Annotated in this window: 52 protein-coding genes (1 of these 52 running past the window's edge); 31 read left to right on the top strand and 21 right to left on the bottom strand. The window is 68.8% G+C overall.

The genetic code is table 11. The features are described from left to right. Positions 1 to 259 carry the 5' end (the start) of a 3D domain-containing protein gene (locus tag ACK4SE_RS02020; RefSeq protein ID WP_409688029.1) on the bottom strand. 263 nt of this gene lie to the left of the window's left edge, so only the first 259 of its 522 coding nucleotides appear in the window; the start codon lies at positions 257 to 259; its stop codon lies beyond the left edge, outside the window. Positions 260 to 400: 141 nt separating this feature from the next. On the opposite strand from ACK4SE_RS02020, the gene ACK4SE_RS02015 reads away from it, so the two are divergent. Continuing rightward, on the top strand, positions 401 to 1,423 hold the full coding sequence (locus tag ACK4SE_RS02015; protein ID WP_409688026.1) for a S1/P1 Nuclease: 1,023 nt from the start codon (positions 401 to 403) through the stop codon (positions 1,421 to 1,423). A gap of 2 nt (positions 1,424 to 1,425) precedes the next feature. Beyond that, entirely contained in the window at positions 1,426 to 2,199 is a 774-nt protein-coding gene (locus ACK4SE_RS02010) for an RNA methyltransferase (protein WP_409688024.1), read from the top strand. Positions 2,200 to 2,715: 516 nt separating this feature from the next. On the opposite strand, the gene ACK4SE_RS02005 is transcribed toward ACK4SE_RS02010, so the two are convergent. Beyond that, positions 2,716 to 3,426 (bottom strand): NAD-dependent deacylase, encoded by a 711-nt coding sequence (locus tag ACK4SE_RS02005; RefSeq protein ID WP_409688022.1) that lies wholly within the window; start codon positions 3,424 to 3,426, stop codon positions 2,716 to 2,718. 59 nt (positions 3,427 to 3,485) lie between these two features. On the opposite strand from ACK4SE_RS02005, the gene ACK4SE_RS02000 reads away from it, so the two are divergent. The 5 genes from ACK4SE_RS02000 to ACK4SE_RS01980 all read left to right on the top strand — a co-directional run bounded on the left by ACK4SE_RS02000 (position 3,486) and on the right by ACK4SE_RS01980 (position 9,227). Then, the gene (locus ACK4SE_RS02000; protein ID WP_409688019.1) at positions 3,486 to 4,592 is read left to right on the top strand and encodes an S-(hydroxymethyl)glutathione dehydrogenase/class III alcohol dehydrogenase; all 1,107 of its coding nucleotides are present in this window, start codon (positions 3,486 to 3,488) and stop codon (positions 4,590 to 4,592) included. Between the two features lie 60 nt (positions 4,593 to 4,652). Continuing rightward, on the top strand, positions 4,653 to 5,036 hold the full coding sequence (locus tag ACK4SE_RS01995; protein WP_409688016.1) for a VOC family protein: 384 nt from the start codon (positions 4,653 to 4,655) through the stop codon (positions 5,034 to 5,036). Next, positions 5,033 to 5,872, top strand: a complete 840-nt coding sequence (gene fghA / locus ACK4SE_RS01990; protein ID WP_409688014.1) for an S-formylglutathione hydrolase — start codon at positions 5,033 to 5,035, stop codon at positions 5,870 to 5,872. Before ACK4SE_RS01995 ends, fghA begins: the two co-directional genes overlap by 4 nt. A gap of 81 nt (positions 5,873 to 5,953) precedes the next feature. Further along, the gene (dxs, locus tag ACK4SE_RS01985; RefSeq protein WP_409688011.1) at positions 5,954 to 7,864 is read left to right on the top strand and encodes a 1-deoxy-D-xylulose-5-phosphate synthase; all 1,911 of its coding nucleotides are present in this window, start codon (positions 5,954 to 5,956) and stop codon (positions 7,862 to 7,864) included. Between the two features lie 112 nt (positions 7,865 to 7,976). After that, positions 7,977 to 9,227, top strand: coding sequence for a cation:proton antiporter (locus ACK4SE_RS01980; protein ID WP_409688008.1), 1,251 nt, complete (start codon positions 7,977 to 7,979; stop codon positions 9,225 to 9,227). Positions 9,228 to 9,299: 72 nt separating this feature from the next. Here ACK4SE_RS01980 and ACK4SE_RS01975 read toward each other — a convergent pair whose 3' ends face one another. Continuing rightward, positions 9,300 to 10,076 (bottom strand): PhoH family protein, encoded by a 777-nt coding sequence (locus ACK4SE_RS01975; protein ID WP_409688005.1) that lies wholly within the window; start codon positions 10,074 to 10,076, stop codon positions 9,300 to 9,302. A gap of 303 nt (positions 10,077 to 10,379) precedes the next feature. Here ACK4SE_RS01975 and ACK4SE_RS01970 point away from each other — a divergent pair, with 303 nt between their 5' ends. Then, positions 10,380 to 10,910, top strand: coding sequence for a gamma carbonic anhydrase family protein (locus ACK4SE_RS01970; protein ID WP_409688002.1), 531 nt, complete (start codon positions 10,380 to 10,382; stop codon positions 10,908 to 10,910). Here the strand turns inward: ACK4SE_RS01970 and ACK4SE_RS01965 are convergent. Further along, the gene (locus ACK4SE_RS01965; protein WP_409687998.1) at positions 10,907 to 11,449 is read right to left on the bottom strand and encodes a PAS domain-containing protein; all 543 of its coding nucleotides are present in this window, start codon (positions 11,447 to 11,449) and stop codon (positions 10,907 to 10,909) included. The two genes, ACK4SE_RS01970 and ACK4SE_RS01965, sit on opposite strands and share 4 nt — an antisense overlap. Positions 11,450 to 11,593: 144 nt before the next feature. Here ACK4SE_RS01965 and ACK4SE_RS01960 point away from each other — a divergent pair, with 144 nt between their 5' ends. Continuing rightward, entirely contained in the window at positions 11,594 to 12,454 is an 861-nt protein-coding gene (locus ACK4SE_RS01960; RefSeq protein ID WP_409687995.1) for a hypothetical protein, read from the top strand. Between the two features lie 136 nt (positions 12,455 to 12,590). Here ACK4SE_RS01960 and ACK4SE_RS01955 read toward each other — a convergent pair whose 3' ends face one another. From ACK4SE_RS01955 to ACK4SE_RS01945, 3 genes are all read right to left on the bottom strand, one after another. Then, complete coding sequence (locus ACK4SE_RS01955) at positions 12,591 to 15,470, bottom strand: M16 family metallopeptidase (protein ID WP_409687993.1); 2,880 nt, start codon at positions 15,468 to 15,470, stop codon at positions 12,591 to 12,593. Positions 15,471 to 15,618: 148 nt separating this feature from the next. Next, a complete protein-coding gene (locus ACK4SE_RS01950) occupies positions 15,619 to 18,162 on the bottom strand; it encodes a tipN (protein WP_409687990.1) in 2,544 nt (847 codons plus the stop codon). A 140-nt stretch (positions 18,163 to 18,302) separates the two neighbouring features. Continuing rightward, the gene (locus ACK4SE_RS01945) at positions 18,303 to 18,482 is read right to left on the bottom strand and encodes a hypothetical protein (RefSeq protein ID WP_409687987.1); all 180 of its coding nucleotides are present in this window, start codon (positions 18,480 to 18,482) and stop codon (positions 18,303 to 18,305) included. Between the two features lie 163 nt (positions 18,483 to 18,645). Between ACK4SE_RS01945 and ACK4SE_RS01940 the strand changes: the two genes are divergently transcribed. After that, positions 18,646 to 20,133: a phospholipase D-like domain-containing protein gene (locus ACK4SE_RS01940; RefSeq protein ID WP_409687985.1), complete on the top strand. Its 1,488-nt coding sequence runs from the start codon at positions 18,646 to 18,648 to the stop codon at positions 20,131 to 20,133. Here the strand turns inward: ACK4SE_RS01940 and ACK4SE_RS01935 are convergent. The 5 genes from ACK4SE_RS01935 to folD are packed head-to-tail and all read right to left on the bottom strand — an operon-like array spanning position 20,070 to position 23,974. After that, entirely contained in the window at positions 20,070 to 20,828 is a 759-nt protein-coding gene (locus tag ACK4SE_RS01935) for an endonuclease/exonuclease/phosphatase family protein (protein ID WP_409687982.1), read from the bottom strand. The genes ACK4SE_RS01940 and ACK4SE_RS01935 overlap by 64 nt on opposite strands. 60 nt (positions 20,829 to 20,888) lie before the next feature. Continuing rightward, complete coding sequence (locus ACK4SE_RS01930; protein ID WP_409687979.1) at positions 20,889 to 21,575, bottom strand: TPM domain-containing protein; 687 nt, start codon at positions 21,573 to 21,575, stop codon at positions 20,889 to 20,891. Between the two features lies 1 nt (position 21,576). Continuing rightward, positions 21,577 to 22,377, bottom strand: a complete 801-nt coding sequence (locus tag ACK4SE_RS01925; RefSeq protein ID WP_409687976.1) for a TPM domain-containing protein — start codon at positions 22,375 to 22,377, stop codon at positions 21,577 to 21,579. Then, a complete protein-coding gene (locus ACK4SE_RS01920; protein ID WP_409687974.1) occupies positions 22,374 to 23,012 on the bottom strand; it encodes a LemA family protein in 639 nt (212 codons plus the stop codon). Before ACK4SE_RS01920 ends, ACK4SE_RS01925 begins: the two co-directional genes overlap by 4 nt. 50 nt (positions 23,013 to 23,062) lie before the next feature. Beyond that, positions 23,063 to 23,974: a bifunctional methylenetetrahydrofolate dehydrogenase/methenyltetrahydrofolate cyclohydrolase FolD gene (gene folD, locus ACK4SE_RS01915; protein WP_409687971.1), complete on the bottom strand. Its 912-nt coding sequence runs from the start codon at positions 23,972 to 23,974 to the stop codon at positions 23,063 to 23,065. Between the two features lie 94 nt (positions 23,975 to 24,068). On the opposite strand from folD, the gene ACK4SE_RS01910 reads away from it, so the two are divergent. Then, positions 24,069 to 25,931, top strand: coding sequence for a PPC domain-containing protein (locus ACK4SE_RS01910; protein WP_409687969.1), 1,863 nt, complete (start codon positions 24,069 to 24,071; stop codon positions 25,929 to 25,931). 196 nt (positions 25,932 to 26,127) lie between these two features. Here ACK4SE_RS01910 and hutH read toward each other — a convergent pair whose 3' ends face one another. Both hutH and hutU read right to left on the bottom strand, forming a co-directional pair. Then, positions 26,128 to 27,660, bottom strand: a complete 1,533-nt coding sequence (gene hutH / locus ACK4SE_RS01905) for a histidine ammonia-lyase (protein ID WP_409687966.1) — start codon at positions 27,658 to 27,660, stop codon at positions 26,128 to 26,130. After that, positions 27,657 to 29,330: a urocanate hydratase gene (gene hutU / locus ACK4SE_RS01900; protein ID WP_409687963.1), complete on the bottom strand. Its 1,674-nt coding sequence runs from the start codon at positions 29,328 to 29,330 to the stop codon at positions 27,657 to 27,659. Before hutU ends, hutH begins: the two co-directional genes overlap by 4 nt. Positions 29,331 to 29,394: 64 nt before the next feature. Between hutU and ACK4SE_RS01895 the strand changes: the two genes are divergently transcribed. The 4 genes from ACK4SE_RS01895 to ACK4SE_RS01880 are packed head-to-tail and all read left to right on the top strand — an operon-like array spanning position 29,395 to position 33,624. Further along, entirely contained in the window at positions 29,395 to 30,249 is an 855-nt protein-coding gene (locus tag ACK4SE_RS01895) for an agmatinase family protein (protein WP_409687960.1), read from the top strand. Beyond that, on the top strand, positions 30,249 to 31,460 hold the full coding sequence (gene hutI / locus ACK4SE_RS01890; protein ID WP_409688667.1) for an imidazolonepropionase: 1,212 nt from the start codon (positions 30,249 to 30,251) through the stop codon (positions 31,458 to 31,460). The genes ACK4SE_RS01895 and hutI overlap by 1 nt, the downstream gene beginning before the upstream one ends. A gap of 45 nt (positions 31,461 to 31,505) precedes the next feature. After that, positions 31,506 to 31,970 (top strand): DUF6265 family protein, encoded by a 465-nt coding sequence (locus ACK4SE_RS01885; RefSeq protein WP_409687957.1) that lies wholly within the window; start codon positions 31,506 to 31,508, stop codon positions 31,968 to 31,970. Between the two features lie 4 nt (positions 31,971 to 31,974). After that, the gene (locus ACK4SE_RS01880) at positions 31,975 to 33,624 is read left to right on the top strand and encodes a phytoene desaturase family protein (RefSeq protein WP_409687955.1); all 1,650 of its coding nucleotides are present in this window, start codon (positions 31,975 to 31,977) and stop codon (positions 33,622 to 33,624) included. On the opposite strand, the gene ACK4SE_RS01875 is transcribed toward ACK4SE_RS01880, so the two are convergent. The 3 genes from ACK4SE_RS01875 to ACK4SE_RS01865 are packed head-to-tail and all read right to left on the bottom strand — an operon-like array spanning position 33,566 to position 36,540. Beyond that, positions 33,566 to 33,943, bottom strand: a complete 378-nt coding sequence (locus ACK4SE_RS01875) for a response regulator (protein ID WP_409687952.1) — start codon at positions 33,941 to 33,943, stop codon at positions 33,566 to 33,568. The two genes, ACK4SE_RS01880 and ACK4SE_RS01875, sit on opposite strands and share 59 nt — an antisense overlap. Then, positions 33,936 to 35,450 carry a sensor histidine kinase gene (locus ACK4SE_RS01870; protein ID WP_409687949.1) on the bottom strand — a complete coding sequence of 505 codons (1,515 nt, stop codon included), beginning with the start codon at positions 35,448 to 35,450 and terminating at the stop codon, positions 33,936 to 33,938. The genes ACK4SE_RS01875 and ACK4SE_RS01870 overlap by 8 nt, the downstream gene beginning before the upstream one ends. 58 nt (positions 35,451 to 35,508) lie before the next feature. Further along, positions 35,509 to 36,540, bottom strand: a complete 1,032-nt coding sequence (locus ACK4SE_RS01865) for a DNA topoisomerase IB (RefSeq protein WP_409687947.1) — start codon at positions 36,538 to 36,540, stop codon at positions 35,509 to 35,511. Positions 36,541 to 36,631: 91 nt separating this feature from the next. Here ACK4SE_RS01865 and rlmJ point away from each other — a divergent pair, with 91 nt between their 5' ends. Continuing rightward, positions 36,632 to 37,456 (top strand): 23S rRNA (adenine(2030)-N(6))-methyltransferase RlmJ, encoded by an 825-nt coding sequence (rlmJ, locus tag ACK4SE_RS01860; protein ID WP_409687944.1) that lies wholly within the window; start codon positions 36,632 to 36,634, stop codon positions 37,454 to 37,456. On the opposite strand, the gene ACK4SE_RS01855 is transcribed toward rlmJ, so the two are convergent. Next, a complete protein-coding gene (locus tag ACK4SE_RS01855) occupies positions 37,453 to 38,424 on the bottom strand; it encodes an endonuclease/exonuclease/phosphatase family protein (protein ID WP_409687941.1) in 972 nt (323 codons plus the stop codon). The two genes, rlmJ and ACK4SE_RS01855, sit on opposite strands and share 4 nt — an antisense overlap. A gap of 57 nt (positions 38,425 to 38,481) precedes the next feature. On the opposite strand from ACK4SE_RS01855, the gene ACK4SE_RS01850 reads away from it, so the two are divergent. The 4 genes from ACK4SE_RS01850 to ACK4SE_RS01835 all read left to right on the top strand — a co-directional run bounded on the left by ACK4SE_RS01850 (position 38,482) and on the right by ACK4SE_RS01835 (position 41,095). Next, entirely contained in the window at positions 38,482 to 38,940 is a 459-nt protein-coding gene (locus ACK4SE_RS01850; RefSeq protein WP_409687938.1) for a DUF4112 domain-containing protein, read from the top strand. A gap of 64 nt (positions 38,941 to 39,004) precedes the next feature. Then, positions 39,005 to 39,550, top strand: coding sequence for a sigma-70 family RNA polymerase sigma factor (locus ACK4SE_RS01845; protein WP_409687935.1), 546 nt, complete (start codon positions 39,005 to 39,007; stop codon positions 39,548 to 39,550). Then, a complete protein-coding gene (locus ACK4SE_RS01840) occupies positions 39,547 to 40,263 on the top strand; it encodes an anti-sigma factor domain-containing protein (RefSeq protein WP_409687932.1) in 717 nt (238 codons plus the stop codon). The genes ACK4SE_RS01845 and ACK4SE_RS01840 overlap by 4 nt, the downstream gene beginning before the upstream one ends. 274 nt (positions 40,264 to 40,537) lie before the next feature. Next, positions 40,538 to 41,095, top strand: coding sequence for a fasciclin domain-containing protein (locus ACK4SE_RS01835; RefSeq protein WP_409687929.1), 558 nt, complete (start codon positions 40,538 to 40,540; stop codon positions 41,093 to 41,095). A gap of 418 nt (positions 41,096 to 41,513) precedes the next feature. Here the strand turns inward: ACK4SE_RS01835 and scpA are convergent, their stop codons facing one another. Both scpA and ACK4SE_RS01825 read right to left on the bottom strand, forming a co-directional pair. Next, entirely contained in the window at positions 41,514 to 43,670 is a 2,157-nt protein-coding gene (scpA, locus tag ACK4SE_RS01830; RefSeq protein ID WP_409687927.1) for a methylmalonyl-CoA mutase, read from the bottom strand. Beyond that, a complete protein-coding gene (locus tag ACK4SE_RS01825) occupies positions 43,667 to 45,103 on the bottom strand; it encodes a methylmalonyl-CoA mutase family protein (protein WP_409687924.1) in 1,437 nt (478 codons plus the stop codon). The genes scpA and ACK4SE_RS01825 overlap by 4 nt, the downstream gene beginning before the upstream one ends. Positions 45,104 to 45,290: 187 nt before the next feature. On the opposite strand from ACK4SE_RS01825, the gene ACK4SE_RS01820 reads away from it, so the two are divergent. From ACK4SE_RS01820 to ACK4SE_RS01775, 10 genes are all read left to right on the top strand, one after another. Beyond that, entirely contained in the window at positions 45,291 to 46,724 is a 1,434-nt protein-coding gene (locus ACK4SE_RS01820; RefSeq protein ID WP_409687921.1) for a DUF2793 domain-containing protein, read from the top strand. Then, complete coding sequence (locus ACK4SE_RS01815) at positions 46,724 to 46,966, top strand: hypothetical protein (RefSeq protein WP_409687918.1); 243 nt, start codon at positions 46,724 to 46,726, stop codon at positions 46,964 to 46,966. Before ACK4SE_RS01820 ends, ACK4SE_RS01815 begins: the two co-directional genes overlap by 1 nt. A 235-nt stretch (positions 46,967 to 47,201) precedes the next feature. Beyond that, positions 47,202 to 48,035 carry a flagellin gene (locus ACK4SE_RS01810; RefSeq protein ID WP_409687915.1) on the top strand — a complete coding sequence of 278 codons (834 nt, stop codon included), beginning with the start codon at positions 47,202 to 47,204 and terminating at the stop codon, positions 48,033 to 48,035. 89 nt (positions 48,036 to 48,124) lie between these two features. Further along, positions 48,125 to 48,409 (top strand): flagellar protein FlaG, encoded by a 285-nt coding sequence (locus tag ACK4SE_RS01805; RefSeq protein ID WP_409687912.1) that lies wholly within the window; start codon positions 48,125 to 48,127, stop codon positions 48,407 to 48,409. 135 nt (positions 48,410 to 48,544) lie between these two features. Continuing rightward, entirely contained in the window at positions 48,545 to 49,381 is an 837-nt protein-coding gene (locus ACK4SE_RS01800) for a flagellin (protein ID WP_409687909.1), read from the top strand. 68 nt (positions 49,382 to 49,449) lie between these two features. Next, positions 49,450 to 52,143, top strand: coding sequence for a transcriptional regulator (locus ACK4SE_RS01795; RefSeq protein ID WP_409687906.1), 2,694 nt, complete (start codon positions 49,450 to 49,452; stop codon positions 52,141 to 52,143). Between the two features lie 86 nt (positions 52,144 to 52,229). Continuing rightward, positions 52,230 to 52,913 carry a hypothetical protein gene (locus tag ACK4SE_RS01790; protein WP_409687903.1) on the top strand — a complete coding sequence of 228 codons (684 nt, stop codon included), beginning with the start codon at positions 52,230 to 52,232 and terminating at the stop codon, positions 52,911 to 52,913. Further along, positions 52,913 to 53,311: a hypothetical protein gene (locus ACK4SE_RS01785; protein ID WP_409687901.1), complete on the top strand. Its 399-nt coding sequence runs from the start codon at positions 52,913 to 52,915 to the stop codon at positions 53,309 to 53,311. Before ACK4SE_RS01790 ends, ACK4SE_RS01785 begins: the two co-directional genes overlap by 1 nt. Before the next feature lie 94 nt (positions 53,312 to 53,405). Beyond that, positions 53,406 to 53,885, top strand: a complete 480-nt coding sequence (gene ssb / locus ACK4SE_RS01780) for a single-stranded DNA-binding protein (protein WP_409687899.1) — start codon at positions 53,406 to 53,408, stop codon at positions 53,883 to 53,885. Positions 53,886 to 54,006: 121 nt separating this feature from the next. Beyond that, on the top strand, positions 54,007 to 54,918 hold the full coding sequence (locus tag ACK4SE_RS01775) for a DMT family transporter (protein WP_409687896.1): 912 nt from the start codon (positions 54,007 to 54,009) through the stop codon (positions 54,916 to 54,918). Here the strand turns inward: ACK4SE_RS01775 and ACK4SE_RS01770 are convergent. Further along, entirely contained in the window at positions 54,915 to 55,535 is a 621-nt protein-coding gene (locus ACK4SE_RS01770; protein WP_409687893.1) for a superoxide dismutase family protein, read from the bottom strand. The genes ACK4SE_RS01775 and ACK4SE_RS01770 overlap by 4 nt on opposite strands. A gap of 149 nt (positions 55,536 to 55,684) precedes the next feature. Here ACK4SE_RS01770 and ACK4SE_RS01765 point away from each other — a divergent pair. Continuing rightward, positions 55,685 to 56,069 (top strand): DNA gyrase subunit A (locus ACK4SE_RS01765; RefSeq protein ID WP_409687890.1); only part of this gene is annotated, 385 nt, incomplete at its 3' end.

Here is a 56,069-nt window from a genome sequence, read left to right as displayed (position 1 = left end):
GCATGGCGATCGGCTGGCAGCCCAGCGAATCCATCCCCGTCGCCCCGCCGCCGCCCGCGTGATACAGCCGCGCCGACAGCCGCCAGTCGGGCTCGGCCTCGTGCAGCGACGCCTCCAGAAGCGCCTGCGCCTCCGCCCGGGCCTGTTCCTCGGCGATGATCGCGCTGTAGGCCACGGGACCTTCCGGCGCCGGCTCGGCCCGGGCCGGATCGGCGAACAGCATCATCAGGGCGGCCATGGCGGCGGCGATGGACAGCATCAACTCAAACTCGGGTAACACCGGCTCGCGTAATTACCGGCGCGGGCTCAATGACCCATCGAGCGGGCGAAAAAGTGGCAGGGCGGTGGAGCCTTTCCGCCCGATCCGTTAAGTCGCGTCCATCATTATCGGAGTCGCTCCATGAAACGCACCCTGGTCGCCCTCGCCGCCGTGGCCCTGATCGCCGCGCCCGCCGCCGATGTGGGGGCCTGGGGCGCCACCGGCCACCGGCTGATCGCCGTGGCGGCCATGCGGGCGCTGCCGGACGAGGTGCCCGCCTTCCTGCGCACCACCGAGGCTGCGACCGAAGTGGGCGAACTGACCCGCGAGCCCGACCGCTGGAAGGGCGGGCCCCGGACCCATGCCCGGGAGCGGGACACGGCCCACTTCATCGACTTCGACGACAACGGCTACGTGCTGACCCCCCAGGGCCCGCACATCGACGCCATGCCCGAGCTGCGCAGCGAGTACGAAGCGGCCCTGACCCGGGCGGGGCTCAATGTCGATACGGCCGGCTGGCTCTATTACGCCCTGATCGACGGCTGGCAGCAGCTGGTGCGCGACTTCGCCTACTGGCGCGTGCTGAACGCCGCCGAGGCCCGCGAGACCGATCCGGGCAAGCGGGCCTGGTACGCCGAGGACCGCCGCCGCCGCGAGGCGCTGCTGATCCGCGATCTGGGCGTCTGGTCGCACTATGTGGGCGACGCCAGCCAGCCGCTGCACACCTCGATCCACTACAACGGCTGGGACGGAGATACCCCCAACCCGGAGGGCTTCACCCGCTCGCGCCGCACCCATGGCCTGTTCGAAGGCGCCTATGTGCGTGGCGTGGCGCGGCTGGATCTGGTGGAGGCCGCCATGCCCGCCGCCGATCTGGGCGAAGCCGCCATCGAGCGCCGCACGGCCCGCTATCTCGATCAGGGCGTGGCCCAGGTGACGCCCTTCTACCGGCTCGAGCGCGACGGCGCTTTCGCCGAGGGGGACCCGCGCGGCGGGGCCTTCGCGGTGCAGCGGCTGGGCGCCGGAGCCGGCGAACTGCGCGATCTGATCGTGCTGGCGTGGCGCGAGAGCGCTGGCGCCCGCATTGGTTGGCCGGCGGTCGCCGTGGCCGAGGTGGAGGCGGGGACCGCCGATCCCTGGGACGCCCTGATCGGGACGGACTGACTTTGGCTGAGCTGACCCCGCCCGCCGTCATCCTCGACAAGCCGCAGATGGCCGACAACATCGGCTCGGTGGCGCGGGTGATGGCCAATTTCGGCCTCACGGACCTGCGTCTGGTGGCGCCCCGCGACGGCTGGCCCCAGGACCGGGCCTGGGCCACCGCCTCGGGCGCCGACTGGGTGCTGGAGGGCGTGCGCGTGTTCGACACGGTAGCCGAGGCCATCGCCGATCTGAACACCGTCTTCGCCACCACCGCCCGGCCGCGCGAGACGCGCCAGCCCGTGCGTACCCCGCGCGAGGCGTCCCGGGTGCTCTATGACGACACCGCTTCGGGACTGAAGGCGGGCCTGCTGTTCGGCGGCGAGCGGGCGGGGCTGGAGACCACCGACATCGCCCTGACCTCGGGCATCGTCACCATCCCCATCGATCCGCGCCACCACTCCCTGAACCTGGCGCAGGCGGTGGCCATCAACGCCTATGAGTGGCGCACCCTGGTGCTGGACGCCCCGCCGCCCAAGTTCCGCGAGGGCGAGCCGCCCGCGTCCAGCGACCTGCTGGTGGGCATGTACGAGCATCTGGAGTCCGAACTGGACGCCGGCGGCTTCTTCCACCCGCCCGAGAAGAAGCGCTCCATGAGCCAGAACCTGCGCGTCATGCTGGGCCGCGCCGCCTTCACCGAGCAGGAAGTGGCCACCTTCCGGGGCGTGATCCACGCCCTGTCGAAGGGGCGCGGCCGGCTGCTGGCGAGAATGGCGGAGAAGAAGGCGCGCGGAGAGTAGCCATCCTTCTCCCTCAAGGAGCGCGATATGGTGGGGAGCGACCACTCAGCACGTTGGGCGGAAGTGCGTGGTTCAGCAGTGTCGATTACGAGGGTCAGTGGTTTTGATGACAGAGAAGTCAGATCACCTTGTGGTCCACGATTATCAGACCGGCGGCGTCTGGGGCATTGTACATGCCCGCTCTCGGCAGGAAATCGAGGCCAGATATCTCAACATCGAAGTCGTGCCAGAGCGTCCCGCCTGGATTCTGGATGATCAGTATCAGCGCTTGCTGCGGTCGTCCCGGTGGGACATCGACGATGTGGCTCCTGATTGGGTCCTACCGAGAAGTTCAGCCCCCTCCCGGAAGTGATTAGGGACCAGGCAGCCCAGCGACAGCAACCCGCCCGCCGGAATCAGGTTCGGAAGCACGATCAGCAACAGCCGCGCGCCGCCCAGCCGCCGTCCCATCCCCGCGATCACACTGTCCGCCATCACGGCAAGCTGGCCTGTCACGGCGCGGACGAAAAGGGGCGGCTAGAGCGCGTTCAGAAAGGCGGGCAGGGTCAGGGCCGCTGGACCATAGACACCCTCGTCGAACAGGGCCCGCCCGGCCGTTGGCTCCAGATTGATCTCCACCGTTCGTGCGCCCGCCATCCGCGCCGCCCGCACGAACCCCGCCGCGGGCCAGACCGCGCCCGAGGTGCCGATGGACAGGAACAGGTCGCACCGGCCCAGGGCCTGCTCGATGCGGTCCATCTCCAGCGGGATTTCGCCGAACCAGACGATGTGCGGGCGCAGCCGCCCGGCCGGATGGTGCGGCGAGGCGTGATCCGGCGCCAGATCGTCGGGACAGTCGCAGACCTCCCCCGAAGCGGTGCAGCGCGCTTTGCTCAACTCGCCGTGCATGTGGATCAGTGCGAACCCGGGCCCCGGCGGCGTCTCGGCATGGGCGCGGTCGTGCAGGTCGTCCACGTTCTGGGTCACCAGCAGGAAGTCGCCTTCCCACCGCGCCGCCAGCTCCGCCAGGGCCCGGTGGGCGGCGTTGGGGTGGACCGTCGCCAGTTGGTGGCGCCGCTGGTTGTAGAAGTCCTGCACCAGCGCCGGGTCGCGCTCGAAGGCCTCGGGCGTCGCCACGTCCTCGACCCGATGGCCCAGCCACAGCCCGTCCGCCGCCCGGAAGGTGGGCACGCCGGACTCGGCCGAGATCCCGGCCCCGGTCAGGACGACAAGATTTCGTTTGCTCATGCGGTTTCATAGCATCCCCGGCATGGCCTAGAAGGGGGCCATCATTCTGGAGCCTGCCCATGAAGACCCGCGCCGCCGTCGCATTCGAAGCCAAACGTCCCCTCGAAATCGTTGAGGTCGATCTTGAGGGGCCCCGCGCGGGCGAGGTGCTGGTGGAGATCAAGGCAACGGGCATCTGCCACACCGACGCCTATACGCTGGACGGGCTGGACTCCGAGGGCATCTTCCCCTCGATCCTGGGTCACGAAGGCGCGGGCGTGGTGGTCGAGGTGGGGCCGGGCGTGACCTCGGTGGAGGTGGGCGACCACGTCATCCCGCTGTACACGCCGGAATGCCGCCAGTGTAAGTCGTGCCTCAGCCGCAAGACCAACTTGTGCACCGCCATCCGCGGCACCCAGGGCAAGGGCCTGATGCCGGACGGCACCAGCCGGTTCAGCTACAAGGGCCAGGCCATCGCCCACTACATGGGCTGCTCGACCTTCTCGAACTACACGGTGCTGCCCGAGATCGCCCTGGCGAAGATCCGCAAGGACGCGCCCTTCGACAAGGCCTGCTATGTGGGCTGCGGCGTGACCACGGGCGTCGGCGCTGTGGTGAACACCGCCAAGGTGGAGCCGGGCGCCAACGCCGTCGTGTTCGGTCTGGGCGGGATCGGGCTGAACGTCATCCAGGGCCTGAAGATGGTCGGGGCCGACATGATCGTCGGCGTGGACATCAACAACGACAAGGAAGAGTGGGGCCGCAAATTCGGCATGACCCATTTCGTCAATCCGAAGGACGTGGGCGACATTGTCGCCCATCTGGTTGAGCTGACCGGCGGCGGGGCCGACTACACCTTCGACTGCACCGGCAACACCACGGTCATGCGTCAGGCGCTGGAGGCCTGCCATCGGGGCTGGGGCGAGAGCATCGTCATCGGCGTGGCCGAGGCGGGCAAGGAAATCTCGACGCGCCCGTTCCAACTGGTCACCGGCCGGGTCTGGCGCGGCTCGGCCTTCGGCGGCGCGCGCGGCCGCACTGATACGCCGAAGATCGTGGACTGGTACATGGACGGCAAGATCGAGATCGATCCGATGATCACCCACACCCTGCCGCTGGAAGACATCAACAAGGCCTTTGACCTGATGCACGAGGGCAAGAGCATCCGGTCCGTGGTGGTGTTCTAGTCCGTTGCTGAAAGAAACGGGCCGAGCTAGCGTCCGTCTCCAGAACGAAGGGAGAGCCTGATGTTCACGCACATCACCGTCGGCGCCAACGACGTCGAGGCGTCGCGCCAATTCTATGACGCCGCCCTGGGCGCGCTGGGCATTCCGGCGGCGCAGGGGCCGGACCCCAGGGGCCGGTTCTGGTGGCGCACGGAGCGGGGCGCCTTCGGTGTCGGCAAGCCCCTTGACGGCGAGCCCGCCTGCCACGCCAACGGCGGCACCCTCGGCTTCCACGCGAAGACGCCCGAGATGGTGGAGGCTTTCCACGCGGCGGGCGTCGCGGCCGGCGGCGCGCCCATCGAAGACCCGCCCGGCGAGCGCAAGGGGCCGTTCGGCACGCTGGTGCTGGCCTATCTGCGCGATCCGTCGGGCAACAAGATCTGCGCGGTGCACCGGCCGAAATGACCCTTCAAAACACCAAGACCCACATCGTCCACGGCGGCACGCTGCGCTACTGCCGCCATGACAGCACCACCACCGGCACGCCCATGACCCTGTCGGTGTTCACGCCGCCCGGGGAGGGGCCGTTTCCGGTGCTGATCTGGCTGTCGGGTCTGACCTGCACCGAGGACAATTTCACGTCCAAGGCGGGGGCCTACCGCGCGGCGGCCGAGCATGGGGTGATCATCGTGGCGCCCGACACCTCGCCGAGGGGCGAGGGCGTGGCGGACGACGACGCCTATGATCTGGGGCAGGGGGCCGGGTTCTATGTGGACGCGACCCAGGCGCCGTGGGCGCCGCACTTCCGCATGGAGAGCTATGTGACGGACGAGCTGATCGCCCTGATCGACGACCAGTTCCCCACCACGAAGACGCGCTCCATCTTCGGCCACTCCATGGGCGGGCACGGGGCGCTGACCTTGGCCCTGCGCCATCCCGAGCTGTTCCAGAGCGTATCGGCCTTCGCCCCCATCGCTTCGCCGACGCGGTGCGGCTGGGGCGAGAAGGCGTTCACCGCCTATCTGGGCGACGACCGGGCCGAGTGGGCGCAGCATGACGCGGCCCTGCTGCTGGAATCCGGCGCGGCCTCGGGGGTCTATGACGACATTCTGGTGGATCAGGGCGACGGCGACCAGTTCCTGACCGACCAGCTCAAGCCCGAACTGCTCAAGGCCGCGGCCGACAAGGCGGGCCAGAAGCTGACGGTGCGGATGCAGCCGGGCTACGACCACTCGTACTTCTTCATGGCCAGTTTCATCGACGATCACGTGGCGTTCCACGCGGCGCGGCTGAAGGTCTGATCCGAACCGCGCGCCGTGCGTTGATGTCCATGCGGCCACAGGGGCTATCGCCTCTGCGCCGATCACGGACTAGAAGGGCCTATGCCGGACACCCCGCTTCTCGACACCGTCGCCTTTCCCGCTGACACCCGTGGCTTCAGCGTCGCCCAGTTGCGACAGCTGGCCGAAGAGGTGCGAACCGAAACCATCGACGCCGTGTCCGTGACCGGCGGGCATCTGGGCGCAGGCCTGGGCGTGGTCGAGCTGACCGTGGCCCTGCACCATGTGTTCGAGACGCCGAAAGACATCCTGATCTGGGACGTCGGGCACCAGTGCTATCCGCACAAGATCCTGACCGGGCGGCGCGACCGCATCCGCACCCTGCGCCAGGGCGGCGGCCTGTCGGGTTTCACCAAGCGGGCAGAGAGCGAATACGACCCGTTCGGCGCGGCGCACGCCTCCACCTCCATCTCGGCGGCCCTGGGCTTCGCGGCGGCGCGGGATCAGAAGAACGCGAGCAACAAGGTGGTGGCTGTCATCGGCGACGGCTCCATGTCCGCCGGCATGGCCTATGAGGCCATGAACAATGCGGCCGAGACCACCGGCCAGCTGACCGTGATCCTGAACGACAACGACATGTCCATCGCCCCGCCGGTGGGCGGGATGAGCGCCTATCTGGCCAAGCTGGTCTCCGGCGGCGCCTACCAGAACATGCGCCGCTTCGGAAAGAAGGTGGCCGAGCACCTGCCGCGCCCGTTCCGTGACGCCGCGCGCAAGGCCGAGGAATACACCCGGGGCATGGTCACCGGCGGCACCTTCTTCGAGGAGCTGGGCTTCTACTACGTCGGCCCCATCGACGGGCACGACATGGACGTGCTGGTCCCGGTGCTGAAGAACGCCGCGGCCATCACCGACCGCCCGGTTCTGGTCCACGTGGTGACCCAGAAGGGCAAGGGCTACGCCCCGGCCGAGAACAGCGCCGACAAGTACCACGGGGTGGTCAAGTTCGACGTGGTGTCGGGCAAGCAGTCCAAGTCCGTTTCCAACGCGCCCAGCTACACCAAGGTGTTCGGGACCGAGCTGATCAAGCGGGCCGAGCGCGATCCCTCCATCGTGGCGATCACCGCCGCCATGCCGGGCGGCACCGGCATAGATTTGTTCGGTCAGGCTTTCCCCGACCGCACCTTTGACGTGGGCATCGCCGAGCAGCACGCGGTGACCTTCGCGGCCGGACTGGCGGCGGACGGCATGAAGCCGGTCTGCGCCATCTATTCCACCTTCCTTCAGCGCGGCTACGACCAGGTGGTGCACGACGTAGCCATCCAGTCGCTGCCGGTGCGATTCGCCATGGACCGGGCCGGTCTGGTGGGCGCCGACGGACCGACCCACGCGGGCTCATTCGACATCGGCTACATGGGCGCCTTGCCGGGCATGGTGTTGATGGCCCCCGCGGACGAGGCCGAATTGGCCGCCATGATCGCCACCAGCCTCGACATCGACGACCGCCCCTCGGCCTTCCGCTATCCGCGCGGCGACGGTGTGGGGGTGGAGATTCCCGAACTGTCCGCCCCGCTGCCCATCGGCAAGGGCCGTATCGTGCGTGAGGGCACGACGGTGGCGATCCTGTCGCTGGGCACCCGGCTGCAGGAATCCCTCAAGGCGGCCGAGGCGCTGGCCGCGCGCGGTGTATCCGCCACTGTCGCCGACGCCCGCTTCGCCAAGCCGCTGGACGAGGACATGATCCTGCGTCTGGCCCGCGAGCATGAGGCCCTGATCACGGTCGAGGAGGGCGCCATGGGCGGCTTCGGCGGCTTCGTGCTGCAGATGCTGGCCGGGAAGGGCGCGCTGGACGCCGGCCTGAAGGTCCGCACCCTGTATCTGCCCGACGTATTCCAGGACCAGGACAAGCCCGAGACCATGTACGCCCAGGCCGGTCTGAACGCCGAGCACATCGCCGCTGCGGCTTTGACGGCGCTGGGCGTGAACGCCGCGACCGCCAAGGCCCGGGCCTGAACACAGCGCCAGGGCTGGAGCGCGCAATTCCCGCTCCGTCCTGTCCACCGCTATTGCACTCGGACAAGCGTCGCCTCAGTTAGATGGGACACCCCATTGAAACGGAGCGCGGATGCCGCACGCCGACAGCCTGATCGTCACCCTTGTCGGCGGCTTCGTGCTGGCGTTCGTGTTCGGCATGATCGCCAACCGGCTGAGGCTGTCGCCGCTGGTGGGCTATCTGCTGGCGGGCGTGCTGATCGGGCCGTTCACCCCGGGCTATGTGGCCGACATGGAGCTGGCCCCCCAGCTGGCCGAGATCGGGGTCATCCTGCTGATGTTCGGGGTGGGGCTGCACTTTTCGCCCCGCGACCTGATGAAGGTGCGCAAGGTGGCCGTGCCGGGCGCCCTGGCGCAAATCTCCGTGGCCACGGCGCTGGGCTGGGCGCTGGGGCGACTGCTGGGCATGGGCGACGGCGAGGCCCTGCTGCTGGGCTTTTCCCTGTCGGTGGCCTCCACCGTGGTGCTGCTGCGGGCGCTTGAGGAGCGCCAGCAGATCAAGACCGAGGTCGGGCGCGTAGCCATCGGCTGGCTGATCGTCGAGGATCTGGTCATCGTCATCGCCCTGGTCATGCTGCCCCTGATGGTGCTGCCGGGCGGTCAGGCGGCGGACCCGGCGACTCTGGGCCTGTCCATCGGCTGGACCCTGCTGAAGGTGGCGGTCTTCGTCGGGCTGATGTTCGTGGTCGGCGGGCGGGTGCTGCCGTGGGTCCTGGTCCGCATCGCCCACACCAGGTCGCGCGAGTTGTTCACCCTCGGGGTTCTGGCCATCGCCCTGGGCATCGCGTGGGTGGCCTATGCGGTGTTCGGCGCCTCGTTTGCGCTGGGCGCCTTCGTGGCCGGGCTGGTGCTGAACGGGACCCCGCTGGGACACAATGCGGCGGAACGGGCGCTGCCCCTGCGCGACGCCTTCGCGGTGCTGTTCTTTGTCTCGGTCGGGATGCTGTTCGACCCCACCATCGTGGTGCGCGAGCCGCTGGCGGTGTTCGGCGTGCTGATGATCGTGCTGGTGGGCAAGTCCATGGCCGCCCTGGCCATAACGAGCCTGTTCCGGGTCAACCGTCACGTCAGCTTCACGGTCGCCGCCAGCCTGGCGCAGGTGGGCGAGTTCACCTTCATCCTGGCATCCCTGAGCGTCTATCTGGGAGCCATGAGCCGCGAGACCCAGGACCTGATCCTGGCCGGAGCCCTGTTGTCGATCGCGGTCAATCCGTTCGTATTCAAGCTGGCCGACTGGGTGGATGCGCGGAAAAATCCTCGCCCATCGGGGGAGGGGGACCATGCGCAGCATGGTGGAGGGGGCGGTTCAGCGGCGCCGGTGTGACCGGAAGTCGGTGGAGCGGGCGGACCCTCTCCACCGCTTCGCGGTCCCTCCCCCGATGGGGGAGAATCGTGGTCAGAGCACGCCGATCATGCTGGCCACCAGCGGGTGACGGACAATGTCCTGTTCGGCGAGGCGGACCACGGCGATGCCGGAGACGGGCTCCAGGCGTTCGGCGATGTCGGACAGGCCGGACAGGGAGGGCAGCAGGTCGGACTGCTGCGGGTCGCCGGTGACCACCATGGTGGAGTGCCAGCCCAGTCGGGTCAGCAGCATCTTGAGCTGGACGTAGGTGCAGTTCTGCGCCTCGTCTACCACGATGAAGGCGTTGTTCAGCGTGCGTCCGCGCATGTATCCCACCGGCGCGATCTCGATCAGGCCCTCGGCCATCAGGGCCTTGACCCGCTTCATGGAGAGCCGGTCCGACAGGGCGTCGTAGAGGGGCCGCAGATAGGGGGCCAGCTTGTCCTCCATGTCGCCCGGCAGGTAGCCGATGGACTCGCCCGCCTCGACCGCGGGACGGGACAGGACGATGCGACCGACCTTGCCCGCCTCCAGCGCCTCGACCGCCTTGGCCACGGCCAGATAGGTCTTGCCGGTGCCTGCCGGCCCGAGGGCCAGGGCGAGGTTGTGGGTGTCGATGGCCTCCATCAGCTCGGCCTGGCCGTCCGACTTGGGCTTGAGGGTCTTCATGTAGGACTGGTCGCGGTCGTCATTGGACGGGTAGGGCGACCAGCCCTGCTGGGTTGGAAGGCGCCGGACCTTGGAGTCCTCGGAAAACTGGCGTGTATCGAACACGCCCTCCCTGCCTGCGTCACGAGATTGGCGCTTGAGGGCGGAACGCTTGGTCATGGTAGCCTCCGAGGCATGAAAAAAGGCGAGACCCGGAAGGGACCCGCCTCGAACGAGAGCGTTGGGGAGGAGAACAGACGCAGGGCGCCGTCGTGGCCGGTCGGGGGCATGGCTCCCGGCGGGAAATCCCGCCGCCGAACGAAACGCGACACGCAAGCGTCCTCGTGTCTGGCCGGACCGGGCTTGATCCGGCTACGGATTCGAAGTCGCCGAGGCGATCTCGAATCGCAGAACAACTTTGATGCTAGCGTGGTTTCCAAACACTTAAAGTGCTGAAAAAGATAATAGTTATGAGGGGTTCTGATGACTGTTTACAGTCTTGACGCAAAGCAACCGCAGCTCCCGCCGGAAGGCGAATACTGGATCGCGCCGAGTGCAACGGTGATAGGAGACGTGATTCTCCACCCCGGCGCCAGCATCTGGTGGAATGCGGTGGTGCGCGGCGACAACGAGCCCATCACCATCGGCCCGGACAGCAACATCCAGGACGGGTCCGTGCTGCACAATGACGTGGGCGTGCCGCTCACCATCGGGCGCGGCGTCACGGTGGGGCACAAGGTGATGCTCCACGGCTGCGAGATCGGCGACAACAGTCTGATCGGCATCAATGCGGTGGTGCTGAACCGGGCCCGGATCGGCCGCAACTGCATCATCGGGGCCGGGACGATCATCACCGAAGGCAAGGAGATCCCCGACGGCTCGCTGGTGGTCGGGGCGCCGGGTCGGGTGATTCGCACCCTGGAAGCGCCCCAGATTGATATGCTGAGGATGTCGGCCGAGCACTATGTGCAGAACTGGAAGCGGTATGCGCAGGGCCTGAACCGGCTCGATTAGGCGATACGGCGCCCGTCGATGGAGGCCAGGGTCAGGGCGGCGCGGCGCGCGGCCGGCGTCGTGGCGGGGGTCATGGCGCGCACCACCAGCCCCTGAACAGCCTTCGCCTCGTCCCCTTCCGGGCTGAGCGGCTGATAGAGACCCAGAAGCCGGTCGGGCAGGCCGGTGGGACCGCGCAGGGGGGCGGCGACGATCTCGGCGGGCGACAGGGCGCCGTCCTCCATCTCCATGTCGGCGCTGAAGATCATCGGGCGGCCATCGCGGAACGCCTGGGCCAGACCCCGGTGCACCATCAAGCGGCTGTCGCGACGCCAGACCTCCAGCAGATAGGCGCCCTTGAGCGGGCGACCGTGGGCGCGCTCGATCCAGCCGCCGGCCAGCCGGAACACCAGGCCTTCGTCCCGACGCTCGGCGATGAACACCTGCGGCAGCAGGCGCCCCAGCGCATTGGGATCGAAGGCGGCGCGGTCGGGAATGCGCGCTGCGCCGGGCAGGGCCGCCCACGCGTCCACAAGCCGCTGAATGCCGGAATGAAACACCGAATCTGTCATCGCCGGCAGTATCGCAAGGGTCGGGCCGCGGTTTGGCAACGGAAACGCAAGGGTTTGCTGATTGTGTGGGATCCTGAACCGGTCCGCGTCTTGCAGGGCCGGGCAAGGTTTTTGAATGCGGGAGCCCGGCCCATGCGGTTGCGGATCAGACACTGGATGCCGGCCCTGGCGGGCCTGTTCGTGATCGGCTTGGCCGACAAGGCCGCCGCCCAATGCGGGACGACGAGCTGTCCGCCGCCGCAGCCGCCCTGCTGCACCCCGCCTCCGCCCCCGCCGCCTCCGCCTCCGCCGCCCACCTGCTGCCGCCCGCCGTCCCCGCCGCCCTGCTGTGGCGGCGGCGGCAATGTGAACGTGAACGTCAATATCAACGCCAACGCCTCGGCCCGCGCCGGCGCCTCGGCCCGCGCTGGATCGACCATCGTGGTCGGCGGCGGCGGCGGGGCGTATTTCCAGGTCGACCAGCCCTATCCCACGACGATTCAGGGCCTGAACGTCGGCGGCATGGCCATGAGCCGCATGATCCGCGTGCCCTACACCGAGACGCGCCGCTCGATGCGCCGGGTGGTGATCCAGGCCGTGTGCATCGACACGCGCTCCGTTCCGCACCCTGCGGCGCAGGTGCGCCCCGGCCGAGACGTGCTGGAAGGCTACGAAGGCGAACTGTACCGCTGCCTGGCGGGCACGCGCCTGCAGGTGACCATGGCCGAGTATCTCAACGAGGTGAATTTCGACGGCGGCGAGACGCTGCAGTGTCGCGCCGGCGAGGCCCTGTGGCATTCGCGCGGCATGATCGAGTGCCGCCCGCAACGCCCCGAGCGGGACTGCAACGAACGCTCGCTGCTGCGCCGCTACGGCGCGGGCGTCAAGATCCTGACCCTGTACCGCGAGGAGACCTTCACCGCCTGGCGCGAGGAGGTGATCGAGGAATCCTATGGGGAAGTGATCAACTCGGCCATCACCCTGGACGGGGGCGTGGGCGGCCGGGTGTTCTGAACCCGCTGTTCAGCGCCGCGTCATGCGGCGTGGACCATGATGGGACGGTCGATCTGATCGACGCTTCCTGAGTGCGACTTGACGGCCCCGTTCACCGACCGGGGCCGTTTTTCGTCTCACCTCAACCGATCAGGCCCTACTCGGCGGCGGCCGCCTCGGCCGTGACCGTGGCGCGCCAGGCCCGGTCGGGTTGCAGGTAGGCCTGGGCCGCCTGCTGGATATCTTCCGGCGTGATGGACCCCAGCTCGTCCAGGACCGTGCGAACGGCTTCGATCTTGGTCGCGTCGTCGTGGAAGCCTTCGAGGGCGTTCAGCCAGTAGGGGTTGGTGTTACGGGCCCGACGGATGGACTCGATCACCGACAGGCGCGCCCGGTTCAGTTCGTCCTCGTCCACAGGGGCGTCGCGCAGGCCGGCCGCGATCTGGTCGGCCGTCTCGAAGAAGCCGTCCAGCGCCTCGGGCGGCGTCTCGATCTGGATGAAGGCGTAGCCGTAGTCCGGGAACACCGTCGAGGAGCTGGCCCCCGCCGCCGGCGAGTAGGCCACGCCCTGATTCTCGCGCAGTTCGTCGGTCACGCGCAGCTGGAGCACCTCGGCCATCAGGCTGGCGATGCGGGCGTCGCGGCGATCGCCGATGGAGTCCGTGGTCGGCCAGGCCACATAGCCCAGGGCCTGACCCGCCTGGCCCGTATGGGTCAGGCGGACCGGCTCGGAGACCGGAGCCGGGAAGGCCAGGCTCAGGGCCGCCGCCGGGCGCTCAGGCTCGGCGGAGCGGGTCGGCAGGGCGCCGAAAGTGGCGCCGACTGCGGCGACGGCGTCCTCCACCGTCACATCGCCGACCACCAGGATCTCGATGGGACCGGCGCCGGTCGACTGGGTGAACAGTTGGCGCATCTCGTCGATGGAGCCGCCGGCGATCTCCTCGGCGGTGGGGAAGCTGAACCGCTTGTCGCCGTTGGCGATCAGGCCCGAGCCATCCAGCGCGAAGGCGCCGCCGGGGGTGGCGCGCAGCTGGTCCAGATACTGGCCCATCAGGCCCTGCATCCGCTGGAACGGTTCCGGGCGCCAGGCGGCGTCGGTGAAATAGGCCGCCAGCAGCTGCATCTGGGTCTGGAAGTCCTGGGGCCGGGTGGCGCCCGAGAGGGTGAAGGCGTCCTGACCCGTCGCCGCCCCGACACTGACCACGTCGCCGCTGAGGACCTGTTCGATCTGGGTGCGGGTCAGTTGGCCGAGGCCGCCTTCGCTGAGCACAGGATCAATGGCCCACAGGGGTGTCATCCGGTCGGTCGGCAGGTCCAGATCGCCGCCGCCAGCGCGCACGGACACCAGGACCTGCTCGTCGCTGAAGCTGGTCGGCTTGACCGTCAGCCGCACGCCGTTGGGGAAGGTGACCAGGGTCGCGCCCAGATCCTCGATGACGGACTGGTGAGAGGGCGCGGCGGCCGTCCCGAAATCCGTGTAAGGCCATTCCATCGCCTCGGTGGCGGCGGGGGCCTCCACAGGAACCTGCTGGGACGCTTCCAGGGCCGCGGTGACCACGGCCGCGCCGCCCTCGATGGGCTGGGGGGTGGTGATCAGGGCCAGCGGGCCGTTGCCGTCGAAGGTCGCGCGCAGGATGGCGTTGACGTCCGCCACGGTCATGCTTTCGACCACGGCGTTGAAGATGGCCAGATTGGTGGCGGGGTGTGTGAAGACGTCCTCGTTGTTGACCGCGTTGAGCAGGCCGCCGGCCAGGGCCGGGGTCTGGCGCGTGGCGGCGCCGGCGGCGGCGTTCTCCAGCGCGGTGCGGATCTCGGTGACCTCACGCTGCAATTCGGTCTCGCTGACGCCGTGCTGGACCAGACGGCGCTGTTCCTGTTCAGCGGCCTCGATGGCCGGCCGCCAGGCGCCGGTCTCGAAATTGGCGACCACCAGGCCGATGTCCATGGCGCCGAACAGTTCCTGATGACCGCCGCCGCCGCCGAGGAAGGGCGGGCTGGAGGATCGCGACAGTTCGCTCATGCGCCGGTTCAGGACCGCCAGGCCCAGGTTGCGCAGGACGCCTTCGCGGCGCGTCTCCAGGCTGTCGGGACGCTGGTCGGGCTGCTGGGTCCAGATCAGCTGGGCGCTGGACTGGGCGCCGGGCTCGATGTGGATGTAGGTCTCGGCCTCGCGCGGCTGCAGGTCGCCGATGACCGGGTCCGGCCCGGCCGGATACTCATTGGTCCAGTCCGCGAAGGCAGCGCGGATCTTGGCTTCCATCAAGTCCACGTCGAAATCGCCGACGGCGATCAGGGTGGCGCGCTCGGGACGGTAGTAGGCGCGGTAGAAGTCGACGAAGCGGTCGCGGGGTGCGGTGCGGATGATGTCCAGGTCGCCGATGGGCAGGCGGTTGGCCAGGCGCTGGCCGGGGGCCACGAACTGAAGCAGGGCACGGGTGGCGCGCAGCTGGGGCGTGTTGCGGGTGCGCTCCTCGCCGACGATGACGCCGCGCTCGCGGTCCACGGCCTCGGCGTCGAAAAGCAGTTCGCTGGCGGTTTCGCGCATCACCATGAGGCTGGTGTCCACCACCTCGTCGGAGGTGTTGGGCAGGTTCAGCAGATAGGCGGTCTGATCAAAGCTGGTGAAGGCGTTGGTGTCGCCGCCGAAGGACAGACCCAGCCGTTCCAGCCGCCGGGTCATTTCGCCTTCGGGAATGTTGGTCGAGCCGTTGAAGGCCATGTGTTCGAGGAAGTGGGCCAGGCCCTGCTGGTCGTCGTTCTCGGCCAGCGAGCCCGCATCGATGTTCAGACGCAGGGCAGCCTGCTGGGGCGGCGTGGCGTTGCGCATGATGGCGTATCGCATGCCGTTGGGCAGCTGACCGAAGCGCACATTGGCATCCGCGGGAACGTCGCTGGAGGCCTGGGGCCAGCCGGGCGCGGCGGCCGATGCGGCGCCGGCGGGCGCCGGTTCCTGATACGCCATGGCCGGGAGGGCGGCGGAAGACAGCAGGGCAGCGGCGGAAACGCCGATCAGAAGGCGGGAAAGCGCGGAACGCATGGGTGGTCTCCGGGTCGGTCGTCAGGGGCCGGCGCGGAAAGGCGCGGTTCGACAGGAAATGGCTGGATCATCGCCGCCCCAAATCATTGGCGATGGAGGCCATCCTAGGCCGGATGGACCAATCAGGGCAATGCGCCGTGTGTCCTTGTTACGCCAGATCGCCCACCGCTGCGTCCAGCAGCAGGAAGGCGCGGCCTGCATCGGTGGACAGGCGCGACAGCACGGAATAGCCCTCGCCATCCTCCCGCGCAGCCTGGGTCAGCTGGCGGGCCATCTGGCGGACATAGCGCTCGGCGTCGGCCTTCAGCTCGGCGTCGCTCAGCACCCGGCGCGACACGCTGCGCACCGCCGCCGGGGCGATGCGGCGAACAATCTGGCGGGCGCGGTCCGGCTCGCCATCCTGGAAGGCGGCGGCGGCTTCCTCGACGCGGGAGCGCGGCAGCAGGGCGTTGGGGTCCACGCCCATGCGGCGGATGGCCTGGGTGATGCGTTCGCCCAGGGAGTCGTCATCGGGAACCGGAGTGTCCAGGGCCAGCGGCGGCTCCTGACCGCCGTCGTCCACCAGATCCTTCCAGCTGAGGCCGCGCGCAGCGTCATTGTCGGCCTTTCGCGCCGGAGCCGTTGGCTCCAGTTTCAAACGGCCGCGCAGGCCGAAGCCTGCCGAGGACTCGTCGTCGCTCTCGGGCGCAGCCGGGCGGTCCGGCGACGGTTGTCTCGTCTCAGGCGCCTTTTCCGCCAGCGATTCGCGGCGGCGCTGGGCGGCTACGGGCGAGTCGCCGGAGACGACGCCCATCAGGCGAACGGCCTCGGACAGCATGTCGTAGTTGCGCTTGACCCGATCCTGGAAGGCGGCGTCCAGCGCCTCGGTGTCCTCGGCGGCCTTGCGGGAGGCTTCGCTGAGAGCTTTCAGGCCTTCCTCGACCGTGGCGCGGACCTCGTCGATGCGGCTGCGGGCTTCTTCCGGCATGCGGGCGGCGCGGGCGTCCAGCTCGCCCATGGCGTCGTCCACCTGACCCATGACGGCGTTCAGCTTCTCGACGGTCAGCTCCAGCCGTTCAACGGCCTTCTGGCCGGCCTCGTCCACCAGCGATGAGGTTTCATCGACGATGCGGCGCGCACCCTCGATGCGGCTGTCGGCGGCGTGGTCAGCCTTCTGGGCGGCGGCGTAAAGCGCCTCGCCGAGGATGTCGGCGCGGGCCTGGGCCTGGTCGGCCGCCTCGGCGGCGGCGACGCGGGACTCCGCAGCGACGGCGTTCAGCGCCTCCATCGCCCGGCGCGACTCCTCGGCCACGGTGTCGCGGGCGTCGGCGGCCAGCGCCTCGAAACGGTCCAGCGCCTTGCGGGTGGCTCCGTCGAAGGCCTCGGCCTCGCGGCTCGACAGCTCGCTGAGCGCGCGGAACTGGTCGGCCGCCGCCTCCACCAGATCCCGCAGCACATCGACGCTGCGCGACGAGGTCTCGGACAGCTCGCCGCCGGCGGACCGGGCCGCGGACAGGGTTTCGATCAGCTGGGCGCGCTGGCTCTCGACCTGGGCCGAGAAATCTTCCTGATCCGTGCGCAGCGCATAGGCGGCGGTGACCAGGGCGGCGCGCTGCTGGCTCAGGCCTTCCTCGACGGACTGGATCTGTTCGGCGACGCCGGACCCGGCGTTTTCCAGCCGCAGGGTCTGGCGCGACAGGTCGTCGGCGGCCAGGCGTGCGGCGTCCTGGGCCTCGCCGGCGGCGGCGGCCATGTCGGCGGCGCGCGCGGCCAGGGCGGCCTCGGCCTCCCGAAGCTGGGTCTGGGCCAGGTCGGAGGCGTCCACCACCATGCGGGACTGACGCTCCACAGCGTTCACCACGCCGGCGGCCTGTTTCTCCAGTTCGCTGGACAGGGACTGCAGGCTGGACCGTTCGCCGCTCAACTGCTCGGACAGCCGACGAGCCGACCGTTGGGCGGTCTCGGCCGCCTCGGTCAGGCGTTCGGTCTCCTCGCCCAGGGTCTGGCGCAGGGCAGCCAGCTCCGTGCGCGCGCGCTCGACCGCCAGGGTGGCCTGATCGATGTCGCCCCGCAGCGCCGTGACCATGACGCCGGTCTGTTGGGCGGCGAGGGCGGTGGGGGCGACCATGGCGTCGGCCAGGGCGCGGGCCCGTCGGGTTTCAGCCGACAGCAGGGCGCCCTGGCGCACCGCCTGGGCCAGAAGGATGGCCAGGCCCACGGGCGCGAGGGCCAGAAGGGCGTAGATGGCGATCTGGATCGGGTCCAGGCCGCTGAACCCTGCGCCGGTCTGGAACGCGGCCCAGGCGGCGATGCCGCCGATCCAGAGCACGACGGCCAGGGCGGCGACCAGATAGGCGTGGCGGCCGCCGGCGGGCGCGGCCCGCAGCGCGGGCAGGGCGGCCGGGGCGGGGGCCGGAATGTTGTCATCCAGGGTTGCGGGCGGCTGCGGCGCTTCCTCGCTCATCTGGGCGCGGATGTCGGCCATGGCGGCCGCGACGGCGGCCTCCTCGGCCTCGCGGGCCAGGCGCTGTTCCTCGTCCTCGGCCTCGCGCGCCTTGCGCTCCTGTTCGGCGAGGCGACGACGCTGGCGCTCGGACATGGGCCTTTCGGGGGACCGTTCAGGCGGCGCCATTTCAGACGCGGCCTCGGCGGCCTCGACGGGATCGCCAGCCGGGGCTTCCGGTTTCGTCGACAGCCGGCTGCGTTTGGTCATGAACGGGCCTCGTGGTCCGGCGGCGCGGTTCGCCGGACGATCCTGGGTTTCGCGCGAAGAGGGAACCTAGCGGGTCAGCGCGGCCGCGCAAAGACGAACCGGGGCGCCGGCGTCAGGATTCTTGAATCTATCCCGAGGGTTCAGCAGTCGCGGGTAGGAGTCTTGAGGGTCACGACGGCGGCAGGTTCGGGGCAATCCGACATGCGCCGTATCTCGCGCTCGGCCGTGCGGGCGGCGTTCACGTCCACGCCGAACTGGGCCAGCGCCGTGGCGGCGATGGCGGCGACCAGTCCGATGATGAACTCGATCAGCGTCTGCATCGCCGATCTCTCCCCTGTCTTCGGGCTACTGTATGGGCCGAACACTGTGTGATGACAACCTTGACCATATTACGCCGCTTGACGGAACTCCGGCAAGGCTGAAGCGTCTAGTGAGCGTGGTTCGCGGGGGAAATCGTCACGACACCGCGATAATCGGGGCGGCATGACTCAGAACGACACATGGCTGAAGCCGGGCGACACCTGCTGGCGGGTGGAGCGCGCGAACCGGTTTTCGGTGCTGGTTGAGAACGCCGCCTATTTCGACGCCCTGTCTTCGGCGCTGGGCAAGGCAAAGCGATCCGTGGTGGTGCTGGGCTGGCAGTTCGATCCGCGCACCCGGCTGAACCCCGAGACCCGCCCCGGAGACCGCCAGGCCGAGATCGGCCATCAGATCCGCATGATGATCAAGCAGAACCCGGACCTGGACATCCGGCTGCTGATCTGGAAATCGCCGCTGCTGATCGCGGCGTCGCAAGGGTTCTTCCCGCAGCGGGCCCAGCGGTGGTTCCGTCGGCGCACCGCCGACTTTCGTCTGGACAGCCCCGGCCCGCTGGGCGCCTGCCACCACCAGAAGGTGGTGGTGATCGACGACCGGGTGGCCTTCTGCGGCGGCGGCGATATCGCCACGGACCGCTGGGATTCGGCGGAGCACATGGACGGCGACCCGCGCCGGTGCATGCCGTCCGGCGCGATCTGTCCGCCCCGGCACGAGGTGATGTGCGTCATGGACGGCCCTGCCGCCAGGGCGCTGGGCGATCTGGCGCGCCGACGCTGGTTCCGCGCCACCCGCGAGGCGGTCCTGCCCATCCAGCAGGAGGGGCTTGATCCCTGGCCCGACGGCGTCGAGCCGGACCTGACCGACGTGGACGTCGGCGTGGCCCGCACCGAGCCCGCCTGGGGCCGGCGTGCGGAGATCAAGGAGAATCTGGCCCTGCATCTGGACGCCATTCGCCGCGCGAAAAAGCTGATCTATCTGGAGAACCAGTACTTCACCTCGCCGGTGATCGCCCGGGCCCTGATCGAGCGGCTGGCCGAGCCGGGCGGGCCCGAGATTGTGCTGATGTCCACCACCGAGAGCCCCAGCTGGTTCGACCGCCTGACCATGGACACGGCCCGGGCCGAGGTGCTGATGCGGCTGGAGGCGGCGGACCACGAGAACCGTTTCACCGCCCTCTGTCCCCGCACCGAGGAAGGCCAGCGCATCATCGTTCATTCCAAGGTGACCATCGTCGACGACGAGTTCCTGCGCATCGGCTCGACCAATCTGAACAACCGCTCGCAGGGTCTCGACACCGAATGCGACGTGGCGACCGTGGCCGACACCGACGAGGGCCGCCTCTTCGTGCGGCGCCTACGCCACCGGCTGATCTCCCACTTCATGGGCGTCGACGCCGGGCACTACGGTGCGGCCGAGGCCCTGTCCCCGTCCGTGGGCCAGACCATCCTGTCGTTCGGGGGGCATCGTGTGGTTCAGCTGGGCGTGGAGCCGCCGACCCGCTTCGACCGGTTCGTGGCCGAATGGCAGCTGGGCGACCCGCAGGGCTCGGATGACGCCTGGTGGCCGTGGCTGCGGCGGCGACGTGGCCGTCAGATCTGGCTGGGCGCGGCGGCGGCGGCCGAGACCTCGAAGTCGATCACCAGCGGCAGGTGATCCGACGCCATCCGCGCCAGCGGCGAAGCGCCCGTTCGCGCTCCGGTGATGCGGATCGCTTCGCTGACGAAGCAGTGGTCGATGCGGATGGCCGGAAAGCCTGACGGAAAGGTCTTGAGGCTGGGCTTCAGGCCCAGGCGGCGCTGGGCGTCGTCCAGCGTTTTCGTGAAAATCTGGTACGGCCGTGTGATCGAGGTGGCGTTGAAGTCTCCGGTGAGGATGACGGGACCCTCCAGCCGCGGCGAGCCGATCCACTCCTGGCCCATCAGGGCGGCGGCCTGAAGGCGCTGCTCGCGCGGGATCAGGCCCAGATGGGTGTTGAAGACGTTGATCTCGACCCCGCCCACCTGGATCAGGCTCCACAGAGCGCCCCGGGGCTCCAGCCCCTTCAGACCGGACAGGGTGGGCAGGGCGTCGGCGCGCACCAGGGTCTCGGGCAGGCGGGTCAGGATGGCGTCGCCGTATAGCTCCTTCTCCACCCGCATGGCCGGATGGAACTGGAAGCTCATGTCCAGCCGCTCGGCAATGGCGTGGGCCTGATCGACCCCGCCCGTGCGGGCGCGGCCCACGTCCAGTTCCTGCAGGCAGACGATATCCGGGTCCAGCTCGGCGATGACGCCGACGATGCGGGCGATATCCAGTTGCCGGTCGACGCCGACGCAACGGTGCACATTGTAGGTGAGAAGTCGGGCCATGAACGCGGGACTATAGGGCGATGATGAAGCTTTTGAGCCGAAAAAGCGGCCCGGGCGCGATCAGATTTCAACCAGCCGGTCAGGAAGCTCGTTGGGGTCCGGCGATGCGGGCGGGAAATGGGCCGCGAGAACCTGTCCGCACAGGGCGATGGCGGCCTCATAACCCTCGGCGGCGCGGTCCTGCTTCAGGCGCCCGGCCAGCGCCGCGACAGCGTCCATCCACACCTCGGGTCCGACCAGTCCATGGATCGCCTCGTCGGCGACGATCTCCACATGGTGATCGAACTCACTGGCGAAGATCAGCACCCCGGTGCGGTTTTCGGTGACGTGCAGGCCGTGCGCCAGGAACTGATTCATGGCGGCGCGACGACACCGGCTGGCCCGCAGGGTGCGGGGCGTCATCCAGCGCCGCACCGCCGGAAGGCTGCCGATCAGGCAGACCAGGGCGAAGACGAACAGCTGCACGGCGGCGTAGGCGGCCACGCTCAGGCCGACCGTGATCTCGGTCGCCGCCAGATGGGCAGCCGTCCATCCGGCGGAAAATCCCGGCAGCCAGGCCGGATTGAAACCGAACGGAATCATCAGCAGCGGTACGGTCAGGGCCAGCCCCGCAGCCCAGGCCAGCACCACGTCGCCATAGCCGGAGACCCGATGGGCGAAGACGCAGAAGATCTCGCCTGAGGTGGTTTTCTCCGCCTCATGGATGGCGGCGGTGATGTGGGCATGTTCTTCGGGGCCGAACTTCATCTCACCATCCTCCCGAGGCGCCGCCGCCGCCGAAGCTGCCGCCGCCGCCGCTGAAGCCGCCGAATCCGCCGCCGCCGCCGAATCCGCCGCCCGACCGGCCGCTGGTGCGGCTCCGCGCCGCCTCGGTCGCCGCCCAGATCAGGATCGGCGTCAGGCCGTCGCGTCCCCGCCGTCCCCGCCGCCCCGGCGCCCGCGCGGAGGACACCGCGCCGATGATCCCCAGCAGCAGGAACACGCCGATGATGATCAGCACGCCCCAGATCATGCCGGGCTCTGGCCGTTCGACCGCCTGGGCGCGGGCCAGGGCTTCGGCCTCGTCCAGCGTCATCTGGGTGATGAGGGCGTCGACGCCCTGGGTGATGCCCCGCTCGAACCCCGCCTCGCGGAAGGCCGGGAGCATCTCTTCATGAATGATGCGGGCGGACAGGGCGTCCGTCAGGATCGGCTCCAGCCCATAGCCTACCTCGATGCGCACCTTGCGCTCGTTGGGGGCGACGATCAGCAGCACGCCGTTGTCGTCCTCACCCTGCCCGATTCCCCAGGCCCGGCCCAGCCGGTAGCCGTAATCCTCGATGGGATAGCCTTGCAGGTCGTTTACCGTCACCACCACCAGCTGGTCGGTGGTCTCGGCCTCCAGCGCTTCCAGCCGGGCCGTCAGAGCCGCCTCGCTGTCGGCCGACAGCAGGCGCGCCTCGTCCACCACCCGTCCGCTCAGGGCCGGGAAGGTCTGGGACAGGGCGGGCAGGGCCGTCAGCCATACGGCTGTCAGGGCGATGGCCCACAGGAACGGATGAACCCTCACCGGGCAGGCGTGGTCTGTCCCGCGGAAGCGGGCGGCGCGTCCAGATTGAAGTTCACCTCGGGCGCCGTCTGCGCGGCCTCGGTCGCCTGGAACGGCTGCATGGGCTCCGAGGCGCCATGGAGGGTGCTGGCCCAGATCACACCCGGGAAGGTGCGGAGCTCGGTGTTGTAGTCGGCGACGGCCTCATTGTAGTCGCGCCGGGCGATGGCGATGCGGTTCTCCGCGCCTTCCAGCTGGGACTGCAGCTCGAGGAAATTGCGGTTGGACTGCAGCTCCGGATAAGCCTCGACCACAAGGAGCAGGCGCGACAGGGCCCCGGCCAGTTCGGACTGGGACGCCTGGAATTCCTGCATCGCGGCGGCGTCGTCGGGGCTGACAGTGACCGAGGTGGCGCGGGCGCGGGCCTCGATCACCTCGTTCAGCACCGTGCGCTCCTGCACGGCCGAGGCCTGGACCGTGGCCACCAGATTGGGCACCAGATCGGCGCGGCGCTGGTACTGGCTCTGGACGTCGCCCCAGGCGGCGCGGGCGCGCTCCTCCTTGGTGGGGATGGCGTTGACGCCGCATCCGGCCAGCGCCGGAATCAGGGCCAGGGCGAGGATCGAACCCGCCCACGAACGTTTCGCCGTCATCATGAATCTCCGCCGCCTGCCTGGGGAGACTATTCCCCCTCAATGACGGCAGTTCAAGCGTCGGGCAGGGCCGGGTCGAGCCCCCCAGCCCGGCAGGCGGCCGTGTATGTGTTCAGCAGCAGACAGGCGATGGTCATGGGGCCGACGCCGCCGGGGACCGGGGTGATGGCGCCGGCGACCTCGACGGCCTCGGCGAAGGCCACGTCGCCCACGACCCGGGTCTTGCCCTGGGCCGCCTTCTCGGGATCGGCGGATGGCACACGGTTGATGCCCACATCGATCACCGTGGCGCCCGGCTTGATCCAGTCGCCCCGGATCATCTCCGGCCGACCCACGGCGGCCACCAGAATGTCGGCGGTGCGGGTGAGGGCGGGCAGGTCGCGGGTGCGCGAATGGGCGACGGTGACGGTGCAGCTCTCGGCCAGCAGCAGCTGGGCCATGGGCTTGCCCACGATGTTGGAGCGTCCGACGATGACCGCGGTCCGACCCGTCAGGTCGCCCAGCTGATCCTTCAGCAGCATGACGCTGCCCAGCGGGGTGCAGGGCACCAGCCCCGGCAGGCCCACGGCCAGGCGGCCTGCATTGACCACGTGAAAGCCGTCCACGTCCTTGTCCGGGTCGATGGCGCCCAGCACCGCGGCGGAGTCGATGTGATCGGGCAGGGGCAACTGGACCAGAATGCCGTGGATGCCCGGATCGGCGTTCAGGTCCGCGATCAGGTCCAGCAGCTGATCCTGGGCGGTTTCCGCGGACAGGCGGTGGGTGTCCGAGCGCATGCCGGCGGCCAGGGTGCGTTCGCCCTTGTTACGCACATAAATCTGGCTGGCGGGGTCCTCGCCGACGATGACCACCGCCAGACCGGGCTTGAGGCCATGGCGAGCCTGAAGATCGGCCACCGCGAGGGTGATGCGGACCACCAGACCGTCGGCGAAAGCCTTGCCGTCGATGCGTTTTGCCTCGGCCATGATCGTCCTCGTCAGAAATCGTGTGCGGGGGGCGATTTACAGCCGCGCCCGTTCGGCGTCTATGATCGGCCTGAACTCAAGGGGGATTCCACTCATGCTGAACGCTCGTCGCCACCTTATCGCTGTCAGCGCCATCGCCCTCATGGCGGCTGCGCCGGCTCTGGCGCAGGACGCGCCCATGCTGACCCTGGGCCAGACCGTTGACGGGGTGCTGGAGGAGGGCGACGCCTACGGCCCGGTCAAATCCTGGAGCGACGAAGAACACCTCCATGACGATTATCTGATCCGCCTGGAGTCCGGCCAGCGCCTTGAGATCGGACTGACCTCCGGGGACTTCGATTCCTATCTGGCGCTCTACCGGGACGGGACGCAGGACACGCGCGAGCCGCTGGTCAGTGATGACGACAGCGGGGGCTATCCGCACGCCCTGCTGTGGCACACGGTGGATACCAGCGGAACGTACCGCATCCAGGTTCGCGGATTCAGTCCGGACTCGGCCGGCGCCTACCAGTTGACCCTTGTCGAGCGCCCCCCGGCGCCCCCCGAGCCGAGGCCGTCCCGTATCCAGCCGAGAGGCGAGGTCAACGGCGAGCTGGCGCGCGGCGTCGACCCGCAACTGTCCAACGACGAACTCTACGACGTCTATGTGTTCCGGGCGCGGGCGGGAGAGCGGGTCCAGGTTCGTCTCAACGCCGAGGATTTCGACCCGATCGTCTATGTGGGCCGCGGCGCCGGTGGTGCGTTCGAGGAACTGGGCCGCAACGATGACGGCGGTGACGGCACGCTCAACTCGCGCCTCATCTTCACGGCCCCTGAAACGGGAGACTATGTCATCCGCGCTGCGGCCCTGTCGGCCAGCGGCGAGGGGTCTTACGTCCTGTCCCTGGGCGACGCCCCGGAAGCGCCCGCCCTCCGGCGGCTGGCCATCGGCGATTCCATCGAGAGCGAGCTGGGCGAGGATGCGGCCGAAGATGACTCGGGCCGGCTCTACGAGGGATACGCCTTCCGCGCGCGCGCCGGTCAGCGCGTGGTGTTCGCCATGGTGTCGGATGACTTCGACACCTACCTCGAACTGGGCCGCACCGGCGCGGGCGGGTTCGAATCCATCGCGTCTGATGATGACGGGGGCGAGGGTCTGAACTCGCGGCTGCTGCATACCTTCGCCGAGGCGGCCCAGTATGAGCTGCGCGCGCGGTCGTTCGGCGGCTCGAGCGGGGGAGCCTATGGTCTCAGTGTGACCGAGGTGGAGCCCGATCCGGAGCCCACGCCGCTGGCCTTCGGCCGGTCGGTGCAGGGCGAGATCAACGACGCCAGCGCCCGGGGACTTTCTGACGGCCGCTTCAACGCCTATCGCTTCCGGGGTGAGGAAGGTCAGCGGGTGCAGATCGTCATGCGGTCCGGCGACTTCGATTCCTATCTGGAGATCGGATCCGCCGGGGGGGAGTTCGAGGCCCTGGCCTATGACGACGACGGCCTGGGCGAAGGTCTGAACTCTCGCCTGAACTTCACCATTCCCGAGACCGGCGATTACATCGTGCGGGCCCAGCCGCTCGGCGGCGGTGGACGCGGCCTTTACGATCTGGAGCTGACCGATCGCGGTCCGGCGCCGGTGGCGGGCAGCCTGCTGATCGGCGCCACGGTGCGCGGACGCCTGGACGAGACCGACAGCATGGCGGCTGGCGATTCCAGCTTCTACGACGACTACCGGTTCCAGGCCGCGGAAGGCGACCGACTGCGGATCACCATGGTGTCCAACGAGTTCGACGCCTTCCTGGCGCTGGGCCGGGGGCTCGCCGAGGACTTCATCCTGCTGGCCTCGGACGACGACGGCCTGTCGGACACCAATTCGCTGATCGAGCACACTTTCGATGAGGCGGGCTGGTACACCCTGCGGGCCAACAGCTATTCCCCGAACGCCACCGGCGCCTATGTCATCAGCATCGAGCGGCGGGAGTAGGCCGCCGGGCGAACCCGCGGCAAATCCCCCATTTCCGACGCCCACTTCCGCCTGAAACAAGGCTTTTCGCCCGTCGAGAGCGCCAGTTACGCCCCCTGCCTCCGCACGCCCCTACAATGGGCGATCAGAAGCGGGCCAGGAGGTGTGAACGGCGACGCGTTAGACTCTCGTTGCACTCTTTTTTCGCTCCGGAGTCTCACCCCAGCGCCACCGCCCCGGGGCAGAGCGTCGCCAGGCCGCCGCCCTCGATCACCTCGGCGGCGGCCTGGATGTGGTCGGCGAAATAGCGGTCGGTGGGGATGGCAGCAGCCACCGTGCGCAGCTGGTCCAGCGCCTGCTCCAGCGGGGGCGACGACCTCAGCGGGCGGTGGTGCTCCATCCCCTCGGCGGCGGCCAGCAGCTCGACCGCGAGGATGTGGGCCACATTGTCGGCCATGTCGCCCAGACGTCGGGCGCCGTGGGTGGCCATGGAGACATGGTCCTCCTGACCGGCCGAGGTGGGGATGGTGTCCACCACCGCCGGATGGGCCAGCATCTTGTTCTCGGACGCCAGCGCCGCGGCGGTGACCTGGGCGATCATGAAGCCCGAGTTGAGGCCCGGATCGCTGGTCAGGAAGGCGGGCAGGCCGCTCATCTTGGGATCGATAAGGATGGCCACGCGGCGCTCGGACAGGCTGCCGATCTCGGCGATGCACAGGGCCAGCTGGTCGGCGGCGAAGGCCACCGGCTCGGCGTGGAAATTGCCCCCCGACAGCACGTCGCCGCTGTCGGGGAAGACCAGCGGGTTGTCGGTGGCGGCGTTGGCCTCGATCACCAGCGTCCGGGCGACGGCGCGCATGACGTCGAGAATGGCCCCCATGACCTGGGGCTGACAGCGGAAGGAGTAGGGGTCCTGAACCTTCAGGCAATCATCGCGGTGGCTGTTCCGGATAGAGCTGTCGGCCATCAGGGCGCGCAGGGCGGACGCCGCAGCGATCTGGCCCGGCTGGCCGCGCAGCTTGTGGATGCGCGCGTCGAACGGCGCGTCGGACCCCTTCAGCGCGTCGGTGGACATGGCGCCCGTGACCAGCGCCGAGCGGAACAGGGTTTCCGTCCGGAACAGGCCCACCAGCGCCAGGGCCGTGGAGCACTGGGTGCCGTTCAGCAGGGCCAGGCCCTCCTTGGCCGCGAGGACGACGGGTGTCAGGCCCGCCTTCTCCAGCGCGAGGTCGGCCGGTTCCCAGGCATCCTCGAACCACACCTTCTGGCGTGGCTCGCCGATCATGGCGGCGGCCAGATGGGCGAGGGGGGCCAGATCGCCCGAGGCGCCCACCGAGCCCTTGGCCGGGATCAGCGGAACCAGCCCCCGGTTCAGCATCTCGGCCAGAAGCTGGACCGTCTGGCGCCGCACGCCCGAGACCCCGCGCGTCAGCGACGCGACCTTCAGCGCCATGATCAGGCGCACGGTCTGGTGCGCCAGGGGAGCGCCGACGCCGCAGGCGTGGGACAGGACCAGGTTCTTCTGCAGGGTCTCCAGATCCGCGTCGTCGATGCGGGTGTTGGCCAGCAGGCCGAAACCGGTGTTGACCCCGTAGACGGTACGGCCGTCCTCGACGATCCGGGCCACCGTGGCCGCGCCCTGATCCAGCAGGTCGAGGGCCGCGGGGGCGATGACGACGGGCGTGTGCTCCGTCGTCAGGGTGCGCAGTTGGTCCAGCGTCAGGCGCTCGGCGCCGATGGTGATGCTCATCGTGCGGCCTCCAGCGAGGGCAGGTTCAGCCCGTGCTCGCGCGCGGCGTAACTGGCGATGTCATACCCCGCGTCGGCGTGGCGCATGACGCCGGTGGCCGGGTCGTTCCAGAGGACCCGCTCCAGTCGCTTCGCCGCTTCGGGCGTGCCGTCGGCGACGATGACCACGCCGGAGTGCTGGGAGTATCCCATGCCCACCCCGCCGCCATGGTGCAGCGACACCCACGAGGCGCCCGAGGCCGTGTTCAGCAAGGCGTTCAGCAGGGGCCAGTCGGACACGGCGTCGGAGCCGTCCATCATTGATTCCGTCTCGCGATTGGGGCTGGCCACCGATCCGGAGTCCAGATGGTCCCGTCCGATGACAATGGGGGCCGACAGTTCGCCCGACGCCACCATCTCGTTGAACATCAGCCCCGCCCGATGCCGGTCGCCCAGGCCGATCCAGCAGATGCGCGCGGGCAGGCCCTGGAACGCGATGCGCTCGCCCGCCATGTCCAGCCAGCGGTGCAGCCCGGCGTTGTCAGGAAACAGGCGCTTCATGGCCGCGTCGGTCTTGTGGATGTCGTCGGGGTTGCCCGACAGCGCCGCCCAGCGGAACGGCCCGATGCCCCGGCAGAACAGGGGGCGGATATAGGCGGGCACGAAGCCGGGGAAGGCGAAGGCGTCCGTCACCCCCTCGTCGAAGGCCACCTGACGGATGTTGTTGCCGTAGTCGGTGGTGGGCACGCCCTGGCCATGGAAATCCAGCATGGCCTGCACGTGCACCGCCATGGACGCGCGGGCGGCTTTTTCGACGGCGGCGGGGTCGGTCTGGCGCTTCGCCTCCCACTCGGCGACGCTCCAGCCGGAGGGCAGATAGCCGTTGACCGGGTCGTGGGCGCTGGTCTGGTCGGTGACCAGGTCGGGCCGTACGCCACGCCGGATCAGTTCAGGCAGCACATCCGCTGCATTACCCAATAGACCGATTGATTGAGGGTTTTTGTCGCGGATGGACTGGTTCAGAAGCTCGAGCGCCTCATCAAGGGTGTCGGCCGCCACGTCCAGGTAACGGGTGCGCAGGCGCATCTCGATGCGGCTGGGCTGGCACTCAATGGCCAGGCACGAGGCGCCCGCCATGGTGGCCGCCAGCGGCTGGGCCCCGCCCATGCCGCCGAGGCCTGCGGTCAGGATCCACTTGCCCGACCAGTCGCCGCCGTAATGCTGGCGGCCCGCCTCCATGAAGGTCTCGTAGGTGCCCTGAACGATGCCCTGGGTGCCGATGTAGATCCAGGACCCGGCGGTCATCTGGCCGTACATCATCAGGCCCTTGCGATCGAGTTCGTTGAAGTGCTCCCACGTGGCCCATTTGGGCACCAGATTGGAGTTGGCGATCAGCACGCGCGGCGCGTCCTCATGGGTGCGAAACACGCCCACTGGCTTGCCCGACTGGACCAGCAGGGTCTCGTCCGGCTCCAGCCGCGTCAGCTGGTCGACGATGCGGTCGAAGGACGGCCAGTCGCGCGCGGCCTTGCCAATGCCGCCATAGACCACGAGATCCTCAGGCCGTTCGGCCACCTCGGGATCCAGATTGTTCATCAGCATGCGCAGGGCGGCCTCGGCGGCCCAGGTCTTCGCGGTCTTCTCCGGCCCGCGGGGGCTGCGGATGACGCGTGAGTTCTGTTGAGTCGTCATGACTGTCTCTCTACGCTCTCCCACCATGACGACGAAAGACTCAGAGGCGCTTTCCTGGCGGTCCGTGGCCGACCTCCTCGGCGACCACCCCGACGCGCCCGTGGCCCTGATCGGGGCGCCACTGAACGAGCGGTCGCTGACGCCGGGGCGCTGTGACCTTGGCCCCAAGGCCCTGCGCGCCGTGCTGCCGCGCCTGTCCACCTACGATCTGGAGACCGGCGTGGAGCTGGATGTGGGGGTCCACGACGCGGGCGATGTGGCTTTGAAGGCCGTGTCCCCCGCCGACGCCTTCGAGCCAGTGCGCGACGCCGTGGCGGCGCAGGCGCACAGGGCCCTGACGATCCTGATCGGCGGCAACAACGCCATCACCCGGCCGGCGGCCCACGCCCTCGGGCTGGAGCGGGTGGGGGTGCTGACCCTCGACGCCCATTTCGACCTGCGCGACACCGATCAGGGCCTGACCAACGGCAACCCGATCCAGGCGCTGCTGGACGACGGGCTGACCGGGCGGCGTATCAGTCAGGTGGGTCTGGCCCCCTTCGCCAACACCCGCCGCGCCCACGAAAAGGCCATGGCCGCGGGCATCTCGGTGCGCACGGCGCGCCAGTGCCGCGAGCAGGGACTGGCCGCTGTCGTGGCGCAGGAGCTGGAGCGGCTGTCGGGGCTTTGCGACCTCATCCATGTGGACTTCGACATCGACGTGATCGACCGCAGCCAGTGGCCCGCCAGTCCCGGCGCCCGGCCGGGCGGGGTGTCGGCGCAAGACTTCTTCGACGCCGCCCGGGTCATCGGCGCCCACGGCAAGGTGCGCGCCGTGGACCTGACCGAATACGACCCTTCGCTGGAGGTGGGCGATCTGGGGAGCCTGACGGCGGGGCGCTGGTTCTGCGAAATTCTGGCGGGGGTGCAGGGGCGATGATCCGCGCCGACCGCCTCATCACAGACTGCCGCCTCGCCACCATGGTTGATAGGGGCGAGGCCTATGGCGCCGTCGAGGACGGGGCGGTCCTGATCCGGGACGGGGACATTGTCTGGGTCGGGGCGCGGGCGGACCTGCCCGAGCATGAGGCGGCGGAGACCGATCGGCTGGACGGGCGCTGGGTCACGCCGGGGCTGATCGACTGCCATACCCATCTGGTGTTCGGCGGCGACCGGTCGGGCGAGTTCGAGCAGCGACTGGGCGGCGCCACCTATGAGGAGATCGCGCGGGCGGGCGGGGGCATCGTCTCCAGCGTGCGCATGACGCGCGAGGCGTCCGAGGACGATCTGGTCGCCTCGGCCCTGAGGCGGCTGGCGGGGCTGAAGGCATCGGGCGTCACCACGGTTGAGATCAAGTCCGGCTACGGGCTGGACCGGGACAGCGAGCTGAAGATGCTACGCGCCGCCCGACGGGTGGGCGTCGAGGGCGGGGTGCAAGTGGCCACAAGCTATCTGGGCCTGCACGCCGTGCCGCCGGAGTACCGGGACAACCGGGCCGCCTATGTGGACCTGGCGGTGGACGAGATCCTGCCCGCCGCCCACGCCGAGGGGCTGGTGGACGCGGTGGACGCCTACTGCGAGCCCATCGCCTTCTCCACCGATGAGGTGGCGCGGCTGTTCGACAAGGCCAAGGCGCTGGGCTTGCCGGTCAAGCTGCACGCGGACCAACTGTCCAACGGCGGCGGGGCGGCGCTGGCGGCGCGATACGGGGCGCTGTCGGCGGATCATATCGAATATGCCGACGAGGCCGGCATTGCGGCCATGGCCAATGCGGGGGTCGTGGCCGTGCTGCTGCCCGGCGCCTTCCTGATGCTGCAGGAAGAGACGCCTCCACCCATCGGGGCGCTGCGCGGCCATGGGGTGGCGATGGCCGTGGCCACGGACTGCAATCCCGGCACGTCGCCGGTGGCGTCCCTGCTGGCGGCCATGACCCTGGCCTGCGTGCAGTTCCGACTGACGCCCGAGGAGGCGCTGGCCGGCGCGACACGCCATTCCGCGAAGGCGCTGGGGATGGCGGACCGCATCGGCACGCTGGAGGTCGGCAAGGCGGCGGATCTGGCGGTCTGGGACATCACCCGCCCGGCGGAGCTCTGCTACTGGCTGGGCGCGCCGCTGCTCCATCGCCGCTATGCGGCCGGCCGGCCGGATTGACTCCAGGACCGAAAGCGCGCGCCTTGGAAGGGGGAGGATGACGCCATGCTGATCGCCATTCTGGGCGCCTTGTCGCTGACCAGCCCGGCGCCCGCGCCGCAGGCCGCGGTGGACCTGTCCTGGCTGGAAGGCCGCTGGCGCGCCTGCGCGGACGGGCGCGAGACGGTGGAGGTCTGGTCGCGGGCGGATGACGGCCTGCTGTTCGGCCATTCGGTGACCCGGCAGGGGGGACGCATCGCGGAATGGGAGCAATTGCGCATCGTCACGCGGGACGGCGTGACGCTCTATCAGGCCATGCCCGGCGGTCGGGCGGCGGTGGACTTCGTGCTGGTGGATCAGGTTCCCGAGGGCGCGGTGTTCGAGAACCGCGAGAACGACTGGCCCAACATCATCGTCTATGAACGGCACGAGACGGGGCTGACGGCGACGGTGCGCGGTCTGGACGGCGAGGACGAGCCGGAGATGCGCTGGGACTATGTGGCGGCGGACGCCTCGGCCGGGTGTGACTGATCTCGTGAGCACGCGGACGGACACCGACGTCGTCATCCTGGGCGGCGGACACAACGGGCTGGTGTGTGCCTTCTATCTGGCGCGGGCCGGGCTGAAGGTGACGGTGCTGGAGCGGCGCGGCGTGGTCGGCGGCGCGGCGGTGACGGAGGAATTCCATCCGGGCTTCCGCAACTCCACCGCCAGCTACACGGTCAGCCTGCTGAACCCCAGGATCATCGCCGACATGGATCTGGTCGGGCGCGGCCTGCGGGTGGTCGAGCGCAAGGTGGGCAATTTCCTGCCGCTGGACGACAGCCGATACCTGCTGGCTGGGGAATGGCGGACCCAGGCCGAGGTGGCGAAATTCTCGGCGAGGGACGCCGAGCGTCTGCCCGAGTACGAGCGGCGGCTGGAGGCGGTGGCGGATGTGCTGCGCGACCTGATCCTCACCACCCCGCCCAATGTGGTGGAGGGTGGCTGGGCTGCGGCGATTCCCGAGATGCTGAAGGCCGCGTCGGTGGGCCGACGCATGGCGGGGCTGGACACCACCGCCCGGCGCGATCTGCTGGACCTGTTCACCAAGTCGGCAGGCGACTGGCTGGACGGCTGGTTCGAGAGCGATCCGGTGAAGGCGCTGTTCGGCTTCGACAGCGTGGTGGGCAACTACGCCAGTCCCTACACGCCCGGCTCGGCCTATGTGCTGCTGCACCACGTCTTTGGGGAAGTGAACGGCAAGCGGGGCGTCTGGGGCCACGCCATCGGCGGCATGGGGGCGATCACCCAGGCCATGGCGGCGGCGTGCGCCGAAGAGGGCGTGGACATTCGCCTGGATAGTCCCGTGACCGAGGTGCTGACCGAGAAGGGCCGGGCCGTGGGGGTGGTGACGGAAGCGGGCGAGACCGTGCGGGGCCGGGCCGTGGTCTCGAACCTGCACCCCCGGCTGCTGTTCGAGCGGCTGGTAGACCCGGCCGTGGTCCCGGCGGACTTCAGCGAGCGGATCGGCGGCTATGCGTCGGGCTCCGGCACCTTTCGAATGAACGTGGCTCTGTCGGAGCTGCCGCGCTTCACCTGCCTGCCGGAGCGGGGCGACCACCTGACGGCGGGGATCATCATCGCGCCCAGCCTCGACTACATGGACCGGGCCTTCATGGACGCGCGGCGGGACGGCTGGTCGAAGGCGCCGATCGTGGAGATGCTGATCCCCTCGACCCTGGACGACAGTCTGGCGCCGGCGGACGCCCATGTGGCCAGCCTGTTCTGCCAGCATGTGGCGCCGACCCTGTCAGAGGGCCGGTCGTGGGACGACCATCGCGACGAGGTGGCGGATCTGATGATCGACACGGTGGATCGTCTGGCGCCGGGGTTCAAAGCGTCGGTGTTGGGGCGGCTGGCGCTGACGCCGCTGGATCTGGAGCGGCGCTTCGGTCTGGTGGGCGGCGACATTTTCCACGGACGGCTGAGTCTGGACCAGTTGTTCAGCGCGCGGCCGGTGCTGGGCCACGCGGATCACCGCATGCCGGTTCCGGGCCTTTATCTGTGTGGCTCAGGCGCGCACCCGGGCGGGGGCGTGACCGGGGCTCCGGGGCACAATGCGGCGCGGGAAATCCTGAACGACCTCAGGCGCGGGCGACGCCCAGCGCATTCAGCATGGCGTCCCGCACCGCAGCTTCGCTGAAAGGCTTCTGGAGCGCGTTGGCGCCGCGCCACTTCTCGGGCAGGCCCGCTTCGCCGTAGCCGGTGGAGAACACCACGGGCACGCCCCGCTTGGCCAGGGCGTCGGCCACCGGAAACACCTCGCGGCCCGCCACGTTCACGTCCAGCAGCGCCAGGTCGAGATCGGGTTCGTTTTCGGCCTTGTGGACGCCTTCATCCACGGTCGAGACTGGACCGACGGGGATGCATCCCATGTCCTCGAGAATGGTCTCCAGCAGCATGGCGACGAGTGACTCGTCTTCCACCACCAGAACCTTGCGGCCCGCCAACGCGTTACTCATGTCCGTCGCCCCGATCCAGCGGTATAGAGATTTCCGCGCTAAAGCCGTCGCTTGCGTAGACGAGTTTCGCCTCTCCCGCCAGATCGTGCCGGACATTCCTTTCGATCAGACGACTGCCGAAACCGCGTCGGCTCGGTTCGGTGACCGGGGGCCCGCCCTGTTCCCGCCAGAGGATCACCAGTTTGCGATCGGTGAGGTTCTGCACGCTCCAGTCCACGAACACGCGTCCGTCGCCCGTGCTGAGGGCTCCGTACTTGGCGGCGTTGGTGGCGAGCTCGTGGAAAATCATGCCCAGGGACACCGCCATGGCGGGCGTCAGGGCGACGGCGGGTCCGTTCAGGATCACCCTGTGAATTCCGTGAGCCAGGGTTTCGTGCTGGAGCACGTCGCGCAAGTCGGCGCCTTCCCAGTGGCTGCGGGTCAACAGATTATGGGTGTGCGAGAGCGCCATCAGGCGTGACTGGAAGGTCTCGGCAAAGCTGGCGGGATCCTCATGGGTCCGGGCGGTCTGCACGGCGATGGACTGGACCGTGGCCAGGGTGTTCTTCACCCGGTGGTTCAGCTCGTCGATCATCAGGCGCTGGCGCTGGTCGGCCCTGACCGTCTCGGTTATCTCATGGCCCTGGACGAAGACGCCGACAACGCGGCCCTCCTCGCCCCGGATCGGCTGGTAGATGAAGTTCAGGTAGACGTCTTCCAGATCACCGCCCTTGCGCCGCTGCAGCTGGAGCAGGCTCTCGCGCCCTTCGTAGGTCTCGCCCGTCGTATAGACGTGGTCGAGCAGGTCCACGAACCCCTGATCCACCACCTCGGGCAGGGCCTCCCGCACCGGCTTGCCCAGCACCTCCCGGTGCCCGATCAACTGACCGTAGGCGGAGTTCGCCAGCTCGAAGATGTGGTCAGGGCCGCCCAGGACGGCGACAAAGCCGGGCGCCTGCATGAAGAGGTCGTTCAGCTTGCGGCGCTCGATTTCCAGCTTCCGGTTGCTCTGCTGAACCTGCTGGGCCCGGGCCAGGACGCCGCCACCCAGGGCTGCATCCAGGGCGCTGGCGGTCTCGCCGGTGACGGCGCCCACCTGCCGGCGCAAGCTCTCGATCTCGGTGATGTCGGTGGTGTGCTGAAGCACAAAGGCCACCTGGCCCGTCTCGTCCTTGATGGGGGTGTGTGTGGCGCTCCAGTAGCGGTCCTCGTAAATCACCGCGCCTGTGGGGTCCTCGTAGGGGATCGAGAACCGAACGATGGCCAGATGGTCGCGGCGGCCGGTCCGGACGGCGTTAAGCAGGGAGTCGCGGACCTGACGGACGTTCTCGGGCGCTTCGTCGCCCGGGCCGGAGTCGAAGGCCTCGAAAAGCGGGCGGCCGACGATCTGATCGAGCTGCGAGTTAACCAGCTCAAGATAGGCCGTGTTGGCGCTGGCGATCACCAGCTCCGGAGTCACCAGCACATAGGCGTTGGGGGAAGCGTCAAAGGCTGCGCCCAGATCCATCGTGTTCGCCGGTTGGCGCAAATCATACCTCCGTGGCGCGGGCGCTGACCCGGCCTTTTAGCAAGTCATGCGAACGATTCTATGCGGTTCGCGCAGAATGAGCGTCGAGTGCGCGGATCAGGGCCGGCTCGAACGCCTTGGCGGCCGGGCCGGGCAGGTCGGCCAGACCACCGGTTTCGTGCAGTTCGAAGACAGTGGGATGGACATAGGACGAGCGGCACACGGCGGGCGTGTTGCCCAGAAGGCCGGCCACGGCCTTGAGGCACTGATTGCGCTGCCGCCTCGATTCCGCTTTCGAGGCGGGGGCGTCGCATTCCCGCAGGGCGCGGGCGGCTGAGACGGTCGCCGCCCAGGTGCGGAAGTCCTTGGCGGAGAAATGCTCGCCCATGACGTCGCGGATGTAGGCGTTGACGTCGTCGGAGCTGACCGCGACCAGATCGCCGTCAGCGTCGCGGTATTTGAACAGATGCTGGCCCGGCAGGTCGCGCAGGTCTTTCAGGAGGCGGGCGAGGCGCCGGTCGCGAACCGTGACCGTGTGCTCCACGCCGGACTTGCCGCGAAAGGCGAAAATCAGGGCCGACCCGTCCACCTCCAGATGGCGCTTGTGCAGTGTGGTCAGGCCGAAGCTGCGGTTCTGGCGCGCATACTCCCGGTTGCCGATGCGGATCAGGGTGATCTCCAGCAGCCTGACCGTCGTGGCGACGGCCTTGTCCCGGCTTGAGCCCCGGCGGGACAGGTCTTCCTCGACGCGTCGGCGCAGGCGGGGCAGGGCGCGGGCGAAGTCGGTCAGGCGGTGGAACTTGGCCTCGGAACGGCCCTCGGACCAGTCGGTGTGATAGCGGTACTGCTTGCGCCCTTTGATGTCGCGGCCGGTGGCCTGGATGTGGCCGCGCGCGCGCGGGCAGATCCACACGTCGGTCCAGGCGGGCGGGATGGCCAGGGCGCGGACCCGGGAGAGGATACGGGGGTCGGTCACCGGCTCGCCGTCCGCGCGATGATAGGAGAATCCCTTGCCGCGCCGGACGCGGGTGAGGCCGGGCTGGTCGTCGGCGGACCAGATCAGCCCCTGGGGCATCTGATCCGGGTCGATGAAGGCGGCGCCGTCGGGCATGGGGTGATCTCGGTGGAGGCCAAGCGCGAACACGTGGACGGGGCGTCGGGTTCCGCTTGACGCGAAGGGCCCGGGAGGCGAAGGCGCCGCCATGAACTATCGCCACGCCTATCACGCCGGAAATTTCGCTGATCTGGTCAAGCACGGCCTGCTGCTGTGGCTGATGGGCCGCATTGCGCGCGACGGGGGGCGCCTGCTGGTGGTGGACACCCACGCGGGCTCGGGCCTGTACGATCTGGGCGAGGGCGCTGTGCGCTCAAAGGAGGCGCAGGCGGGGATCGCCCGGCTCATGAGCGCACCGCGTCTGCCGAACGAACTGGCGGAGTTGAAGGCCGCGGTGGCGGGGCGCAACGGGGGCGGCGACACGGTGCGCTGGTATCCCGGCTCGCCCCTTTTGATCGCCGACAGCCTGAGGAAGGGCGACCGCTATGTGGCCTGCGAACTGCGGCCCGAAGAGCATGACCTGCTGGCTGAACGGCTGAAGGGGCGTGAAGGCGTGGAGACGCGGCAGGCGGACGGCTACGAGGTGGTGCGGGCTGTCGCTGTGGGAGATCGGCGGCGACTGGTGCTGATCGACCCGCCGTTCGAGCGGCCGGATGACTATGTGCGCTGCGCCGAGACGGCGGGCGCCCTGATGCGGCGGGATCCGGAGACGGTCATCGCCATCTGGCTGCCCATCAAGGACATGGAGACCTTCGACGGGTTCCTGCGGCGGCTGGCCGATGCCGGAGTGAAACGCGCGCTGGTGGCGGAGGCGCGGCTGAGGCCGCTGACCAATCCCATGCAGATGAACGGCTGCGCCGTGGTGCTGATCAATCCGCCCGAGGGCGCCCAAGCCGTGGCGCAGGGCGTCTGCGAGTGGACCGCCATCGCGCTGGGCGAGCCCGGCGGGCGCGGCGAGGCCTGGTGGACCTAACCTGCCGGGAGGGTCAGATCGACGATGACCGGGCGGTGGTCCGAGCCGGTGGGCGCGCCGAGGCTGCGCGTCGCCACGGCGATGTCGGGTGAGTGATAGATCTGATCGATGGTCATGCGCAGCGGGCCGGGCAAGGCTGCAGGCCAGGTGCCGGGCCAGCCGGGGGCGGGGATCAGGCCGCCCTCTGATCGCAGCATGCGGCCGATGCGCGCCGACGCCACGCTGTTGAAGTCGCCGGCCAGAACCACGGGTTCGGGCGCGCCGTCGATGTGGGTCAACAGGTTCTGCGTCTGGATGATCTGTCCCCACTGGTACTGGAATGGCCACGGACGGGTCAGGTGGACGCCGACGACGCGGACGGGACCGATGGGGGTATCGGCCACCGCCGAGATCATCTGGCGCTCATTGCCTTCGGTGGAGCGGCGCGACAGGGGGTAGCGGGAAGCGATGACCGAGCGGACCGCGTCCTCGCTGCGGACCACGCGCTCGGTGACCTCGCGGTGGGGATAGCCGCCCAGGAGCGCCTCGATGGCCGCGTCGGGGGCTTCGCCGAACTCCACGAGGACGACGATGTCGGCGTCGGCGGCCTCGATGGACGCGTGCATGGCGGCCACGTCATCGTTCATGGCGTAGAGGTTGGCGGCGTATATGCGAAAGCTGGGGCCGTCTTGGGCGGGGGCGGGACCGCCGGGGGCGACCTGCGGCCAGATGGCCAGCGCCAGAAGCAGGCAGGACAGCGCCCCTGTCGCGGCGGGAACCCAGAACCGCAGCAGCAACACGATCACGGTCGCCGCCAGGGTCAGCGGCAGAAGGGGCGCGGGGAACTGGGCCAGGATGTCGACCCAGCGGTGGCCGATGCCGGACAGGGAAGACAGGGCGACAAGGAGGGGCCCGAGGGCCGCGGCGGTCAGGACCGTCTGGACCAGCAAATTCACCGAGCTTTGCAACTGAAGACGTTTGATGGACATTCAAGCGTGGCTTGTGAGGACGGTCGAAGAAACCGCGCAGGCGAGGGAGGGCAGTCCATGGCGAAACGGACCATCCATGATATCGAGAAGGTGTGGTCCCGAGTCGAGGGGGTGCGCAAGCTTTCCGACCGGGTGATCAAGATCGGGCCCTGGGGCGTGGGCATGGACGGCCTGCTGACCTGGATCCCGCTGGTGGGGGGCGCCTACAGCCTCGGCGCCGCAGCCCTGCTGTTCACCAGCGGCCTTCAGGCCAGGGCTTCGCCCCGAACCCTGGCCAAGATGGCGGCCTATCTGCTGTTCGACGTGGCCGTCACGGAGATCCCGGTGGCGGGTTCGGTGGTGGACTTCTTCTTCATCGGGCACCAGTTCGCCGGCCGCGCCCTGCAGAACGAGATCGAGGCCACCCACTGGGTCGAGGCCAACGGGCGCGAGGCGAAGGCCAGCGGCGATCATGCGCGGCATCTGGCCGACATGCGCGCGGCGGGACGCCGCAGGGTCGTGTATCTGCATGACTGATCTTGACCGGACGTAGCCCACGGTCACAATCCCCAAAACTCTGAGGACACGTATGGAAGCGGTGATGACGCGCGAGGCTCTGGCCATCGAGCTTGGCAAGACGGGGCAGGGCGACCGCGCCGCGTTCCAGAGAGTGTACGAGGCGACCTCGTCGAAACTATTGGGCGTATGCCTGCGTATCTTGGGCGACAGGGGGCTCGCCGAGGATGTTTTGCAGGACACCTATCTGACCGTCTGGCGCAGGGCCGAAACCTTTGACGCCACCCGCGCCAGCCCCATCACCTGGCTGGTGACCATCGCGCGCAACCGCGCGATCGACCGCCTGCGCGCGGCCGGCGCCCGGGTCCAGACCCGCCCGGTGGACGACGCCTTCGAGGTGGAGGACGCCGCGCCCCTGGCTTCGGAACAGATCGAAAGCGCCGATGAGGCGCGGCGCCTGAACGGCTGCCTGGAAGAGCTGGACGACAAGGTGGGCGGCGCGATCCGCACGGCCTTCTTTGAAGGCGTGACCTATGACGAACTGTCCCGGCGTCAGGACGTGCCGCTGGGCACCATGAAGAGCTGGATACGGCGCGGGCTGCTCAAGCTGAGGGCCTGTCTGGAACAATGACCGACACCATCGACAAGGACGCCGACGACGTGCTGGCCGGGGAACTGGCCCTGCGGATCCTGCCCCAGGCGGAAGAAGCGACCGCGCGCGACCGTGAACAGAGCGATCCCGAGTTCGCCGGGCGCGTGGCGCGCTGGAACGAGGATCTGGCCCGGCTGGCGGACGAAATCGTCCCGGTGCGCCCGTCCGAGGCCCTGTGGGTGCGCATCGCGGTGGGCGCCTTCGGGGTCGCTGCGGCGAATGACAACAGCCGGCTGGCGTTCTGGAGGCGGTGGGCCATCGGCTCCACCGGTCTGCTGGCGGCCAGCGTGGCGGCGCTGGCGGTGCTGGTGGCGCAGCCGGCCCCCGTGCCCGCACCTGTCGCCCCCCAGGGCGGGGTGACGCGGGTGGCGACCCTGACGCTGGAGAACGGCGCGGCGGCGGTGACCCTGGCCTATGACGCGGCCACCGGGCACCTGTTCGTCGCCCCGACGGACGTCATGGAAGGCGATCCGCGCGTGCCGCACCTGTGGCTGGTCAAGCCGGACGGCGGCGTGCAGCTGGTCGGCGCGTTCCACCCGACCCAGCCGGCGACCCACAATCTGGACGCCGCCCTGGCCTCGGTGGCCGGGCAGGCGATCTCGGTGGCGGTGTCCATGGAGCAGCCGGGCCATACCCCGTCCGCCCAGCCGGACGGCCCTGTGGTGGCCCAGGGCGACATCAGCCAGCTCTGATTGTGCATCCGGCCTAACGGCGCCGTCGTAACTCAGGTTATCGGCGGCGTCGGAGGCTGGTTCGTCTCCGTTGCTCCATACTCTGGCCCGCCGATGCGCGGGGAGACCTTACCTGCCCTTCCGCCGGTCTCCCCGCGCCCTTTTCAAGATCATCTTATGTTGATCATAGATATAATCATTGTCGGATTTGACGATGATTGAGCATCCCTGCGGTGATGCACTTCGTAACTGATTGTGATCGGCAGCAAGTCGGTCGCACTCAGGAGACGAAATCATGAGACATCTGATCACAAAGGTCGCCGTCGCTGCCGTTCTCGCCGGCGGCGTCGCCGCGCCTGCGTTCGCCCTTGACCACCACGGCGGCGGTCACACCCAGACCCACGCCAGCCAGACCATCGTCGATGTGGCCGTCGGCTCGCCCGATCACACCACCCTCGTCACCGCGGTCCAGGCCGCCGGTCTCGGCGAGACCCTGTCGGGCGAAGGCCCCTTCACCGTCTTCGCGCCCACCAATGACGCCTTCGCCAAGCTGCCCGCCGGGACCGTGGAAAGCCTGGTCCAGCCGGCCAATCGCGACGTCCTGACCGCCGTGCTGACCTATCATGTGGTCGCCGGCGAGCTGAAGGCCGCCGACGTGCTGGCCGCCATCGAGGCCGGCGGCGGCAGCGCCACCCTGACCACCGTTCAGGGCGCCGAGCTGACCGCGTCGCTGCAGGGCGAGTCCGTGATCCTGACCGACGCGGCGGGCGGCACGGCCACCGTGACGGCCACCGACCTGGACGCTTCGAACGGCGTGGTTCACGTCATCGACACTGTGATCATGCCGCAGTAAGCCACTGAACTTTCTGCTTTTCTGATCGGGCGGCCGGGTTTTTCCTGGCCGCCCGCATGAGACTCCGGACGCGAAAAACAGTGCAACTGGAGTGCAAGGCCCGGAAAAAAACAGTGTCCGAATTGTCCGAAATGTCCGAAATCCCGTTCGGAGAGTGCGGTTGAGCAGGCGGCGGTCTGAAGCGAAAAACAGTGCAATGGAGTCTCACAGGCTCACGCCCCCGCGCTGGTCCCGGTCGTTGAACGGGGAGTATACGGGCGCCCGGACGCTGTGGGTGCAAACAGGGACCGGATGCGGCTAACGCCTTGAGAACAAAGAGACTGGGCGCCGCAATGCGGCGGTGTATCCGCGGATCGCCGGCGCTGACTTCGCGTATGGATCGCCGGGACGAGCCCGGCGATGACGGGGTCAGGGTGGTCTAGCGCTTCCCGGCGGGGGGCTGGGCGTAGCCGAGGCGGGCGTTGAGCTTGTCCAGCAGGTCCACGGCGCACTCGGCGATGACCGTGCCGGGGGGATAGACCGCCGCGGCGCCGCTTTCGATCAGGGCGGGGATGTCGCCGGGCGGGATGACGCCGCCGACCACGATCATGATGTCGGGGCGGCCCAGCTTCTCGAGCTCGGCCTTTAATTCGGGCACCAGCGTCAGGTGTCCCGCCGCCAGCGACGAGGCGCCGACCACATGGACATTGTTGTCGACCGCCTGTTGCGCGGCCTCGGCGGGAGTCTGGAACAGGGGCCCGGCGTCCACGTCGAAACCGATGTCGCCATAGGCCGAGGCGATGACCTTCTGGCCCCGGTCGTGGCCGTCCTGGCCCAGCTTGGCCACCAGAATGCGGGGCGGGCCGCCGTCGTTCTCCACGAAGGCGGCGACCATGCCGCGCGCGCGGGCCAGTTTCGCGTCGGCCCCGGCCTCGGCGGCGTAGACGCCCTTGACGGTCTTCACCTCGGCCACGTGGCGGCCGAAGGCGGCCTCCATGGCGTCGGACATCTCGCCCACGGTGGCGCGGGCGCGGGCGGCGTCGACGCACAGCTCGAGCAGATTGGCGGTTCCGGCGGCGCCGGTCTTCAGCGCATCCAGCGCGGTCTGGCAGGCGGCTTCGTCCCGCCCGGCGCGCAGGCGCTTGAGCTTGTCGATCTGGCGGGCGCGCACGTCGGCGTTGTCCACCTTCAGCACCGGAATGTCATCGGCCAGGTCGGAGAGGTATTTGTTGACGCCGACGACGGTCTGCTGGCCGGTGTCGATGCGGGCCTGGGTGCGGGCGGCGGCTTCCTCGATGCGCAGCTTGGGGATGCCGGCCTCGATGGCTTTCGCCATGCCGCCGAGGGTTTCCACTTCCTCGATGTGGGCGAGGGCGCGGGCGGCAAGATCGTGGGTCAGGCGCTCCACATAGTATGAGCCGCCCCACAGGTCGGCGCTGTCGGTCATGCCGGTTTCGCGCTGCAGGAAGATCTGGGTATTGCGGGCGATGCGGGCCGAGAAGTCGGTGGGCAGGGCCAGGGCTTCGTCGAGGCTGTTGGTGTGCAGGCTCTGGGTTCCGCCGTGGGCGGCGGCCATGGCCTCGACCGCGGTGCGGGCCACATTGTTGAACACGTCCTGGGCCGCGAGGCTCCAGCCTGAGGTCTGGCAATGGGCGCGCAGGGCCAGGGATTTGGCCGACTTCGGCGCGAACTCGCGCTGGATCAGCGAGGCCCACAGCAGGCGCCCGGCGCGCATCTTGGCCACCTCCATGAAGTGGTTCATGCCGATGGCCCAGAAGAAGGACAGGCGCGGGGCGAAGGCGTCGATATCCATGCCCGCGGCCACGCCCGCGCGGGCGTATTCGACCCCGTCGGCCAGGGTGTAGGCCAGCTCCAGGTCCGCCGTCGCTCCCGCTTCCTGCATATGATAGCCGGAAATGGAGATGGAGTTGAACTTCGGCATCTCGCGCGCGGTGTAGGCGAAGATGTCCGAGATGATCCGCATGGAGGGGGCCGGCGGATAGACGTAGGTGTTGCGGACCATGAACTCCTTGAGGATGTCGTTCTGGATGGTCCCGGTCAGCTTGTCCTTGCTGACGCCCTGTTCCTCGGCGGCGATGATGTAGAGCGCCATGATCGGCAGGACGGCGCCGTTCATGGTCATGGACACGGACATCTGATCCAGCGGGATGCCGTCGAACAAGGTCTGCATGTCGAGGATGGAGTCGATGGCGACCCCGGCCATGCCCACGTCGCCCGCCACGCGCGGATGATCGGAATCATAGCCCCGGTGGGTGGCCAGATCGAAGGCGATGGACAGGCCCTTCTGACCGGCCGCCAGATTGCGGCGGTAGAAGGCGTTGGAGGCCTCGGCCGTGGAGAAGCCCGCGTACTGGCGGATGGTCCACGGGTTGGTCGCGTACATGGACGGATAGGGGCCGCGCAGATAGGGCGCGACGCCGGGCAGGCCGTGGACGAAATCGAGCCCTTCGAGGGCGTCGGGGCCATAGGCCGGATCGACGGTGATCTTTTCGGGCGTGGGCCATCCGGCTCCGTCGACGGGGGCGGACGTTCCGGTCTGGTCGAAGGCCAGGGTGGTGAAGTCGGGCAGGCTCACGGGTGCGCCTCCACATGGTCGGACAGGCGGATGGGGGCAAAGGGCGCGCAGGCGTCGTCGGGGCCGGCCTGACGCACATCGGGCGCGGGGACCCCGTGGACCGGGCGCGGGTCGATGGTCACGGGGTCTTCGTCGGCGGGATAGAGGCTGACGCCAAGGATGGGAGCGGAGCCGTCGCGGGCGGAGGCGATCAGGGCCTCGCGGGCCCCGGCCACGTCGTCGGCAAGCGAGCCTGACAGCAGGGCGGCGGCGAGGCCGCCTTCGGCCTCGATGGCCTGGAAGCGGGCCCAGCCCGCGCGGGCCAGACCGTCGGTCAGTTGCTCGAAGAAGAAGGCGCCGCCCGCCGGGTCGGCCACGCGGCCCAGGTGGCTCTCTTCCATCAGGATCAGCTGGGTGTTGCGGGCCTGACGGCGGGACAGGGGATTGTCGCCGCCCAGAGGGGCGGTGAAGGGATCGAGCACCACGGCCTGGGCGCCGCCTACGGCCCCGGCGAAGGCGGCGGCGGTCAGGCGCAGCAGATTGTTGTGCACGCCCCGGTCGGCCAGCATGCGGGCCGAGGAGCGGAGTTCGATCACCGCAGGGGCGTCCGAGCCGCAGGCTTGCGCGATACGGGCCCAGAGGGCGCGGGCGGCGCGCAGCTTGGCGATCTGCACCGGATAGCGGGCGTCGGCGGACAGGCCCAGCACGATGCGCTTGAGCCCCTCGGCGGGGGCGATGCCGGCGGCCTCAAGGGCGCGCAGATAGGCGACGACGGCGGCGGCCATGGCGCCCAGCTCCTGCGCCTCGGCGCCGCCCGCCTCGTGCACGAAGCGGCCCGAGGCGAGGAACAGGGTCGCCCGGGGATAGGCGCCGGCGTGGCGGGCGCCGGCCTGGGCGGCGGCGTTGACGTGGGCGGCGACGGGTCCGGCGCTGCGGCCTTCACGGGCGAAGGCGGACAGCGGGTCGAGATGGAAGGCGAGGGGGGCCTCGGGCGCGCCCTTGGCCAGCACCGCCAGCCAGTTGGCGACCTCGGCGCCCATGAAGCCTGCGTCCAGGGCCACGGGGGCCAGATCCAGCAGGACGCCGTCGAGGGCGCGGGCCAGATCGTCCTGGGAGCCCACGGCCACGCCGGTGCGGCCCGACGGATCGAGCCGCAGCAGCAACGAGGCCGCGCCGCTGGTCAGGGCGTCATGGGCCAGGGCGTTGGCGCGGGCGGGCTCGGGATGGCCGATGGGGGTGCGCAGATCCCACGGGCGGTCGCGGTCGCCGGACAGGCCCGGGCGGGCGCGCAGGACCGTGCGCTCCGGGTCGGCGGCGTAGAGCGGCTCGATCGCCAGACCGTCGGCGGTGCGGCCGATCAGGGTCTCGAAGGGCGCGCCTTTCAGACCCTTTTCAGCGAGGGCGCGCCAGTCGGCGAGGGACGGGACGGGGAAATCTGGGCTGAGGCTTTTCACGGCGCGAGTGATGGGCCGTAGGCGCCCGGCCCGTCAAGCCGGGCGGAAACAGCGCGTGATAATCCCGCATTTTTCGAGGCCACTTCATTGCCGCACAAGGGTTTGGTCCTCGGGAGAGCCCGATTTCGCCTCACGCGTTCGCGGCGGCCCCACACTGACGCTCACGATCCATCATGGAGGCGAGAGCGTGATCCCAGCCGAATCCCAGTCCAGCGCGAGGCTGGACCTGCCCTATCTGCAGGCCGGGCAGATGCAGAAACATGTGACCCTGAACGAGGCCCTGACGCGGCTGGACGCCCTGGTCCAGTGCGCGGTGGTCAGTCGCTCGGTCAGCGCCCCGCCGACGACCCCGGCCGACGGCGCGCTTTATATCGTGCCCGACGGGGCGACCGGCGCGGCCTGGTCGGCGATGGCTCCGGGCGGGCTGGCGCGGTTCGAGGCGGGCGGCTGGAGGGCGATATCGCCGCCGCAGGGTCTGCGGGCCTTTGTGGTCGATGAGCAGCGGCTTCTGGTGCTTCGGGACGACGGCTGGACGGACGTGGGCGCTGCGCCTGACCGACTGGATAATCTGCAGGGACTGGGCGTCGGCACGGGCTCGGACGAGACCAACGCCTTCGCCGCCAAGCTGAACAGCGCGCTGTGGACGGCGCGGGCCGAGGGCGAGGGCGGCAGCGGCGATCTGCGCTATGTGCTGAACAAGGAAGACGGTGCGAAGACGCTGTCGCTGCTGTTCCAGTCGGGCTGGTCGGGGCGGGCCGAGATCGGGCTGATCGGCGACGACGATCTGGTGCTGAAGGTGTCGCCGGACGGGGCCGCGTGGCGTGAGGCCGTGAGGGTGAATCGTCACACCGGGCGGGTGGGCTTTCCGGTCATGGACGCGCTGCTGCGGCCCGCGACCCAGGACGTGCTGACAGCCTGCGACAATCCGCCGACGCGGGCGCGGACGTTCCGGATGGACGACCTGATCCGCGCACTGGAGGCCGCCGGGGTGTGGGACCGGCTGACCGCGCTGTATCTGACGGCGGCTCACGACGACCAGGCCGCGCGCCTGAATCTGAAGACGCCGGGGCTGTATGATCTGACGCCTGTGAACGGTCCCGTCTTCACGCCGGAGCTTGGCTGGTCGGGCGACGGCGTGGACGGCTGGCTGGACACCGGGCTGAGCGCTTTGGCGTTGGCGGACGGCGGGACCGGTATCGCCGCCGGCGTGTGGCTGGCCGCCAATCCGTCGCCGGGGACCAGCCAGTTCCCGCTGGGGCCCGCGGATGGCGCCGAGACCCTGTCCATGGCCGTCAGTTCGTCGACCGGCAATTTCAGCGCGCGGGCAGGGACAGGCACGCTGGCGGCTTTCGGCGCGGCGCCCGCCGTGATTGGGCACTTCTGCATCAGCCGGACCAGCACGACACATGTTTCCGGGTATCACAACGGGGTCCTGCTCGGCTCCGTCGCCAGCGCCTTCACCGGCTATGGGGGCGGGGCGACAGGGTTGTTGCGGCGGCTCGGCAATTTCCACAGCGGAACGGTGGCGGCGGCGTGGCTGGCCAGGGGTCTCGATGGGGCGCAGGCGGCAGCGCTGCACGCGGCGCTGGCCGCTTGTCTCAACGAAACGGGGGCGGCGTGATGGGGCGCGACCCCCGGCCCGAAGGGGACTGGCGGTTTCGCCGTCTCTATACCTATGCTGCCACGGTGGCCGGCCTGGCCCTGCTGGCGGTGCTGGTGTGGCGGCTGGAGGCGCCGCGCGAGCTGATGTGGGTGGCGGTGGCGCTGATCGTGCGCGACGCCTGGCGGGAGACGCTCTACATCGTCGCGCCGTCGGCCCAGGCCATCGTGGCGGGGCTGGCCGCCTGGCGGGGGCGGGCGTGAGGGCGGGCGGCAATTTCTGCCGGGCGGCAGGCAAGATCTGCAGGGCTGCGGGGCGAAACGGCAGAATGTGCCGGGTCCGGAGTGTGGTAAATCAACCTATAACTCTATTATTTCAATAGGTTGAAGGTTGTCACAAGGCGGCTGAACTGGCCCGGCCCTTGCTTGGAGGAACCCGAGCAAAATGCTCCCGGCAGTCAAAACGACGTCGGACACCTTGAAATAAGGATACCGTGCCATGGCGCTGAACAGCGTTAACACGAACGTGGGCGCAATGATCGCCCTCCAGAACCTCTCCAAAACCAATTCCGAACTGAATACGGTCCAAAACCGGATTAACACCGGCATGAAGATCAATTCGGCCAAGGACAATGGAGCCATCTGGGCCATCGCCCAGAACCAGCGCGCCGAAATGGGCGCCCTGAATGCCGTCAAGGACAGCCTGCAACGCGGTCAGTCGACCGTCGATGTGGCCATGGCCGCCGGCGAGTCCATCTCCGATCTGCTGCTGCAGATGAAGGAGAAGGCCCTGGCCGCGACCGACGAGACCCTGACGACTGCGTCGCGTGACGCCCTGGCCGAGGATTTCAATTCGATCCGCGACCAGATCACCTCGGTGATCGAGAACGCCAAGTTCAACGGCGCCAACCTGCTGGATGGCTCTCTGACCGGCGGCTACAAGGCCCTGGCCTCGGCCGACGGCACCTCGACCATCGACGTGGCCGGCGAAGACATGAGCCTCGCTGGCTCGATCGTCACCCTGGGCGCCTCCGACAGCATCGCCAGCGTGTCCGATGCGTCTACGTCCATGGCGGCGGTTGACGCTTCCATCGCCAACGTCTCGGCCGCCCTGGCCCGGATGGGCACCAGCTCCAAGGCGCTGGGCACCCACCTGACCTTCGTGGGCAAGCTGCAGGACAGCCTGGAAGCCGGTGTCGGCAACCTGGTTGACGCTGACCTGGCCAAGGAGAGCGCGCGACTCACCGCTCTGCAAACCAAGCAACAGCTGGGTGTGCAGGCGCTGTCGATCGCCAACTCCTCGACCTCCATGCTGCTGGGACTGTTCCGCTAATCCAGGAACGGGGAGGGAGCGTCCCCGGACGCTCCCTCCATCTCCCCGCCTTTCGGGAGGCGCCGGCCTGAAGACCGGCGAAATGAGGGATGGATGGACATGCGAGAATAACCCGCGTCGGACTGCCCGCTGTCACCGCCTCGTCGTCCGCAAGCGGCGGCGATCTCGCGGACTCCAGGGCGGCGCAGGAAGCCGAGCGCATCGCGCGTTATCGTCTGGTGATCGAACAGGGGGCCGCCAAGGGGGCCTTCATCTACAAGATCCTGGACCGTGAAACCGGAGAAGTCGTCCGCCAGCTCCCGCGTGAGGAAGTGGCGAAGATCGGCGCCCGGGCCAGCTACGCCGCCGGCGCAGTAATCGACACCGAGGTCTGACAGACCAGGACGTCACCGGACTGCTGACCGCCCGACCCCAGGTCGCGGCGGCGAATGTGGTTAGCGCGCGTTAACCATACGCTCACGACTCGGTCGATAGCGTACCCCCTAGAAAACCTCGGGGGACGAAGACCCATGACCAGCAGCGTTCATACCAACACCTCAGCTCTGATTGCGCTTCAGAACCTGAACCTGACGAATCAGCGGCTCGAAGCCGTGCAGGGGCGGGTGAACACCGGCCTGAAGGTTCAGGGCGCGAAGGACAACGCCTCTATCTGGGCGATCGCCCAGGGGCAGCGCGCGGACATGGGGGCGCTGAGCGCCGTCCAGATGAGCCTGGATCGGGCGACATCGGTCGCCGATGTGGCCCTGTCGGCCGGCGAAACCATCTCCGATCTTCTGAACCAGTTGAAAGAAAAGGTCGTCGCCGCCAACGACGAATCGCTCAAGACGCAGTCTCGGGAGCTGCTTAACGACGATTTCCAGGCGTTGCTGCGGTCCATCAGCCAGGCCGTGCAGAACGCGGAGTTCGACGGGGCCAACCTTCTCGACGGCTCGTTGAGCAACGGCGTCCGCTTCCTCGCCAACGCCGAGGCCGACGCCTTCGTGACGCTCAGCACCCGCAATCTCAGCCTGGGCGGCGGTGTCATCGACCTGACGCTCAGCTCCAATCTGCTGACCATGAGCGATGCGGCCGACGCCCTGGCGGATCTGAACACCTCCATCTCCCAGGTGAACTCCGCCCTGGGCGCGCTGGGTTCCCAGGCCAAGCAGATCGAGGCGCACAACGGCTTCGTTTCCCGCCTCATGGATACGCTGGAGTCCGGCATCGGCAACCTGGTCGATGCGGACCTCGCCAAGGAGAGCGCGCGGCTGACGGCGCTGCAGGTGCAGCAACAACTGGGCGTCCAGGCCCTGTCCATCGCCAACCAGGCGCCGCAGGTGATCCTGTCGCTGTTCCGCGGCGGTTAAGGACGATTGTCCGGACTGCTTAGGGATTTCTTACCCCTGCTTGTGCAGAACTGGGGACGGAGTGTCCCATGATCGACAACAGCTATCTTCTGGGTCTGTTCGGCCAGTCGACCACCTGGGGCGGCGGGACGACCACGACTGCGCGCAAAGCCAAGGCGCAGCCGACCCCGCCCTGGGACTCCACGCGCGAGATTCCGCAGAGCGACCTGCTTCGTTCCGCCCTCGCCGGCCGCAGCCTCTTCAACGATCAGGCCGCACGACTGGATCTGCCCGGCGCCTCGGCGGACTACGGGAAGCTGTTTTCTTTGTATCAGGGGCTGGCCTCGCTGGCCGCCATGGCGGACCGCGCCGGGACCAAGGGCGTGGCGAGCACCGAGCTGTCCCTGCTCAACAAACGGTTCGAGACCGGATTGAGCGAAGTTTCGAACTGGTTGTCCCAGGCCGGCTTTGACGCTTTCAATATGGTTCAGGGCACGTCTTCGTCCTTGTCGAAGAGCACGGCCGCCGTAACGCGCGACACCTCCAAGTCCCTGACCGGCGTGATCCATGAGGGCGCGGTCAGCGATCCTGTGGCGGCGTTCCAGGGGGATGTGCGGTTCCGGATCACAGTCGGCAAGCTGGAGCAGACGGTCCATGTCGACATCGATCTGACCGAGATGGGCGCCCAGACACGCAGCCTCACCAACGTCCTTGGGTTCATCAACGGCAAGCTGGAAGATGCGGGGGTTCAGGCGCGTATCGGCCGGGAGATGATCCCGGCCGAGGAGCGCTCGATCAAGGTCGGCGACAAGACCGTGGCGCTGCCCAATGGCCCCGATCGATGGGCGCTGCTGGTGCGCGGTTCCTCGGTTGAGACCCTGCAGTTTTCGGCTCCGGACACGGCCGACGCGGTCTATGTGACCCAGGGCACTGGCAGCGGAAACCAGTTGCTGAAGTTCACCGACGGCGGCGTGCCGAGCGGCGCGGGCATCGGCGAAACGCACTGGGTCGACGGCCGGCTCGCCCAGGACGGCCTGCCGGAAGGCATCAGCGCCATTCGCGCCTCGGCCACTGACGCGGATGGAAACGTCTGGATGGTGGCGGACCTGTCCGAGGGGCTGGGGAACCAGCCCATCAAGGGAACCAGCGACGTCGCCCTGATGAAATTCGATTCGGCGGGGCGTCTGGTGTTCAGCCGGGCGCTGGGCGCTGCGGATCAGGCGTCGGGCTACGCCCTGGCCATCTCCGACGACGGTCGCGTGGCCGTTGCAGGATCGGTCACGGGCGCGCTGGACAACGGCGCGGCCGGTGCGAACCGGGGCCTGTCGGACAGCTTTGTCACGGTCTTCAATCTGAAGGGCGAGGAGCAGTGGACCCAGCGTCGCGGCGCGACCGCGGCGGACGAGGCCACAGCGGTCACCTTCGGCGCGGACGGCGCGGTCTATGTAGCCGGGCGCGCGCAATCGGCCATGGTCGGGGCCTCGGCCCAGGGCGGATGGGATGGCTATCTGCAGGGCTTCAGCCAGCATCAGGCCTATCCCACGGCGCCCATCACCGGCGGCTTGCAGTTCACCACCCAATTCGGGACGGCGGGCGAGGACTCCGTGGCCTCGATCGCCGTGGACGGAAACAATCTCTATACCGCCGGCGTGGAGAACGGCCGCGCGGTGGTCCGCCACTATGAGCTGAACGGCGCGGGCCAGCCGACGCTGCTCGGCATGCGTGATCTGGGCGCGATGTCGGGCGAGATCGCCGGGATCGCGGTTTCGGACGGGCGGGTCATCGTGGCGGGCACGACGCGAAACGAGAATCTCGCCGCCGGAGCGACCGTGACGACGGGATATTCCGGCGGCACGGATGCGTTCGTCCTGTCCATGGACGGCGATCTCGGCGCCGGTGGAGATCGACTGTCGTTCCATGGCGGGGCCGGAGACGACACCGTGGCCGACGTGAAGGTCCATGACGGCAAGGTCTGGATCACCGGGGTGGCGGACCGCCCGCTCGGCGGCCTCGCCGACGACCCGACGATGGCCTATCTGTCCCGCATCGATCCGGACAGCGGCGCCGTGGAGTGGACCCGGACCTGGAAGGGGGCGGGTGATCAGGCCGTGACCGGGACGATCGCCGTGGCTTCCGGCGGCGCGAGCATCCTGGACCGCCTGGGCCTGCCCACGGGCGTGATCGCGCAAGGCGATTCCAAGCAACTGACGGCCGCCACCTCGCTGCGGGTGGGCGATCGCTTCTATGTGGTCGATTCCAACGGGAGATCCCGCGCCGTAACCATCGAGGCGCGCGACACCCTGCAGACCCTGGCGCGCAAGATCGAGCAGGCGTCCAACATGCAGTTGAAAGTCACGATCGCGTCTGAAGGCGGCGAGGTGAGCGGCAAGGACGGGGAAACGACCCTGACCATGGGCGGCTTCCAGCGCCTGTCGATCCAGGCCCGGGATGGCCGGGAAGGCGCCGTTCTGAGGGCAGGCGAGTCCGGTCGTGACGCCCTGGCAGGACTGGGGTTGAGCCCGGGTTTCGTGGGCAAGACCAGCGGCGCCGATACCAAGAAGACCTATGGCGTCCAGCTGCCGGGCAATCTGAACCTGTCCGGCGTGGATGCCGCCAAACGCGCCGGAGAGGCGATCCTCGCGGCCATGAGCGTGGTTCGCGACGCCTATCGCGGCCTGGCTCCCGCTAACAACACAGCCAAGCCGATCGGGCAGCCGTCCGCCTATATGTCGGCGCAGATCGCCAATTATCAGGCCGCCCTGGACCGCCTGATGGGGGGATAGGGGAAAACCCTCGCTCCGTTTCGCTTGGCGGTTGACGTCACGCCCGCGCCGGGGGTTATTGCCCGCTTCACCCGTGTGAGAGGCTCATGGCGTTTCCCAACGACAACCGCATCATTCTGGCGCTCGGCGCCGTGCTGGCCGTGGTGGCCGCCGTGGTCATCGCCCTGATCTTCACCAACCGGGGCGGCGATGACGGTCCGGAGGTTCCTGAGGAACGGGCCGGTCTGCAACTGGATGTGACCGAGGCTCCGGACCTGGAGCCCACGCGCGAGCTGCGCTGCTTCGTCAACGGCCAGTTCGTCGGCATGGCGACCCTGGCCGACTGCGCCCGTCAGAACGGCGTGGCCACCGAGGCGCTCGACGTGGGTCTCGACGAGACGGGGGCCCTGGCCGCCGCGCCGACCGCCGTGTTCGCGCCGCCGCCGGACGAGCCCCCGCTGGATCTGACGGAACTGGCCGGCGTCAACCCGCCGACCGCATCCCCCGCGACGCCCACGCCTGCGCCGCAGCCGGCCCAGCAGGCGGGCTCGCCCTGTCTGCGCCATGTGGGCGGGGAGTGGCGGCAGCTGTCGAGCGGCATGAGCCAGGCGGCCTGCGTGCAGGCTCTGTTCGCCGGGACCTGCGTGCGACCGGGCGACGCCCAGTACGGCCGCTGGGGGGACCTGACCCTGCGTCTGGTGCCGCGTCGGGTAGAGCAGTCGCAGGACAACAGCCGCTTTCGCACCTTCGCCGAGCAGGACCGCAACTGTCAGTTTCCGGGGCTTCGCTGATGAGAACCTGGATCCTTGGAGCCGCCTGTATGGCGATGGCCGGGCTGGCCGCCTGTTCAAACAGCACCCGGGCGCCGCAAGGCCCGGGCGTCTGCTACCATGTGGTGCAGGACGGCGAAGAGGTGCGCTTCAACGTGCTGGCGGAGGACGTCGAATCCATCGAGTTCTGCGCGGCGCGGCTGGAGGAGATGCGTCTGAATTTCCTCAGGCTGGGCGGATCGACGCAGCAGGTCGCCGGCGCCTATCAGGGCCAGTTCATCTTCATCGAGCGGGCAGGGGTCTATTTCGGCCAGACGCTCGAGGGCGGACGCTTCTTCGCCCTGGCGCGGACAGGCGACGGCCGGCTGGCCATTCCCGGTGTGATCCAGCGCGAACCCGCGCCCGAGGCGGCGGATTGACGCCACGCCTCAGGCGTGAACAATATGTGAACACGGCGTTTCGCCGGGCCGTCGCGCCCGATCCGGAAGGCCTTAATAGGCAAGGAAAAACGTAATGGCGGGCAGCGTCAACAAGGTCATTCTGGTGGGCAATCTCGGGCGCGATCCGGAGATCCGCAATCTGCCGTCCGGCGAGAAGGTCGCCAACCTGTCGCTGGCCACCTCCGAACAGTGGCGCGACAAGGCCAGCGGCGAGCGCAAGGAAAAGACCGAGTGGCACCGGGTCGTGGTGTTCAACGAGAACATCGTCCGCGTGGTCGAGAACTATCTGAAGAAGGGCTCGACCATCTATGTGGAAGGCTCGCTCCAGACGCGCAAATGGACCGATCAGCAAGGCGTGGAGAAATACTCCACGGAGGTGGTGCTGCAGAAATTCCGCGGCGAGCTGACCATGCTGGGCGGCCGCAGCGAGGGCGGCGGGGCCTCTGGGCCGCGCGATGACGACGGCTATTCGTCCGGCTTCTCGACGGGCGGCGCCAACAAGCCCTCGGGTCCCAAGGAAAGCTACGACCTGAACGACGACATCCCGTTCTAGGCCGCGTCCGCCTGCCGCCGCCTTGCGCCCGCCGCCCGGGTGGAAACACCGCAAGGCGGCGGTAGCGGACGATAATAATTTGTGAGGCGCGCCCCCGGCCGCCCCATGGCAAGAGCAGGCCGTGACCCAGTCCCGTTCCGCACTTGCCCCCATCGAGATCGCCGCCATAGCGGCCATCGTGGTGATCTGGGGCGTCAACAATGCTGCGGCCAAGGTGGCGACCGAGAGCCTGCCGCCCCTGTTGACCGGAGCGCTCCGCTTCGGTCTGGCGGCCCTGTGCCTGGCGTGGTTCGTGCGGCCGCCGTTCCCGAACTGGAAGAGCCTGGTTCTGCTGGTTCTGCTGGGCGGGCCGATCCATTTCGCCCTGATCTATCTGGGCTTCTCCATGGCCCATGACGTCACGCCGCTGTCGGTCAGCCTGCAGTTGTGGATTCCCATGACCGCGCTGTTCGCCTTCCTGCTGCTGGGCGAGCGCATCACCGTGCCGGCGGTGCTGGGCATGCTGATCGCCTTTTTCGGGATCGCCTGGATGGTGCTGGACGACCATGCCTTCATGGATCTGCCGGCCATCATGATCGGGGTGGGCGCCAGCGTGGCCTGGGCCCTGACCACCGTGATCGCCCGCCGCACGCGCGCCGTGTCGCCCATGAAGATGCAGGGCCTGCTTGCGGTGACGGCCTTCGTGGTTCTGCTGCCCGCGTCACTGACGTTCGAGACCGGCCAGGTCGTGGCCATGCAGGAGGCGTCGCCCGTGGTGTGGAGCGCGGTGGTCTTCAGCGCGCTGGTCTCCACGGTGATCGCCACCGGGCTGGTGTTCTGGCTGGTGCAGCGGCGAGAGGCGGGGCGGGTGACGCCCTATCTGCTGGCCACGCCGGTGGTGTCCATGCTGGTGGGCTGGGGGGTCATGGACGATGTGCTGACGCCGCAGATCCTGACCGGCGCGGCGCTGACCCTGATCGGGGTGGCCATCGTCGCGGTGGCCGAGCGCGGGCTCCGCGCCGGGGTCGCCCCCGGCGCCAAGGTCGAGGTCTAGCCGCGTTCAACGACCGCGCAGGCGACCCGGTCGCCGGCGCCGCCGATGGGCTGGCTGGTGTGATCGTCAGGATTGGCGTGGATCACGATGGCGGATCCGTCGTCGTCCCAGAGCCACTGGCCGGCGCCGCTCCCGGCGATACGGGCGCGGGTGGTGAAGATTTCCGCCCGGGCCTGGCCGTTCTCGTCAGCGTGGATGTTGGGCAGGTCGCCGTCGTCGGGACCTTGCGGGTTCAGCAGGCCGTGCGGAACCGCCTGGGCGTGGTTGATGTGACCGCCCGCGTTCTGGAAGGCCGCGTCGCCGCAGTCCCCCGTCTCGTGAATGTGGATGCCATGCCAGCCGGGGGTCAGGCCGTTCACCTCGACGCGCATGAGCAGGCCGGTGGGGGCCTGGGTCAGGCTGACCGTGCCGACAGCCTCGCCGTCGTTGTCGCGCAGTTCGACCGTGCCGCTTTCGGTGGTCGTGGCGCGCGTGGCGTCGGTCGACCCCGCGTGGGCGGCGGCGTCACCGGCAGGCGCGGGCCGGGCCGGCGTGGTGGTCGATTCCGTGTCCCCGCAGGACGAGAGTGCTACGGCTCCGACGGCCAGAACGGATGTCATAAGAAGGTTGGCGCGCATGGATCGGCTCCCTGTCCAAAAGCTATGCCCCGTGGGGATGATTGGGCCTGGCGCGCTTTGCCACGCAAGCCCCTGGGTGCTAATGTTTCGGTAACGGAATGCGTTCCGATTCCCGCCCTTTTACGGGCGCTCAGAAAGCCTGAATTCACTTGACCGACGACAGCCAAAACGACGTTCCGTCGACGGGCGCGCACAACGATATCGCCCCCGTCGCCATCGAAGACGAACTGCGCCGCTCATACCTCGATTACGCCATGAGCGTGATCGTCAGCCGGGCGCTGCCTGACGTTCGCGACGGCCTGAAACCTGTGCACCGGCGGATCATCCACGCCATGTACGAGGAAGGCCGGACGGCCGACAAGAAGTACTACAAGTCCGCCAACATCATCGGCGACGTGATGGGCCGCTATCACCCGCACGGCGACAGCGCGATCTATGACGCCCTGGTGCGCATGGCGCAGCCGTTCTCCATGCGGCTGATGATGGTCGATGGTCAGGGCAATTTCGGCTCGGTGGACGGCGATCCCCCGGCGG

This window comes from Brevundimonas sp. (assembly GCF_046293315.1).
In the GTDB taxonomy this organism is placed as follows: domain Bacteria; phylum Pseudomonadota; class Alphaproteobacteria; order Caulobacterales; family Caulobacteraceae; genus Brevundimonas.
Note: the sequence above shows the minus strand (reverse complement) of the source record. Positions and strands in the feature narration are given on the sequence as shown.

What these genes read in the sequence shown, in the direction of transcription:
- ACK4SE_RS02015 (WP_409688026.1), top strand. Translation starts at nt 401, where the DNA reads ATGAAACGCACCCTGGTCGCCCTCGCCGCCGTGGCCCTGATCGCCGCG.
- ACK4SE_RS02005 (WP_409688022.1), bottom strand. Translation starts at nt 3,426, where the DNA reads ATGAGCAAACGAAATCTTGTCGTCCTGACCGGGGCCGGGATCTCGGCC.
- ACK4SE_RS02000 (WP_409688019.1), top strand. Translation starts at nt 3,486, where the DNA reads ATGAAGACCCGCGCCGCCGTCGCATTCGAAGCCAAACGTCCCCTCGAA.
- ACK4SE_RS01995 (WP_409688016.1), top strand. Translation starts at nt 4,653, where the DNA reads ATGTTCACGCACATCACCGTCGGCGCCAACGACGTCGAGGCGTCGCGC.
- fghA (WP_409688014.1), top strand. Translation starts at nt 5,033, where the DNA reads ATGACCCTTCAAAACACCAAGACCCACATCGTCCACGGCGGCACGCTG.
- dxs (WP_409688011.1), top strand. Translation starts at nt 5,954, where the DNA reads ATGCCGGACACCCCGCTTCTCGACACCGTCGCCTTTCCCGCTGACACC.
- ACK4SE_RS01980 (WP_409688008.1), top strand. Translation starts at nt 7,977, where the DNA reads ATGCCGCACGCCGACAGCCTGATCGTCACCCTTGTCGGCGGCTTCGTG.
- ACK4SE_RS01975 (WP_409688005.1), bottom strand. Translation starts at nt 10,076, where the DNA reads ATGACCAAGCGTTCCGCCCTCAAGCGCCAATCTCGTGACGCAGGCAGG.
- ACK4SE_RS01970 (WP_409688002.1), top strand. Translation starts at nt 10,380, where the DNA reads ATGACTGTTTACAGTCTTGACGCAAAGCAACCGCAGCTCCCGCCGGAA.
- ACK4SE_RS01960 (WP_409687995.1), top strand. Translation starts at nt 11,594, where the DNA reads ATGCGGTTGCGGATCAGACACTGGATGCCGGCCCTGGCGGGCCTGTTC.
- ACK4SE_RS01955 (WP_409687993.1), bottom strand. Translation starts at nt 15,470, where the DNA reads ATGCGTTCCGCGCTTTCCCGCCTTCTGATCGGCGTTTCCGCCGCTGCC.
- ACK4SE_RS01950 (WP_409687990.1), bottom strand. Translation starts at nt 18,162, where the DNA reads ATGACCAAACGCAGCCGGCTGTCGACGAAACCGGAAGCCCCGGCTGGC.
- ACK4SE_RS01945 (WP_409687987.1), bottom strand. Translation starts at nt 18,482, where the DNA reads ATGCAGACGCTGATCGAGTTCATCATCGGACTGGTCGCCGCCATCGCC.
- ACK4SE_RS01940 (WP_409687985.1), top strand. Translation starts at nt 18,646, where the DNA reads ATGACTCAGAACGACACATGGCTGAAGCCGGGCGACACCTGCTGGCGG.
- ACK4SE_RS01935 (WP_409687982.1), bottom strand. Translation starts at nt 20,828, where the DNA reads ATGGCCCGACTTCTCACCTACAATGTGCACCGTTGCGTCGGCGTCGAC.
- ACK4SE_RS01930 (WP_409687979.1), bottom strand. Translation starts at nt 21,575, where the DNA reads ATGAAGTTCGGCCCCGAAGAACATGCCCACATCACCGCCGCCATCCAT.
- ACK4SE_RS01920 (WP_409687974.1), bottom strand. Translation starts at nt 23,012, where the DNA reads ATGATGACGGCGAAACGTTCGTGGGCGGGTTCGATCCTCGCCCTGGCC.
- folD (WP_409687971.1), bottom strand. Translation starts at nt 23,974, where the DNA reads ATGGCCGAGGCAAAACGCATCGACGGCAAGGCTTTCGCCGACGGTCTG.
- ACK4SE_RS01910 (WP_409687969.1), top strand. Translation starts at nt 24,069, where the DNA reads ATGCTGAACGCTCGTCGCCACCTTATCGCTGTCAGCGCCATCGCCCTC.
- hutH (WP_409687966.1), bottom strand. Translation starts at nt 27,660, where the DNA reads ATGAGCATCACCATCGGCGCCGAGCGCCTGACGCTGGACCAACTGCGC.
- hutU (WP_409687963.1), bottom strand. Translation starts at nt 29,330, where the DNA reads ATGACGACTCAACAGAACTCACGCGTCATCCGCAGCCCCCGCGGGCCG.
- ACK4SE_RS01885 (WP_409687957.1), top strand. Translation starts at nt 31,506, where the DNA reads ATGCTGATCGCCATTCTGGGCGCCTTGTCGCTGACCAGCCCGGCGCCC.
- ACK4SE_RS01875 (WP_409687952.1), bottom strand. Translation starts at nt 33,943, where the DNA reads ATGAGTAACGCGTTGGCGGGCCGCAAGGTTCTGGTGGTGGAAGACGAG.
- ACK4SE_RS01865 (WP_409687947.1), bottom strand. Translation starts at nt 36,540, where the DNA reads ATGCCCGACGGCGCCGCCTTCATCGACCCGGATCAGATGCCCCAGGGG.
- rlmJ (WP_409687944.1), top strand. Translation starts at nt 36,632, where the DNA reads ATGAACTATCGCCACGCCTATCACGCCGGAAATTTCGCTGATCTGGTC.
- ACK4SE_RS01855 (WP_409687941.1), bottom strand. Translation starts at nt 38,424, where the DNA reads ATGTCCATCAAACGTCTTCAGTTGCAAAGCTCGGTGAATTTGCTGGTC.
- ACK4SE_RS01850 (WP_409687938.1), top strand. Translation starts at nt 38,482, where the DNA reads ATGGCGAAACGGACCATCCATGATATCGAGAAGGTGTGGTCCCGAGTC.
- ACK4SE_RS01845 (WP_409687935.1), top strand. Translation starts at nt 39,005, where the DNA reads ATGACGCGCGAGGCTCTGGCCATCGAGCTTGGCAAGACGGGGCAGGGC.
- ACK4SE_RS01840 (WP_409687932.1), top strand. Translation starts at nt 39,547, where the DNA reads ATGACCGACACCATCGACAAGGACGCCGACGACGTGCTGGCCGGGGAA.
- ACK4SE_RS01835 (WP_409687929.1), top strand. Translation starts at nt 40,538, where the DNA reads ATGAGACATCTGATCACAAAGGTCGCCGTCGCTGCCGTTCTCGCCGGC.
- ACK4SE_RS01815 (WP_409687918.1), top strand. Translation starts at nt 46,724, where the DNA reads ATGGGGCGCGACCCCCGGCCCGAAGGGGACTGGCGGTTTCGCCGTCTC.
- ACK4SE_RS01810 (WP_409687915.1), top strand. Translation starts at nt 47,202, where the DNA reads ATGGCGCTGAACAGCGTTAACACGAACGTGGGCGCAATGATCGCCCTC.
- ACK4SE_RS01805 (WP_409687912.1), top strand. Translation starts at nt 48,125, where the DNA reads ATGGATGGACATGCGAGAATAACCCGCGTCGGACTGCCCGCTGTCACC.
- ACK4SE_RS01800 (WP_409687909.1), top strand. Translation starts at nt 48,545, where the DNA reads ATGACCAGCAGCGTTCATACCAACACCTCAGCTCTGATTGCGCTTCAG.
- ACK4SE_RS01795 (WP_409687906.1), top strand. Translation starts at nt 49,450, where the DNA reads ATGATCGACAACAGCTATCTTCTGGGTCTGTTCGGCCAGTCGACCACC.
- ACK4SE_RS01790 (WP_409687903.1), top strand. Translation starts at nt 52,230, where the DNA reads ATGGCGTTTCCCAACGACAACCGCATCATTCTGGCGCTCGGCGCCGTG.
- ACK4SE_RS01785 (WP_409687901.1), top strand. Translation starts at nt 52,913, where the DNA reads ATGAGAACCTGGATCCTTGGAGCCGCCTGTATGGCGATGGCCGGGCTG.
- ssb (WP_409687899.1), top strand. Translation starts at nt 53,406, where the DNA reads ATGGCGGGCAGCGTCAACAAGGTCATTCTGGTGGGCAATCTCGGGCGC.
- ACK4SE_RS01770 (WP_409687893.1), bottom strand. Translation starts at nt 55,535, where the DNA reads ATGCGCGCCAACCTTCTTATGACATCCGTTCTGGCCGTCGGAGCCGTA.